At 51.8% G+C, this 57,671-nt stretch carries 54 protein-coding genes and 1 pseudogene (2 of these 55 running past the window's edge); 15 read left to right on the top strand and 40 right to left on the bottom strand.

Annotation, left to right across the window (positions count from 1 at the left end; all coding sequences use genetic code 11):
• The 5 genes from J1784_RS15535 to J1784_RS15555 form a co-directional block, all read left to right on the top strand.
• Positions 1 to 139: the final stretch of a LacI family DNA-binding transcriptional regulator gene (locus tag J1784_RS15535; RefSeq protein WP_217149987.1), read on the top strand. It extends 896 nt beyond the left edge of the window; the window shows 139 of its 1,035 coding nt (coding positions 897–1,035); the start codon falls outside the window, past its left edge; it ends in the stop codon at positions 137 to 139.
• A 214-nt stretch (positions 140 to 353) separates the two neighbouring features.
• Positions 354 to 1,103, top strand: a complete 750-nt coding sequence (locus tag J1784_RS15540) for a sugar phosphate isomerase/epimerase family protein (RefSeq protein ID WP_217149988.1) — start codon at positions 354 to 356, stop codon at positions 1,101 to 1,103.
• Between the two features lie 48 nt (positions 1,104 to 1,151).
• Complete coding sequence (locus tag J1784_RS15545) at positions 1,152 to 2,432, top strand: MFS transporter (RefSeq protein WP_217149989.1); 1,281 nt, start codon at positions 1,152 to 1,154, stop codon at positions 2,430 to 2,432.
• A gap of 37 nt (positions 2,433 to 2,469) precedes the next feature.
• Positions 2,470 to 3,450 (top strand): glyoxylate/hydroxypyruvate reductase GhrB, encoded by a 981-nt coding sequence (ghrB, locus tag J1784_RS15550; protein ID WP_217149990.1) that lies wholly within the window; start codon positions 2,470 to 2,472, stop codon positions 3,448 to 3,450.
• Positions 3,451 to 3,580: 130 nt separating this feature from the next.
• A complete protein-coding gene (locus J1784_RS15555; protein WP_217149991.1) occupies positions 3,581 to 4,834 on the top strand; it encodes a valine--pyruvate transaminase in 1,254 nt (417 codons plus the stop codon).
• 71 nt (positions 4,835 to 4,905) lie between these two features.
• Here the strand turns inward: J1784_RS15555 and ibpB are convergent, their stop codons facing one another.
• A complete protein-coding gene (ibpB, locus tag J1784_RS15560; protein WP_217149992.1) occupies positions 4,906 to 5,340 on the bottom strand; it encodes a small heat shock chaperone IbpB in 435 nt (144 codons plus the stop codon).
• A gap of 156 nt (positions 5,341 to 5,496) precedes the next feature.
• Positions 5,497 to 5,907, bottom strand: coding sequence for a small heat shock chaperone IbpA (ibpA, locus tag J1784_RS15565; protein WP_112287226.1), 411 nt, complete (start codon positions 5,905 to 5,907; stop codon positions 5,497 to 5,499).
• 406 nt (positions 5,908 to 6,313) lie between these two features.
• Between ibpA and J1784_RS15570 the strand changes: the two genes are divergently transcribed.
• Positions 6,314 to 6,691, top strand: coding sequence for a YceK/YidQ family lipoprotein (locus tag J1784_RS15570; protein ID WP_217149993.1), 378 nt, complete (start codon positions 6,314 to 6,316; stop codon positions 6,689 to 6,691).
• 42 nt (positions 6,692 to 6,733) lie between these two features.
• Here the strand turns inward: J1784_RS15570 and J1784_RS15575 are convergent, their stop codons facing one another.
• From J1784_RS15575 to dnaA, 11 genes are all read right to left on the bottom strand, one after another.
• The gene (locus tag J1784_RS15575; RefSeq protein ID WP_217149994.1) at positions 6,734 to 7,999 is read right to left on the bottom strand and encodes a YidR family protein; all 1,266 of its coding nucleotides are present in this window, start codon (positions 7,997 to 7,999) and stop codon (positions 6,734 to 6,736) included.
• Positions 8,000 to 8,067: 68 nt separating this feature from the next.
• A complete protein-coding gene (locus J1784_RS15580; RefSeq protein ID WP_217149995.1) occupies positions 8,068 to 9,363 on the bottom strand; it encodes an MFS transporter in 1,296 nt (431 codons plus the stop codon).
• A gap of 213 nt (positions 9,364 to 9,576) precedes the next feature.
• Entirely contained in the window at positions 9,577 to 10,725 is a 1,149-nt protein-coding gene (gene dgoD, locus J1784_RS15585; RefSeq protein WP_217149996.1) for a galactonate dehydratase, read from the bottom strand.
• Positions 10,722 to 11,339, bottom strand: a complete 618-nt coding sequence (locus tag J1784_RS15590; RefSeq protein WP_217149997.1) for a 2-dehydro-3-deoxy-6-phosphogalactonate aldolase — start codon at positions 11,337 to 11,339, stop codon at positions 10,722 to 10,724. The genes dgoD and J1784_RS15590 overlap by 4 nt, the downstream gene beginning before the upstream one ends.
• Positions 11,323 to 12,213 (bottom strand): 2-dehydro-3-deoxygalactonokinase, encoded by an 891-nt coding sequence (locus tag J1784_RS15595; protein ID WP_217149998.1) that lies wholly within the window; start codon positions 12,211 to 12,213, stop codon positions 11,323 to 11,325. The genes J1784_RS15590 and J1784_RS15595 overlap by 17 nt, the downstream gene beginning before the upstream one ends.
• On the bottom strand, positions 12,210 to 12,908 hold the full coding sequence (locus tag J1784_RS15600; RefSeq protein WP_217149999.1) for a FadR/GntR family transcriptional regulator: 699 nt from the start codon (positions 12,906 to 12,908) through the stop codon (positions 12,210 to 12,212). Before J1784_RS15600 ends, J1784_RS15595 begins: the two co-directional genes overlap by 4 nt.
• A gap of 259 nt (positions 12,909 to 13,167) precedes the next feature.
• A complete protein-coding gene (gene yidA, locus J1784_RS15605) occupies positions 13,168 to 13,983 on the bottom strand; it encodes a sugar-phosphatase (protein ID WP_217150000.1) in 816 nt (271 codons plus the stop codon).
• 141 nt (positions 13,984 to 14,124) lie between these two features.
• A complete protein-coding gene (gene gyrB, locus J1784_RS15610) occupies positions 14,125 to 16,539 on the bottom strand; it encodes a DNA topoisomerase (ATP-hydrolyzing) subunit B (protein WP_217150001.1) in 2,415 nt (804 codons plus the stop codon).
• Positions 16,540 to 16,558: 19 nt separating this feature from the next.
• Positions 16,559 to 17,647 carry a DNA replication/repair protein RecF gene (gene recF, locus J1784_RS15615; RefSeq protein WP_217150002.1) on the bottom strand — a complete coding sequence of 363 codons (1,089 nt, stop codon included), beginning with the start codon at positions 17,645 to 17,647 and terminating at the stop codon, positions 16,559 to 16,561.
• 131 nt (positions 17,648 to 17,778) lie between these two features.
• Positions 17,779 to 18,879: a DNA polymerase III subunit beta gene (gene dnaN / locus J1784_RS15620; protein ID WP_217150003.1), complete on the bottom strand. Its 1,101-nt coding sequence runs from the start codon at positions 18,877 to 18,879 to the stop codon at positions 17,779 to 17,781.
• Between the two features lie 4 nt (positions 18,880 to 18,883).
• Entirely contained in the window at positions 18,884 to 20,275 is a 1,392-nt protein-coding gene (gene dnaA, locus J1784_RS15625) for a chromosomal replication initiator protein DnaA (RefSeq protein ID WP_217150004.1), read from the bottom strand.
• A 695-nt stretch (positions 20,276 to 20,970) separates the two neighbouring features.
• On the opposite strand from dnaA, the gene rpmH reads away from it, so the two are divergent.
• From rpmH to mnmE, 5 genes are all read left to right on the top strand, one after another.
• Positions 20,971 to 21,111, top strand: coding sequence for a 50S ribosomal protein L34 (rpmH, locus tag J1784_RS15630; protein WP_009637487.1), 141 nt, complete (start codon positions 20,971 to 20,973; stop codon positions 21,109 to 21,111).
• A gap of 18 nt (positions 21,112 to 21,129) precedes the next feature.
• Complete coding sequence (gene rnpA / locus J1784_RS15635; protein WP_071823635.1) at positions 21,130 to 21,489, top strand: ribonuclease P protein component; 360 nt, start codon at positions 21,130 to 21,132, stop codon at positions 21,487 to 21,489.
• Positions 21,453 to 21,710: a membrane protein insertion efficiency factor YidD gene (gene yidD / locus J1784_RS15640; protein WP_095924029.1), complete on the top strand. Its 258-nt coding sequence runs from the start codon at positions 21,453 to 21,455 to the stop codon at positions 21,708 to 21,710. The genes rnpA and yidD overlap by 37 nt, the downstream gene beginning before the upstream one ends.
• Before the next feature lie 2 nt (positions 21,711 to 21,712).
• Positions 21,713 to 23,347 carry a membrane protein insertase YidC gene (gene yidC, locus J1784_RS15645; RefSeq protein ID WP_217150005.1) on the top strand — a complete coding sequence of 545 codons (1,635 nt, stop codon included), beginning with the start codon at positions 21,713 to 21,715 and terminating at the stop codon, positions 23,345 to 23,347.
• A 114-nt stretch (positions 23,348 to 23,461) separates the two neighbouring features.
• Positions 23,462 to 24,826, top strand: coding sequence for a tRNA uridine-5-carboxymethylaminomethyl(34) synthesis GTPase MnmE (gene mnmE / locus J1784_RS15650; RefSeq protein ID WP_217150006.1), 1,365 nt, complete (start codon positions 23,462 to 23,464; stop codon positions 24,824 to 24,826).
• A gap of 71 nt (positions 24,827 to 24,897) precedes the next feature.
• On the opposite strand, the gene J1784_RS15655 is transcribed toward mnmE, so the two are convergent.
• The 4 genes from J1784_RS15655 to J1784_RS15670 form a co-directional block, all read right to left on the bottom strand.
• The gene (locus J1784_RS15655; RefSeq protein WP_217150047.1) at positions 24,898 to 26,157 is read right to left on the bottom strand and encodes a c-type cytochrome; all 1,260 of its coding nucleotides are present in this window, start codon (positions 26,155 to 26,157) and stop codon (positions 24,898 to 24,900) included.
• Between the two features lie 70 nt (positions 26,158 to 26,227).
• A complete protein-coding gene (locus tag J1784_RS15660) occupies positions 26,228 to 28,006 on the bottom strand; it encodes a GMC family oxidoreductase (RefSeq protein ID WP_217150007.1) in 1,779 nt (592 codons plus the stop codon).
• On the bottom strand, positions 28,006 to 28,728 hold the full coding sequence (locus J1784_RS15665) for a gluconate 2-dehydrogenase subunit 3 family protein (RefSeq protein WP_217150008.1): 723 nt from the start codon (positions 28,726 to 28,728) through the stop codon (positions 28,006 to 28,008). The genes J1784_RS15660 and J1784_RS15665 overlap by 1 nt, the downstream gene beginning before the upstream one ends.
• 348 nt (positions 28,729 to 29,076) lie before the next feature.
• A complete protein-coding gene (locus tag J1784_RS15670) occupies positions 29,077 to 30,972 on the bottom strand; it encodes a methyl-accepting chemotaxis protein (protein ID WP_217150009.1) in 1,896 nt (631 codons plus the stop codon).
• Positions 30,973 to 31,295: 323 nt separating this feature from the next.
• Between J1784_RS15670 and J1784_RS15675 the strand changes: the two genes are divergently transcribed.
• Both J1784_RS15675 and J1784_RS15680 read left to right on the top strand, forming a co-directional pair.
• A complete protein-coding gene (locus J1784_RS15675; RefSeq protein WP_217150010.1) occupies positions 31,296 to 32,021 on the top strand; it encodes a 4'-phosphopantetheinyl transferase family protein in 726 nt (241 codons plus the stop codon).
• 90 nt (positions 32,022 to 32,111) lie between these two features.
• The gene (locus J1784_RS15680) at positions 32,112 to 32,681 is read left to right on the top strand and encodes an NADPH-dependent FMN reductase (RefSeq protein WP_217150011.1); all 570 of its coding nucleotides are present in this window, start codon (positions 32,112 to 32,114) and stop codon (positions 32,679 to 32,681) included.
• Positions 32,682 to 32,755: 74 nt separating this feature from the next.
• On the opposite strand, the gene J1784_RS15685 is transcribed toward J1784_RS15680, so the two are convergent.
• Positions 32,756 to 34,093 carry an NCS2 family permease gene (locus tag J1784_RS15685; RefSeq protein WP_217150012.1) on the bottom strand — a complete coding sequence of 446 codons (1,338 nt, stop codon included), beginning with the start codon at positions 34,091 to 34,093 and terminating at the stop codon, positions 32,756 to 32,758.
• A 152-nt stretch (positions 34,094 to 34,245) separates the two neighbouring features.
• Between J1784_RS15685 and yieH the strand changes: the two genes are divergently transcribed.
• Positions 34,246 to 34,911: a 6-phosphogluconate phosphatase gene (gene yieH / locus J1784_RS15690; protein ID WP_217150013.1), complete on the top strand. Its 666-nt coding sequence runs from the start codon at positions 34,246 to 34,248 to the stop codon at positions 34,909 to 34,911.
• A gap of 22 nt (positions 34,912 to 34,933) precedes the next feature.
• On the opposite strand, the pseudogene J1784_RS15695 reads toward yieH, so the two are convergent.
• Positions 34,934 to 35,731 (bottom strand): annotated as a pseudogene (locus J1784_RS15695) (sugar phosphate isomerase/epimerase family protein); the annotation flags it as partial.
• Between the two features lie 110 nt (positions 35,732 to 35,841).
• Between J1784_RS15695 and J1784_RS15700 the strand changes: the two are divergent.
• Entirely contained in the window at positions 35,842 to 36,534 is a 693-nt protein-coding gene (locus J1784_RS15700; protein WP_217150015.1) for a TetR/AcrR family transcriptional regulator, read from the top strand.
• Positions 36,535 to 36,618: 84 nt separating this feature from the next.
• On the opposite strand, the gene phoU is transcribed toward J1784_RS15700, so the two are convergent.
• From phoU to asnC, 21 genes are all read right to left on the bottom strand, one after another.
• Positions 36,619 to 37,350, bottom strand: coding sequence for a phosphate signaling complex protein PhoU (gene phoU / locus J1784_RS15705; RefSeq protein ID WP_217150016.1), 732 nt, complete (start codon positions 37,348 to 37,350; stop codon positions 36,619 to 36,621).
• Positions 37,351 to 37,360: 10 nt separating this feature from the next.
• Positions 37,361 to 38,128, bottom strand: a complete 768-nt coding sequence (gene pstB, locus J1784_RS15710; protein ID WP_013577692.1) for a phosphate ABC transporter ATP-binding protein PstB — start codon at positions 38,126 to 38,128, stop codon at positions 37,361 to 37,363.
• Between the two features lie 92 nt (positions 38,129 to 38,220).
• Complete coding sequence (pstA, locus tag J1784_RS15715) at positions 38,221 to 39,108, bottom strand: phosphate ABC transporter permease PstA (RefSeq protein ID WP_120507911.1); 888 nt, start codon at positions 39,106 to 39,108, stop codon at positions 38,221 to 38,223.
• A gap of 1 nt (position 39,109) precedes the next feature.
• Positions 39,110 to 40,066 carry a phosphate ABC transporter permease PstC gene (pstC, locus tag J1784_RS15720; protein ID WP_217150017.1) on the bottom strand — a complete coding sequence of 319 codons (957 nt, stop codon included), beginning with the start codon at positions 40,064 to 40,066 and terminating at the stop codon, positions 39,110 to 39,112.
• A 175-nt stretch (positions 40,067 to 40,241) separates the two neighbouring features.
• Positions 40,242 to 41,282 (bottom strand): phosphate ABC transporter substrate-binding protein PstS, encoded by a 1,041-nt coding sequence (pstS, locus tag J1784_RS15725; RefSeq protein ID WP_217150018.1) that lies wholly within the window; start codon positions 41,280 to 41,282, stop codon positions 40,242 to 40,244.
• Positions 41,283 to 41,498: 216 nt separating this feature from the next.
• Positions 41,499 to 42,383 carry a 23S rRNA pseudouridine(2604) synthase RluF gene (rluF, locus tag J1784_RS15730; protein WP_217150019.1) on the bottom strand — a complete coding sequence of 295 codons (885 nt, stop codon included), beginning with the start codon at positions 42,381 to 42,383 and terminating at the stop codon, positions 41,499 to 41,501.
• Between the two features lie 174 nt (positions 42,384 to 42,557).
• On the bottom strand, positions 42,558 to 44,387 hold the full coding sequence (glmS, locus tag J1784_RS15735) for a glutamine--fructose-6-phosphate transaminase (isomerizing) (protein ID WP_217150020.1): 1,830 nt from the start codon (positions 44,385 to 44,387) through the stop codon (positions 42,558 to 42,560).
• 228 nt (positions 44,388 to 44,615) lie between these two features.
• Positions 44,616 to 45,986, bottom strand: coding sequence for a bifunctional UDP-N-acetylglucosamine diphosphorylase/glucosamine-1-phosphate N-acetyltransferase GlmU (gene glmU, locus J1784_RS15740; protein ID WP_217150021.1), 1,371 nt, complete (start codon positions 45,984 to 45,986; stop codon positions 44,616 to 44,618).
• Between the two features lie 271 nt (positions 45,987 to 46,257).
• Complete coding sequence (locus J1784_RS15745; protein ID WP_095924048.1) at positions 46,258 to 46,680, bottom strand: F0F1 ATP synthase subunit epsilon; 423 nt, start codon at positions 46,678 to 46,680, stop codon at positions 46,258 to 46,260.
• 27 nt (positions 46,681 to 46,707) lie between these two features.
• Positions 46,708 to 48,090: a F0F1 ATP synthase subunit beta gene (gene atpD / locus J1784_RS15750; RefSeq protein WP_095924049.1), complete on the bottom strand. Its 1,383-nt coding sequence runs from the start codon at positions 48,088 to 48,090 to the stop codon at positions 46,708 to 46,710.
• Positions 48,091 to 48,122: 32 nt separating this feature from the next.
• Complete coding sequence (gene atpG, locus J1784_RS15755; protein ID WP_112290861.1) at positions 48,123 to 48,986, bottom strand: F0F1 ATP synthase subunit gamma; 864 nt, start codon at positions 48,984 to 48,986, stop codon at positions 48,123 to 48,125.
• 62 nt (positions 48,987 to 49,048) lie between these two features.
• A complete protein-coding gene (atpA, locus tag J1784_RS15760) occupies positions 49,049 to 50,590 on the bottom strand; it encodes a F0F1 ATP synthase subunit alpha (protein ID WP_013577682.1) in 1,542 nt (513 codons plus the stop codon).
• 12 nt (positions 50,591 to 50,602) lie between these two features.
• On the bottom strand, positions 50,603 to 51,136 hold the full coding sequence (gene atpH / locus J1784_RS15765; RefSeq protein WP_217150022.1) for a F0F1 ATP synthase subunit delta: 534 nt from the start codon (positions 51,134 to 51,136) through the stop codon (positions 50,603 to 50,605).
• Between the two features lie 14 nt (positions 51,137 to 51,150).
• Positions 51,151 to 51,621, bottom strand: a complete 471-nt coding sequence (gene atpF, locus J1784_RS15770; protein ID WP_095924051.1) for a F0F1 ATP synthase subunit B — start codon at positions 51,619 to 51,621, stop codon at positions 51,151 to 51,153.
• Between the two features lie 65 nt (positions 51,622 to 51,686).
• Positions 51,687 to 51,926, bottom strand: a complete 240-nt coding sequence (gene atpE, locus J1784_RS15775; RefSeq protein ID WP_004093904.1) for a F0F1 ATP synthase subunit C — start codon at positions 51,924 to 51,926, stop codon at positions 51,687 to 51,689.
• A 49-nt stretch (positions 51,927 to 51,975) separates the two neighbouring features.
• Entirely contained in the window at positions 51,976 to 52,758 is a 783-nt protein-coding gene (atpB, locus tag J1784_RS15780) for a F0F1 ATP synthase subunit A (RefSeq protein ID WP_217150023.1), read from the bottom strand.
• Between the two features lie 22 nt (positions 52,759 to 52,780).
• Positions 52,781 to 53,179 carry a F0F1 ATP synthase subunit I gene (gene atpI, locus J1784_RS15785; RefSeq protein WP_217150024.1) on the bottom strand — a complete coding sequence of 133 codons (399 nt, stop codon included), beginning with the start codon at positions 53,177 to 53,179 and terminating at the stop codon, positions 52,781 to 52,783.
• A 649-nt stretch (positions 53,180 to 53,828) separates the two neighbouring features.
• Entirely contained in the window at positions 53,829 to 54,449 is a 621-nt protein-coding gene (rsmG, locus tag J1784_RS15790) for a 16S rRNA (guanine(527)-N(7))-methyltransferase RsmG (protein WP_217150025.1), read from the bottom strand.
• A 130-nt stretch (positions 54,450 to 54,579) separates the two neighbouring features.
• Complete coding sequence (gene mnmG / locus J1784_RS15795) at positions 54,580 to 56,469, bottom strand: tRNA uridine-5-carboxymethylaminomethyl(34) synthesis enzyme MnmG (RefSeq protein ID WP_217150026.1); 1,890 nt, start codon at positions 56,467 to 56,469, stop codon at positions 54,580 to 54,582.
• Between the two features lie 379 nt (positions 56,470 to 56,848).
• Positions 56,849 to 57,292, bottom strand: a complete 444-nt coding sequence (gene mioC, locus J1784_RS15800) for an FMN-binding protein MioC (protein ID WP_217150027.1) — start codon at positions 57,290 to 57,292, stop codon at positions 56,849 to 56,851.
• A gap of 88 nt (positions 57,293 to 57,380) precedes the next feature.
• A protein-coding gene (asnC, locus tag J1784_RS15805) for a transcriptional regulator AsnC (protein WP_217150028.1) crosses the window boundary here: on the bottom strand, positions 57,381 to 57,671 show its 3' portion. It continues 171 nt past the right edge of the window; only the last 291 of its 462 coding nucleotides appear in the window; its start codon lies beyond the right edge, outside the window — the gene reads right to left on this strand; its stop codon occupies positions 57,381 to 57,383.

Below are 57,671 nucleotides of genomic sequence, written 5' to 3' on the forward strand. Positions count from 1 at the left end.
GCTCAAACAGCCAACGTACGATATGGGCGTGGCGGCCCTCCGCCAGCTGGTGACCCGTATTCAGGGCAATACTGAGCCGGTCAAAGACCTGGAGTTTTCCGGCGAACTGGTCGCACGCGGGTCCACCGCAGCACGCTGATCCCTTTTACTTCTCCGATTTCCTGCCCGTTCTTCGTGAGCGGGATCATATTTTCGGGCTTTTGTTCTGTCGTCTGGAACCGGTTCCAATTAGGTTGTATAAAACGAAACAAAACGTTAACAACGGCACGACGTCTCATTTTCCTGACTAAAATGAGGTGTCGAAATGATTGCCTGCATCTCACTGGCAGCGCGCCCTCACGGGAAAAACGTTCATGAAAAGAGAAATCGTCATTGTCACCGCCGCCTACGGCAACAGCGTGGTGAAAGACCTTGGTGGTCAGGCCGAACTGCTTTCCGTCATTGCGGCTGCAAAGGCCGATGGCGTGGAAATCCGCCGTGAATTGTTCTCCCCGCAGGAGCTGGATACGTTACCGGCACTGGCAGAGAAAATTCAGCAGCACGGGTTGTTTGCGGTTTACTCGGTGCCTTTCCCGCTGTTTTTGTCAGGTGGCGAGCTTAATCCTGATGCACCACAATATTTTGAAGAGGCGCGCATTCTGAATGCCCGCACGATTAAGTTTTCTCTCGGTGAATTTGAGCCGGGTCAGGATCTGACACCGCTGAAAGTGGTGCTGGCATCCAGCCCGGTGAAGCTGGTAGTGGAGAACGATCAGACCCCAGAATGTGGAATTCTGTCGCGCATTAATGCCTTCATGTTTGCCGCAGAATCCCTGCATTTGCCATTGAGTATGACTTTCGACATGGCCAACTGGCTGTGGGTCGGACAGGATCCGGCGATTGCCGCTGAGCGTCTGGCACGTCATGTCGGATATGTGCATGTGAAAGCCGCGGAAAAACGCGCCGGAAAATGGCACGCCGTGGCGCTCGATAACAGCGATGGCAGCTGGGAACCTTTGTTGAAAATGTTGCCTCAGGATGTGCCGCGCGGCATCGAATTCCCGCTTGAAGGGGATGATTTAACCGCCGTGACGCGCCATTACGTGGATGTTTTACGCGGCTGATTTCGCATGAATGCGGGAAAAGCTGAGGCATTATCAGGAGATACCGTTATGAACAAGACCAGACTGGCGTCACGCCGCTGGTGGTACATCATGCCAATCGTGTTCATCACTTACAGTCTGGCGTATGTCGACCGCTCAAACTTCAGTTTCGCGTCGGCTGCCGGTATCAATGATGATCTTCACATCACCAAAGGCATGTCTTCCCTGCTCGGTGCCCTGTTTTTCCTCGGCTACTTTTTCTTCCAGATCCCCGGCACGATTTATGCCGAAAGGCGCAGCGTTAAGAAGCTGATTTTCTGGTGCTTATTGCTGTGGGGCGGTTTTGCTTCGCTGACCGGCGTGGTAACGAATATCCCGATGCTGGCAGTGATCCGCTTTGCGCTCGGCGTGGTGGAAGCCGCCGTGATGCCCGCCATGCTGGTGTACATCAGTAACTGGTTTACGAAATCCGAACGCTCACGCGCCAATACGTTTTTGATTTTGGGCAATCCGGTGACGGTGCTGTGGATGTCGGTGCTTTCCGGCTATCTGATCAAATCGTTTGGCTGGCGGGAAATGTTTATCTTTGAAGGCATTCCGGCGGTGATCTGGGCGATTATCTGGTGGTTCAGCGTCAAAGATAAACCCGAAGAAGTCAGCTGGCTGAGTGAGCAGGAGAAAAAAGCCCTGGCCGAGCAGCTGGAAAAAGAACAGAAAGATATTCAGGCGGTCGGCGGTTACCGCGAAGCCTTCCGCTCGAGAAATGTGATTTTTCTCTGTCTGCAATATTTCTTCTGGAGCATCGGCGTGTATGGCTTTGTGCTCTGGCTGCCGTCGATTTTGCGCGATGGTAAATCAATGGGCATGGTCGAAGCGGGCTGGCTCTCTTCTGCTCCTTATCTGGCGGCGACCATCGCGATGATCCTGGTGTCATGGGCATCAGACAAAATGCAAAACCGTAAACTGTTTGTCTGGCCGCTGTTGCTGGTCGGCGCCCTGGCGTTCTTTGGATCCTGGGCAGCTGGCACAAACAATTTCTGGCTTTCGTACAGTTTACTGGTGGTCGCGGCTGCCGCAATGTATGCCCCGTACGGTCCGTTCTTTGCCATCATTCCTGAAATGCTGCCGAAGAATGTGTCGGGCGGCGCGATGGCGTTAATCAACAGTCTGGGTGCGCTGGGCTCGTTCTTTGGCTCGTGGTTTGTCGGTTATCTGAACGGCAGCACGGGCAGTCCTGCCGCCTCGTTTATTTTTATGGCCGTCTCGCTGTTGCTGTCTGCCGGAATAACGCTGTTAGTCCGACCGCGCAAGGCTGAAATTAAACCGAAAGGGAATGTTTCCTTAACCTGAAATCTGAAAATACTCATTTGAAGAATTGGAGTTTGTAATGAATAAGCCGTCAATTGTTCTGTACAAAAAACTGCCTGCCGATTTGCATCAACGTCTTGAAGAGCATTTTGCTATTACCGAATTCGATGGCATCACCGACAAAAACCGTGCTGAGGTTTTTGATGCTTTGCAAAACGCAGAAGGCCTGCTGGGTTCGGGCGGAAAAATCGATAAAGAGCTGTTTGACCATGCGCCGCGCCTGCGTGCGGTATCCACCATTTCCGTCGGCTATGATAACTTTGACGTGGCTGAACTGACCCGCCGCGAAATCCCGATGATGCACACGCCGACGGCGCTGACCGATACCGTGGCTGATACCGTGATGGCGCTGGTGCTCTCTACCGCCCGCCGCGTGGTGAATGTGGCCGAGCGCGTGAAAGCCGGTGAATGGAACGAAAATATTGGCGAAGACTGGTTCGGCATCGATGTACACCATAAAACGATGGGTATCGTCGGCATGGGCCGTATCGGTCTGGCGCTGGCACAACGTGCGCATTTTGGTTTCAACATGCCGATTTTGTATAACGCACGCAGCCAGCATAAAGAAGCGGAAGAGAAGTTTGGCGCGCGTAAATGTGAGCTGAACGAACTGCTGAAAGAGTCTGATTTCGTCTGTATTTTGCTGCCAATGACCGAACAAACGTTCCATCTGATTGGTAAAGAAGAACTGGCGAAAATGAAATCCAGCGCGATTTTAATCAGCGCAGGCCGCGGGCCGGTTATTGATGAACCGGCTCTGATTGAAGCGCTGAAAGCAGGTACGATTTATGGCGCAGGTATGGACGTGTTCGAGACTGAGCCGCTGCCAAAAGATTCTGCGCTGCTGACTCTGCCGAACGTGGTGGCGCTGCCCCATATCGGTTCCGCCACGCACGAAACCCGCTACGACATGGCGGCCTGTGCGGTGGATAACCTTATTGCAGCCATGAAAGGCGACGTGAAAGAATTTTGCGTGAACCCGGAAGTTCTGAAGAAGTAATCCCCTTTCTCATTCCCTTTCATCATTAACAGAAAGGGAATGAGAAATTCAAATCCCGGTGGTCCGATTGCACTGTTTTGCCGCAGGCGTTATGGTGGACGACACATTTCGATAACATACAAAGCTTTCTATGACGTTTTCTGCTTTCGGTGACAAATTTACCCGTTTTTCAGGCATCACACGCCTGATGGGCGATATGAATGACGGTTTACGCACACCTGGCGCAGTCATGCTGGGCGGCGGTAATCCGGCACAAATTCCTGAGATGCAGGATTATTTCCAGACGCTGCTGTCGGAAATGCTGGCCGCAGGCAAGCTGACCGAAGCGCTGTGCAATTATGACGGCCCGCAGGGCAAAGACGTTCTGCGTCACGCGCTGGCAGAGATGTTACAGAAAGAGCTCGGCTGGCAGCTGGATGCGCAAAATATTGCGCTAACCAACGGCAGCCAGAGCGCCTTCTTCTATTTATTCAATCTGTTCGCCGGCCGTCGCGCCGATGGCAGCATGTCCAAAGTTCTGTTCCCGCTGGCACCGGAATATCTCGGGTACGCCGACGCAGGACTGGACGAAAATCTGTTTGTTTCGGCCAAACCGAATATCGAATTACTGCCTGAAGGCCAGTTCAAATATCACGTTGATTTCGATCATCTGAACATTACCGATGATATCGGCCTGATCTGCGTTTCCCGTCCGACCAACCCGACGGGTAATGTGATTACCGACGAAGAGCTGATGCGCCTTGATGCGCTGGCGCAGCAGAAAGATATTCCGTTACTCATCGACAATGCCTATGGCGTGCCGTTCCCGGGGATTGTGTTCACGGACGCGACGCCGCTGTGGAACCCGAATATTATCCTTTGCATGAGCCTGTCGAAACTTGGCCTGCCAGGTTCACGCTGCGGTATCGTGATTGCCGATGAGAAAATCATTAAAGCGATCAGTAACATGAACGGCATTATCAGCCTGTCTCCGGGCAGCGTCGGACCGGCGATTGCCCATGAGATGATTGCGCGCGGCGATTTACTGCGCCTCTCCGAAGAAGTGATCAAACCGTTTTATTTCCAGCGCGTGCAGGAAACCATCGCCACGCTGCGTCGTTATCTGCCGGAAGAACGTTGCCTTATCCACAAGCCGGAAGGGGCGATTTTCCTGTGGCTGTGGTTCAAAGATTTGCCGATCACCACCGAAGTGCTGTATCAGCGCCTTAAGCAGCGTGGTGTTCTGATGGTGCCGGGCGATTATTTCTTCCCTGGGCTGGAACATCCATGGCCACACACGCATCAGTGTATGCGTATGAATTACGTGCCTGATGCTGAGCAGATTGAGCGCGGTGTGAAGATTCTGGCGGAAGAAGTGGAAAAAGCGCACGCGGAAAATCAATAACCGCCTGCCGTTTTGCAGACAAAAAAAGGGGAGGACATCAGTCCTCCCCTTCTTATTTTACGCTGACTATTTTATACAGACTGGTTTTCCAGCGCCGGTTTTTCAGTTCCAATCGCAATTTTCTGCGGCTGTAACGCTTCCGGCACATCGCGCACCAGACTGATGTGCAGCAATCCGTTGATGAACTCTGCCGCAGAGACATGCATATGCTCTGCCAGCGTGAAGCTCAGGGTGAAAGGCTTGATCACTAACCCCTGATGCAGATATTCCACTTTAGCTTCCGGCTGAGCAGGCGTACCGCTGACGGTCAAACGCGGCCCTTCGACTTCAATATTCAGCTCGCTCTGCTGGAAACCGGCCAGCGCCAGTGAAATGCGATAATGATTGTCGTCAGACTTTTCAATATTGTAAGGAGGAAAAGCCTGATCCGCACCCTGCATGGAACTGGCTAATTTATCGAAACCAATCCACTGACGCAGTAATGGGGAAATATCGTAATTACGCATGGTATAACTCCTTCTTTGAAGCGAGATTTATAATTCCGTCATCCGTTTCGGGCGTGACGGCGCAGCTCCCTGACGGCGAGCCTAAACTTTTTCATTTTCTGGTGGTCAATACTGGTTAATACAGTGCTGACCACCGGTGACTTATTCGCGGAAAAATCAGCGAATTTCGATACGCCGCGGTTTAGAAGTTTCAGGAACGATGCGTTCCAGGTCGATATACAATAAACCGTTCGACAGATTGGCGGCTTTTATTTGGATATGTTCCGCTAGCTGGAATTTACGTTCGAAATTACGTTCAGCGATGCCCTGATATAAATACGTGCGGTCGGTTTCAGTCGGTGCATGCGCGCCTTTGACCACCAGCATGTTGTCATGGGCCGTGATGTCCAGCTCTGACTCGGCAAAACCGGCTACCGCGATAGCAATCCGGTAATGGTTTTCGTCAACCAGCTCGACATTATAAGGGGGATAGCCGCCACCCTGATTCTGGCCAGATTCGATGAGATTAAATAAACGGTCAAAACCAATAGCAGAACGGTATAACGGGGATAAATCGAAATTGCGCATTACTGCTTCTCCTGATATTCAGCGAGTGCATGTTAAAAGTTATAGCCTTCCATTCGGACAGGCCGGCGACGCATTCAACGTTTTATGATAAATCGTGAGTCAAGATCCCTTCCGGCGTATCTCTTCCTGCGTCGTACAATAAAAATGGAGACGAAAGGTTTTTTTTCAAGCCGGTAAAAACAAAAAAAATCAGGAAATTTTGACAACCTGATGGCAAAAATACACAACAGGCTGAAGTGAAATAACAGGGAATGCAGGCGGTTTTCTGCAAGATTTCAAATAGTAATTACACTTAATGGGATCGCAGCCACAGAGCTACAGCTTGCTTTGTTAATTTTTTTTGCTGAGTGGTATAAGTCATTTTTGACTTAAAAACTCAGACTGACAGCATAAGATGAGTTCTAACATGATGAAATTTGCACTGACGCCGCTGATGACAGGATGTGTTTTTTTAGCGACGAGCGGTTGTTCTAGCGTGATGAGCCACACCGGCGGAGACACCGGATATTATTCAGGCTCACGTGCTGATGTGAATATGATGAAAAGCGATGATACAAGCTGGGCGATGACGCCTCTGCTGCTCATTGATTTACCCTTCAGCGCCCTGCTGGATACGGTTTTGCTGCCGTATGATTATTACCGCAGCGGAAAGGTCACGACGCGCGATCGCGTCAAAGCCAGCGAAGAACATAATATTGCGCTGAGCAACGGCGTGGATATCGACCACGTTCCGCCAATGACCACCTCCGATCGCGGTCATAAATCCTCGACGCATAAAAAATAAGCGTAAAAAAACCGGCCTGATCTGGCCGGTTTTATAATGCAGTTACTGTATGTCGGTAACGAAAATCTGAGCAAACTCCCCGCACTGGCGCATAAACGCCACTTTGCTGCCATCCGGTGAAAACACCACAGCATCGGCGCAAGGCGCAATCTCCGTTCTCTGCGTTAACCGCTGCAATGCACCTCTTTCAACATCAAGGCGCATCACGCTGTTATCGCAGACCAGGGCCAGCGATTTTCCGTCCGGGCTCCAGCTGAATGCAGACTGAATCCCGATCTCCGAATGGCTGATCTGCACCGGTTCGCCGTCGTTGGGTGACACCGTCCAGACCTGAACCACATCATTTTTATCTTTCATCAGAAACGCAATCTGTGCGCCATCCGGCGACGCGCGCAGCCAGTGACGTGGTTGCAGGGCAATGCCCTTTTCGGTGAAAGTGAGCCGTCTTTGCTTCACGCCCGCCGGTGGCGCTGGCAGCGTTTCAGTCGTGCCCTGTAAGGGTTTATCACCAGCCTTGCGGTAATCCGCATCGTTGTCTGGTAAATCCACCACAAAGATTTCAGGGTGCTTTTCGCCTTGTGCAGAAAGCGTGTCGCCGATAAAGGCCAGCGCCCAGCGCTGACGGGAACCGTTGGCTTTCGCATAACCTTCCTGCCCGATCCAGCCTTCTTCGTAAGCACGGTTGATGTCATCGCTGCCGGGCTGAGGATTTGCAGTGGTTTCGCTGACCAGCACACTGAAATGGCTGCCGTCGTATTCACGGGGATGATGCTTTGGCGGCGTCACGGGAAAGCCGGAAAGGGCGACACCCACATTGCGCAGATCGAGAGCAGGATCGCGCTCATGCAAAACATGGTCGTTATAGGTAAAGCTCAGCCGAGAACCGTCAGGACTAAAAACGTGAACATGCGTGCCGCCCCGCAGGGCTCCGGCGGTAAAAGGCGTGGTGATATCCATCGCATCCAGCGTGACCGCCTTTTCGTGCGCGGGCTCAGATACGATGACGCCGCGACGATGATGGAAATCATACTGCCAGCTGGCATCCGGATTTTCGGGTCCATGAATAAACGCATAACGGGCGGGCTCATCCGGACTGACCGTCACCACCCCCACGTGCGCGCCTTCTGTTGCCTGATAAAGCACTTGTGTCTCACCGGTTTCGACATTTACGCGCTCAATGGTTGAGCCGGTAAAAGAGCCGCCATGCGGACGCACGTCATAAACCAGCCACTGGCTGTCCGGCGTCCAGACGTTAATGTTGGTGAGCTGATGCCCGCGGGCATCAGAGGTTAATTGTTTTTCAGTCATGCGTTCAGGTGTGCCCTGCCGTTCAAGGAATGCCTAAGAATAGGGGACTCAAACGGCAGTGGCAATCTTCAGCAATCTCCGACGCGTTTCACTTCACCTACGAGGAAGATATAAGACAGCGCGCCCAGTAACGCGACAACTGAAATATAGGTTAATGAAGGGGCAAAACCATAATCCTGCGCTAAATAGCCGACCACTAACGGAACGGTAATTCCGCCTAAACCACCTGCAAGATTAAATACGCCGCCAGTCAGTCCGATTAACCGGACCGGAGCTAATGAAGAAACCAGCGACCAGGTAATAGAGGCAAAACCATTGCCGAAGAATGCCAGTGCCATTAATATCATGATCCACATCGGGTCATTAGTATAATTCGCGCCCATAATACAGGTGGATAATAACAGCCCGCAGATAATCGGTAATTTTCGTGCAAAGCCAATCGACTTCCCCTTTCGCACCAGTTTATCCGCTACCATGCCGGATAATAACACGCCGAAGAATGCGGCGAGGAAAGGTACGGTTGTCATAAACCCGGCAGTGAGCGCTGCAATGTGTTTTTCCTGAGTCAGATAATTGGGGAACCATGTCAGGAAGAACCACAAAGTCGATGCAACGGCGAATTGCCCTAAATACACACCAACCAGTTTGCGGTTAAATACCAGTTTCCAGTCTGCTGCCGTGAGCGGCGTTCGTGCTTTTTTGTCCGCCGGTGCGTCCCCGTCAACCAGCCCGCCCCCCGCCCGGATATGCTCCAGTTCCTGAGCATTCACGTATTTGCACTTACGTGGCGACCGGTAAACCATGAAGAATATCAGCGACCAGATGATGCCGACGCCACCGGTGATTATGAATACCCAGTGCCAGCTGAGCTTTTCCTGGATCCAGATAAGCAGAGGTGTCAGGAATGCCAGGCCGACAAACTGACCGGAGGTGAAGAAGCCCACCGCAGAAGCGCGTTCTTCCTCGGGGAACCAGCTGGTCACCATGCGATTATTGGTCGGAAATGCCGGAGCTTCGAACAGGCCCGTGACTGCCCGCAGACCAATCAGAGACGCTAAGCCGCCAGCGAACCCCTGAAAAAGGGTAGCGACTGACCAGCCGAAAATTGCGATAAAATAGGTAATCCTTGAGCCGACGCGATCAAGGAACCAGCCGCCGGGGATCTGGCAGGCAGTATAGGTCCACGCAAAGGCCGAGAAAATATAGCCCATCTGCGTTTTGGTTATTCCAAATTCGTGCTGAATATGGGCAGACGCGACGGCCAGATTAGCGCGATCAACATAACAAATAACGACAGTAATGAAGATCATGAATAATGTGACGTAACGTCTTTTTGTTGGTTTGACTTGTAGGGTCGTATCCATTATTTATTTCCTGGTAATGGTTATAGTATAGAGCAGACGTAAGCGTGACTCAGAGTTTTCCTGATATTTTTTATAATTACTTAATTTATTACCTTAAATCATATTGACGTTTTCAAGGCGGCAATTGAATAAATCCCCTGGAGCTTACTTAAATAAGTAATCTGGGTGAATGAAAGCAGCCAACGCAGAGGACGTTCAAAAGATGACAGGTAATTACCATTCAGCGACAGCACCGTCCGGATAACGCCACAATGGGTTTCTCCAGTCAGGTGCATTTTTACTTCTTTCAATCACCAACTCTTCATTAATTTCTACGCCAAGACCCGGTTTATTTAAGGGATAGAAATAACCGTTGGTCATTTTAAAATCGTCTTTATTAATAACGAAATCGAGTAACTCCGCGCCCTTATTATAATGAATGCCCATACTTTGTTCCTGAAGCACGGCATTGCGTGATACGAAATCAAGATGTAGACAGGAAGCCAGCGCAATCGGTCCGAGCGGACAATGTGGCGCCAGCGCGACATCATAAGATTCCGCCATCGCGGCAATTTTGAAGCATTCGGTAATCCCGCCCGCGTGCGACAAATCAGGTTGCACAATTGCCAGACCGCCATCCGCCAGGACACGTTTGAAATCGAAGCGTGAGAACATACGTTCACCTGCCGCAATCGGAATATGTGTTTGCGCGGCAAGACGCGGGTAATATTCGGCCTGCTCAGCCAGCACCGGCTCTTCGATAAACAGCGGGCGGTAAGGCTCGAGTTCTTTGATCAGGATTTTCGCCATCGGCGCGCTGACGCGACCATGGAAATCCAGACCAAATTCAATTTCGTTGCCAAACTCAGCGCGAATTTGCGCGGCCTGCGCAACAGCACCATCTACCTGACGGGCGTTTTCAATAATGCCCATTTCTTCACAACCGTTTAGCTTGAACGTATCAAATCCGATGGCGCGTAGTTTATTGATGCCATCAATCAGTTCGGAAGGCCGGTCACCGCCCACCCAGCTGTATGCTTTGATTTTATCGCGCACAAGACCGCCCAAAAGCTGGTAAACCGGTACGCCCAGTGCTTTACCTTTAATGTCCCACAGCGCCTGGTCGATACCCGAAATGGCGCTCATCAGGATCGGGCCGCCGCGATAAAATCCGCCGCGATACAGGGTCTGCCATATGTCGTTGATACGCGCCGGATCCTGCCCGATAACGTATTCGCTCAGCTCATGAACCGCCGCCTCGACGCTGCGCGCACGCCCTTCGATAACCGGTTCGCCCCAGCCGGTAATGCCTTCATCGGTTTCAATCTTCAGAAACATCCAGCGCGGCGGCAGGCGGTAAGTGGTCAGTTTGGTCACTTTCATTGTGTTGCGTCCTTATAAGCCTGGATAAATGCTTTGGCCCTGAGCGACGTCGTTTCTGGCGTCTGGCCTGCGCGATATAAATCGCTGCCGAGTCCTGCTCCGGCACAGCCCGCGCTGAGATAAATCGCCAGATTTTCCGGCGTCACACCGCCGACAGCAAAGACCGGGACACGGGCGGGCAAAACCGCTTTCAGCGCTTTGATGTAGTCCGGACCGAATGCGGATGAAGGGAAGATTTTCAGCGCCTGCGCTCCGGCTTCCAGCGCCGTAAAGGCTTCGGTGGCGGTCGCGCAACCGGCGCAAACTGTCATGCCCAGCTCAATGGCACGGCGGATAACCTGCGGATTAATATTCGGTGTAACCACCAGTTTGCTGCCAAGCGAATGAAGCATATCGACCTGTTGCGGTTCCAGCACCGTACCCGCGCCTAAAAGCGCACGTGCGCCGAAAGTGCTGACTGCCAGTCTGATACTTTCCTGCCAGTCCGGTGAATTGAGCGGGATTTCTACCGCGTCAAAACCGGCCTCCAGCAGGACGGAAATATGCTGGTTCACTTCCTGCGGACGGATGCCGCGCAGAATGCCGATCAGCGGGATTTTAGTCGCCCATTGCATTTACGATCCTCCTTATACCTGATTGAAAAGCCTGATCGCCGTCGAAAGCCTGCCATCTGACACCCGCCAGACTCAGTGCCTGTGCGTAGCGTTCGGTCAGTTGCGGATTGCCAATGATTGTGACCGATTGCTGATGGCCAAAAAGCCGGAGCATTTGAGCGACTTCACTGCCAATCAGCAGCCCGGAAAGCCAGTCACTGACGGCGGATTTATCCAGCCGGTTCAGCACATGCGCGGCACGCACTTCGAATAAGCGGCCGGTGATGTCCGGCTGGCTGAAACCGGTGCTGAGCCCCTGATGGAAAACGTCACCGGCAGATTGCTGCGCGGGTAAACCTTTGCCGAGAAGCGAATGGCTCATCAGGAGATGGTGAAGTTCGCCAGTCATTGCCGTGCGAAAATCTCGAATCTGACTGCCGTCGGTCTCAACCCATTTGCTGTGGGTGCCGGGCATCAGATAAAGAGAAGCGGGAGAATCGTGAAGCGCACCGAGCAGTTGTGTTTCTTCGCCGCGCATAACATTGCAGTTATCGGCACGATTGATGCAAATTCCCGGCACAATCCATGCTTTTGCCGGTAATGCGGCGCTGACGGGAAAAAGATGCTGCCCGAGGGCATCGAGAGAAACTGGCGCGGGCAGATAAGGCACATCCACCCAGCCGGCATTGCTGCCAATCATCCCCGCCATAATCACGGGCAGTTTTAAGGACTGCCACGGTGCAATTATGTCGTTAAATACCTGTTGTGGCGTGGTGCCTTCCAGCCGGGTAATTCCGCGTTCTGAGCGGACTTGCGCGGTACATTCTCCCTGCTGGTACAAAAAGGCGCGCAGGTTGGTTGAACCCCAGTCCAGCGCGATATAGCTTGCTGTCATGTAATGTCCTTGAGTCGTTTCGTCGAAGAGGCAATCATTTTCATGGCCGCCTGCTCCGCCGCGTTGGCATCCTGATGCCGGATGGCGTGGAACAATTCCTGATGTTCCTGCAACGTCACCGGCATGTTGTCGTCATCCGGCATGTACGTTCTTTCAAACACAGCCCGTTGTAATGAGCTGATGGCGATACTCAGCTGCTGTAAAACCGGGTTATGAACTGCCGCCAACACCGCTTCATGGAAGCAAATATCCGCTTCGTTAAACGCGTCCCTGTCCTGATGATTAGCAATCATGTTGTTCAATGCTTCTTCGATCACCGCCAGTTCGCCGGAGGTCGCACGTTCGGCAGCCCAGCGGGCAATTGTCGGCTCAACCAGGTTACGCACTTCACTCATGGCGGCGATCAGGCGCGGGTCGTAATCACTGGCCAGGACCCATTGCAGAACATCGGTATCGAGGTAATTCCACTGACTACGCGGGCTGACAAACGCGCCGCGATAGCGCTTGATTTCGACCAGCCGTTTCGCCGTCAGTGAGCGCAGAACTTCGCGGATAATGTTGCGCGAGGTATCGAACTGCTCACAAAGTTCCATTTCAGAAGGCAGCGCCGCGCCGGGAATGTATTTTCCGCTGACAATTTGCTGCCCCATTTCGAGGACCAGACGATCGGTTTTGCTAAGTTCTTGTGAAGACATAAATACTCCGGGGCTGAAGGATAAAATCTTACTTTACCGCTCAGACCCTTTCCGGTCTCTGGATTGCTGCACAATCTTGCAAGCCGCCATGCTGAATACGTGGATATAGTAGTACCAAATAGTTATTTTGTACTACAATCCAGATCACAAAACAGACAATCCGCATTTATTCGCCGGAAAGGTACTTTCAGGGGGAGGAAAAGACGTGACGAAACGGCCTGCTTTCATGATGAAAACAAGCCGGGAAGATCAGGAGGGATTAATGGCCTAAGACGAACTTATTCACGGCAAACGCCACACCGTCTTCGGTGTTGGTTTTAGTGACGAACTGGCTGACGGCTTTGACACTGTCGAGCGCATTACCCATCGCAACGCCAATACCGGCGTATTCCAGCATGGCAATATCGTTTTCCTGATCGCCCAGCGTCATCACGTTCTCACGTGAAAGGCCCAGTTTTTCCGCCAGCACTTTCACGCCTTCGCCTTTATTGACGCGTTTATCCAGAATTTCGAGGAAATACGGCGAGCTTTTCATAATGGTGTAGCGTTCTCTGGCTTCGGCCGGAAGCTGGCTTATAGCGCGATCCAGCAATTCGGGATCATCAATCATCATGACTTTCGGGAAAGTCAGCGCCGGATCCATTTCTTCTGCCGGACAGAATTGTAACAGAATGCCGGTGGTGAAAGATTCATGTACGCTGTACTTGCTGATGAAGCGGTTGGCAGTAAACAGGTCGGTTTTGGTCAGTGCATGGAAATGCACACCGAGGTCACGCGCCAGTTTTTCAAAGTAGTGATAATCTTCAATGCTGAGAGATACTTCGGCAATCACGCTGCCATCTTTGGCATTATGCACAAGCGCACCGTTGTTGGTAATGCAGTAACATCCATCCTGCTGTAAATCCAGTTCCATCAGATAACGCTGTACACCGACGAACGGACGCCCGGTCGCCAGAACGATTTGCACACCTTTCGCCCGTGCTTCTGACAACGCTTTTTTAACGGCAGGTGTCACTTCATGCTGCGGATTGAGCAACGTCCCGTCCATATCAATTGCAATTAATTCAATAGCCATAGCATCCTCAGAGTTTAAGAAATCTTCCTCAATGCTATCGCGATTACCCGCTGTAAAGCCAGCCGGAATGCGGGTTGCAACAGACGAAAAAAAGCCCGAAGCGGTTTCCCGTTTCGGACTCTTTATCAGCTCAGACCGTTATCAGATATCGATATTGGCGGCTTTCAGGGCGTTCTCTTCAATGAAGGCGCGGCGCGGTTCAACCGCATCGCCCATCAGCGTAGTGAACAACTGGTCGGCGGCAATGGCGTCTTTCACGGTCACACGTAACATGCGACGTTGCTCAGGATCCATCGTGGTTTCCCACAGCTGATCAGGGTTCATTTCACCCAGACCTTTGTATCGTTGAATCGACAGGCCACGACGGGACTCTTTCACCAGCCATTCCAGCGCCTGCTCGAAGCTGGTCACTGGCTGACGGCGTTCGCCACGTTCGATGAAAGCGTCTTCTTCGATCAGGCCGCGCAGCTGTTCGCCCAGCGCACAGATTTTGCGGTATTCGCCGCCCTGAATGAAGTCGGCATCCAGATCATAATCCGTATCGACACCGTGCGTACGGATACGCAGAACTGGTTCGAACAGCTGATGTTCGCGGTTTTCACGTACGATCGCGCTGTAAGAACTGCCGTGCTGCTCTTTCTCGTTGAGACGCGCCACCAGCGATTCCATCCAGGCCTGAACTTTCGCCTGATCAGTCAGCTCAGCACCCGGCAGGGTTGGCTGATAGATCAGGTTGTTCAGCAGCGCACGCGGATAACGACGTTCCATACGGCCAATCATTTTCTGCACGCTGTGATGTTCAGCCACCAGTTTCTCCAGCGGTTCACCCGCCAGGGCTGGTGCATGGGCGTTGGCGTGTAACGTTGCCCCGTCCATTGCGATGGAAATCTGGTACTGATCCATCGCTTCATCATCTTTGATGTACTGTTCCTGCTTGCCTTTCTTCACTTTGTACAACGGCGGCTGTGCGATAAACACGTGGCCACGTTCTACAATTTCAGGCATCTGACGATAGAAGAAAGTCAGCAGCAGGGTACGGATGTGTGAACCATCGACGTCGGCATCGGTCATGATGATGATGCTGTGATAGCGCAGTTTGTCCGGGTTATATTCGTCACGGCCAATGCCGCAACCGAGCGCAGTAATCAGCGTTGCCACTTCCTGAGAAGAGAGCATTTTGTCGAAGCGCGCTTTCTCAACGTTGAGGATTTTACCTTTCAACGGCAGAATCGCCTGGTTCTTACGGTTACGGCCTTGTTTTGCAGAGCCGCCCGCTGAGTCCCCTTCCACTAAGTACAGTTCGGAATGAGCCGGGTCGCGTTCCTGACAGTCCGCCAGTTTGCCTGGCAAGCCAGCCAGATCCAGCGCGCCTTTACGACGGGTCATTTCACGGGCTTTACGCGCCGCTTCACGGGCACGCGCAGCGTCGATGATTTTACCGACAACGATTTTGGCGTCTGACGGATTTTCCATCAGGTAATCCACCAGCTTCTCGTTCATCAGCGTTTCAACGGCCGTTTTCACTTCGGAAGAAACCAGTTTGTCTTTGGTCTGAGAAGAGAACTTAGGATCCGGTACCTTCACAGACACCACAGCAATCAGGCCTTCACGGGCATCGTCACCGGTGGCGCTGATTTTGGATTTCTTGCTGTAGCCTTCTTTATCCATGTACGCGTTCAGGGTACGGGTCATCGCCGAACGGAAACCGGCTAAGTGAGTCCCGCCATCACGCTGTGGAATGTTGTTGGTGAAGCAGTAAATATTTTCCTGGAAACCATCGTTCCACTGCAACGCCACTTCAACGCCAATGTCATCTTTTACCGTGGAGAAATAGAACACGGTCGGATGGATTGGAGTTTTGTTCTTGTTCAGATATTCCACGAAAGCTTTGATACCGCCTTCATAATGGAAGTGATCGTTTTTACCATCACGCTTGTCCAGCAGGCGGATAGCCACGCCGGAGTTCAGGAATGACAGTTCACGCAGGCGTTTCGCCAGAATGTCATACTCGAATTCAGTGTGATTGGTGAAGGTATTGAAACTCGGCCAGAAACGGACCGTGGTACCGGTCGCGTCAGTATCGCCAATTACTTTCAGCGGATCCTGAGGTTCGCCATGCACGTAAGTCTGGGTGTGCACTTTGCCTTCACGGCGGATAACCAGTTCCAGTTTTTCCGACAAGGCGTTAACGACGGAAACACCCACGCCATGCAGACCGCCGGAGACTTTATACGAGTTATCGTCAAATTTACCGCCGGCATGAAGAACGGTCATGATGACCTGAGCAGCAGAAACGCCCTCTTCTTCGTGAATACCGGTCGGAATGCCACGACCATCATCCTGTACGGAAACAGAGTTATCCGCATGGATCGTGACCTGAATCTCTTTACAGTGGCCCGCGAGGGCTTCGTCGATAGCGTTGTCCACAACCTCGAATACCATGTGGTGCAGACCAGTGCCGTCATCGGTATCGCCGATATACATGCCGGGGCGCTTACGCACCGCGTCCAGCCCTTTTAATACCTTGATACTTGAGGAGTCATAAGAATTCGACATCAACGTTTCTCGCTCATTTTTAGTCCTGTGATAGAACGGCTATTTTACCTTGTTCCACGCGGAACATCTTGCCCTTTTCACCCATCATATCGGTCACTTGCTCAGCGCTTATCGCACTGACAAAAACCTGTGCCTGGGTGGCTTTCAGGCGATCGGCCAGCAACCGACGTCGGTCGGCGTCCAGCTCAGAGGCAAAATCGTCAAGAAGATACAGGCAACGCCGCCCGCTCTGTCGGGTGAGAAACTCACCCTGCGCCAGTCTCAGCGCGCACATCAGTAACTTCAGCTGCCCGCGGGAAAGTAAATCTTCCACCGGCGTGCCGTCGGCACGAATACGGAAATCCGCTTTATGCGGGCCCGATGCGGTATAGGTTAAGGCTCTGTCGCGCTCAAAATTACGCTCCAGCAACTCGCCATACTCCGTTTCCTTGTCCCATCCACGCTGGAAAGAAAAACTGAGGGCGAATTCAGGCAGGAATTGCGCGCAGGTCGCGCTGATATCAGCCGCGATCGCGTCGCTGTACGCTGCCCGCCATTCGCTAATACGCCCGGCTAACGGGATCAATTCCTGATCCCAGGCACGAATTTGCGCATAACGAGTCACCTGTCGCAGCGCGGCGTTGCGCTGCTTGAGTAACCGTCGCAGGTTGCTCCAGGCGATAAAAAAACCGGGGTCGTGATGAAAACAGCCCCAGTCAATAAATGCCCGCCGGTACTTCGGCCCGCCATTGAGCAGGGTGAAGCCTTCGGGTGTGATCAGTTGCATCGGCAGCATCTGCGCCAGTTCGGACACTTTGTGTCCGTCACTGCCATCGATGCGCACTTTGCTGTCGCCCTGGCGACTTTTGCTCAGGCCAATCGACAATTCGCGATCGCCGCCATCATCCACACGGGCATGAAGAACAAACTCCGGCTGATCGTGGCGAATAACGCGTCCGGCCTGCAAACTGCGAAAAGCGCGGCCATGCCCGAGCGTATAAACCGCCTCGAGCACGCTGGTTTTACCGCTGCCGTTGGGACCGACCAGAAAGTTAAAACCGGACGATGGATCTAAATCCGCCGCCTCGATGTTGCGGAAATCTTTTATCAGTAAGCGCGTTAAGGCCATCTACATCCATTCCAGGGCGTCATCGTCGCAGCCAGTTTGCGTGCGGACAGCGCACAGCAAGCGGAGCGTACTCAGGTACGTGAGCATTGCGAGCACTGCCCAATCGCAAAATGACAAGTAAGATAGCCCGATCAGAGCCTCATCGGCATGACGACGTACGCCGCCGACTGGCTTGCTGCGTCTTCGATCTGCACACTCGAGACAGAGTCCGTCAGCAGCAGATTTACGTCTTCGCACTTAAGCGCATTGAGCACATCAAGCACGTAACTGACGTTAAAGCCGATTTCCATTTCGGTGCCTTCGTAGCCGACATCCAGAATTTCTTCTGCTTCTTCCTGTTCCGGGTTATTCGCGGTGATTTTCAGCTGGTTATGGCTGACATACAAACGCACGCCACGGAATTTTTCATTAGACAGGATCGCTGCACGGGCAAACGCCTGTTTCAGCAAATCGCAGCCAGCCTGCAGGGTTTTGTCCGGATTTTTCGGCAATACGCGGCGATAGTCAGGGAAACGACCGTCAACCAGTTTGGAGGTAAAGATAAAGTCGCCGACGTGTGCACGGATATTATTGCTGCCGATTTGCAACTGCAATGTGGTGTCACCGCCATCAAGCAGACGCACCAGTTCCATCACGCCTTTACGCGGCACGATCACCGAATGCGACGGCAGAGTCTGGCCGATTGGCATGGAACACACAGCCAGTCGGTGACCGTCGGTCGCAACAGTACGCAGTTCTTCACCTTCGGTTTCGAACAGCATGCCGTTTAAATAGTAACGTACGTCCTGATGCGCCATGGAAAACTGCGTGGCTTCGATCAGACGTTTCAACGTGGCCTGCGGCAGGGTGAATTCCACCTCGCTTTGCCAGTCGTCGAGATTAGGGAAATCTGTGGCCGGTAAGGTCGACAGCGAGAAACGGCTGCGGCCTGATTTTACCAGCATGCGGTCACCGTCGAGAGCGACGGAAATTTCCGCGCCTTCAGGCAATCCCCGACAGATATCAAAGAATTTACGCGCCGGCACCGTGGTGGCACCCGCTTCATGTGGCTGAGACAGCGCGACTTTCGCCACCATCTCCATTTCCAAATCCGTCCCGGTCAGCGACAACGCGCCATCCGTCACCTGTAATAACAGGTTACCCAGAATAGGCAACGTTGGTCGTCCACCCAGCGGGCTACTGACCTGTTGCAGTGGTTTCAGCAAATGCTCACGTTCAACAATAAATTTCATAGCGCTAGGAAGATAATGTTCTGATTAAGTTGGAGAAATCTTCTTTGATGTCGTGACTTTCTTCACGCAACTGCTCGATTTTACGGCAGGCGTGCAACACCGTGGTATGGTCCCGACCACCGAACGCATCGCCGATTTCTGGCAGGCTGTGGTTGGTCAGCTCTTTCGCCAGCGCCATCGCCATCTGGCGTGGGCGGGCTACCGAACGGGAACGCCGTTTGGAAAGCAGGTCAGCGACCTTGATTTTATAATATTCGGCCACTGTTTTCTGAATATTATCGATAGTGACCAGCTTCTCCTGAAGCGCTAACAAATCGCGCAGCGCTTCACGAACGAAGTCGATGGTAATCGCACGGCCGGTAAAGTTGGCATTGGCGATCACTCGGTTCAGTGCGCCTTCAAGCTCACGCACATTAGAACGCAGACGTTTAGCAATAAAGAAGGCCACTTCGCCCGGCAGACGAATATCGTTCTCGTCAGCCTTTTTCATCAGAATCGCCACGCGGGTTTCTAATTCAGGCGGCTCGATCGCTACCGTCAGACCCCAGCCGAAACGCGATTTCAGACGATCTTCAACACCGTTGATCTCTTTTGGATAACGATCCGAGGTCAGGATGATCTGCTGATTACCTTCCAGCAGGGCGTTAAAGGTATGGAAGAATTCTTCCTGCGAACGTTCTTTATTAGCAAAGAATTGGATGTCATCGATGAGCAACGCATCGACAGAACGGTAGTAACGTTTGAACTCTTCAATGGCGTTGTTTTGCAGGGCTTTCACCATATCCTGCACAAAACGCTCCGAGTGCATGTACACCACTTTCGCATTGGCTTTACGCGCCATGATGCCGTTACCGACCGCATGCAATAAGTGGGTTTTACCCAGACCGGTACCGCCATAAAGGAAGAGCGGGTTATATGCGCCGCCCGGATTGTCCGCCACCTGACGCGCCGCCGCGCGGGCCAGTTGGTTAGACTTACCTTCTACGAAGTTATCAAAAGTATGTTTTGGATTGACGTTGGAGCGATATGAAAGCTCGGGCTGAACAGGCGAGCTGTCCCAGCTTGGACGTGAAGGCGCCAGACGCGGAATAGCGGGCGCAGTCTGAGAACTGACGCTGGCCGCAACAGGTTGACTGACGCGCTGAATCATCGGTTTGCTGCCGACTTCAAAACGCAGCAACGGAGCATCCGTTCCACAGAAATCGTTAAGCAAGCCGTTAATATTGTTTAAATATTTGTCACGAACCCAATCCAGGACAAAACGATTCGGGGCGTAAAGCGCCAGCGTATTGTCGTTGAGTTCCGCCTGTAGGGGGCGTATCCACATACTGAATTCTGTGGCAGGTAGTTCATCCTGCAAACGGGCAAGACATTGCTGCCAAAGCGAAAGTGACACGGCGAACTCCACTCGAACAAGTATAAAAAAAGAAAAGGATCAGGATATTTTTTAAATCATGATTTTTGGCACACGTCCCGCCTGCCTGTATAAGGGGAAGGGGGAAATTTCTCTCACCACCCTGTCAGTGGCGTAAAGTCACGTGCGATCCGCTTTTTGCGGTTTTTGTCGAAAGCTACCCAGACGGGATCGCGATCGGAATGGCGGATCATAACGCAATCCGGCACAGAGATCCTCCCCTTCCTGACAGTTTAGATCCTTTTTATCCACAGGCAGCGGTCAGCAAGTGGGTAAGCTTAGCCGATCCTTTTCAAATTAGGCGTTGTAATCATCACTCTGATGAAAAAATAGGAGTCCGCTGAGCTAAATTTCACCAGACTGAGAGAAAGATCTCAGCCCTGTGGATAAGGATCAGCCAAGGATCCTTGCGATTTGCGACAGAGTCCGTATAATCCTCAGCCCTACGTGTGAAGCCTGTGTTCCTGATGGTCATAACCAGATGGATATTGCGGTGTGACCACGGGCAATTCTGGTAAACACTTGAACCATTTCTGGCAATGTAAATTGACTCAGGACTGTACAGTTATTACAATCCCGCTTCTTTATATGTTGCGACAAAGGCACCGGTCGTTTTTTCGCCGAAATGTCTTCGCGTTTACTGATCAGTAATAATTTAAGTTTAGGTAGAAATCGCCATGAAACGCACTTTCCAACCGTCCGTATTGAAGCGCAACCGTAGCCACGGCTTCCGTGCTCGTATGGCCACCAAAAATGGTCGTCAGGTTCTGGCTCGCCGTCGTGCGAAAGGCCGTACCCGTCTGTCAGCTTCTAAGTAATAAAAGCTAACCTATTTAGTGGTTAAGCTCGCTTTTCCCAGGGAGTTACGTTTGTTAACTCCCCGTCATTTCACTTTCGTCTTCCAGCAGCCACAACGGGCTGGCACGCCGCAAATCACTATACTCGGCCGCCTGAACGAGCTGGGGCATCCCCGCATCGGTCTCACCGTCGCAAAAAAACACGTCAAACGCGCACATGAACGCAATCGGATTAAACGCCTAACCCGCGAAAGTTTCCGGCTGAATCAACATACGCTGCCGTCGATGGATTTTGTGGTAGTCGCCAAGAAGGGTGTCGCCGATTTAGATAATCGCGCGCTGACGGAAGCGTTGGAGAAATTATGGCGTCGACATTGCCGACAGGCTCCCGCATCCTGATTAAGCTGATACGTGGTTATCAGTTATTCATCAGTCCGTTGCTCGGGCCACATTGCCGCTTTCGACCAACCTGCTCTCAATACGGTATTGAAGCAATTGGTCGTTTTGGCATGTTAAAAGGCAGTTGGTTGACTTTGAAACGCGTATTAAAATGCCATCCTTTGAACCCAGGTGGTGATGACCCCGTACCGCCGAAAACCGACAATAACAGAGAACACTAACGATGGATTCGCAACGCAATCTTTTCCTCATCGCTCTGCTGTTCGTGTCTTTCATGATCTGGCAGGCATGGCAAACGGACCACGCTCCGCAACCGGCCAACCAGACCACGCAACAGACTGCGAACACTGCAAACGGTGATGCTGCTAACCAGGCTGTTCCTGGTAGCGGAAAGGGCAAATTAATTACAGTTAACAGTGATGTGCTGTCATTAACGATCAACACACGTGGCGGCGATATTGAGCAGGCTCTGCTGACTGCTTACCCAACTACTTTGGGTTCTGACCAGCCTTTCCAGTTACTGGAAACCACTCCTAATTTCCTCTATCAGGCACAAAGCGGTCTGACAGGTAAAAACGGTCCAGATAATCCGGCGAACGGCGAACGTCCTCTGTTCCAGACCAGCTCGGATACCTTCACAATGGCTGAAGGCCAGTCTGAACTGCGCATTCCGATGACTTACACGGCGGCAAATGGTGCGATTTACACCAAAACCTTCGTGATCAAACGTGGCTCTTACGCGGTGAGTGTTGAATACAACATCAACAACACCACAGCAGCTCCGCTTGAACTGACTCTGTTCGGTCAGCTGAAACAAACCACCGAATTGCCTAAGCACCGTGACACCGGCAGCAATAACTTTGCTCTGCACACGTTCCGCGGCGCGGCATACTCCTCAAGTGATGACAAATATCAGAAATACGCGTTCGATAAGAGCGAAGTGCTGAATGTCACCACTCAGGGCGGTTGGGTTGCGATGCTGCAGCAGTACTTTGCGACTGCGTGGATCCCGTCAGCGAAAGACACCAACAACTTCTTTACCAGCACCAACAACGGCATTTCTTCGATTGGTTTCAAAGGCACGCCGTTTACCGTTGCACCAGGTGCACAACAGCAAGTGGCTTCCACCCTGTGGGTTGGCCCTGAAATTCAGGACAAGATGGCGGCCATCGCGCCTCACCTTGACCTGACTGTTGACTACGGTTGGTTATGGTTCATCTCTCAGCCACTGTTCAAACTGTTGAAATTCATTCAAGGGTTTGTCGGCAACTGGGGCTTCTCGATCATCGTTATCACCTTTATTGTCCGCGGTATCATGTATCCACTGACCCGCGCTCAGTACACGTCGATGGCGAAAATGCGTATGTTGCAGCCGAAACTGGCCGCGATGCGTGAACGTATCGGTGATGACAAACAGCGCATGAGTCAGGAAATGATGGCGCTGTATAAGTCTGAGAAAGTGAACCCGCTGGGTGGTTGTCTGCCGCTGGTTATTCAGATGCCAATCTTCCTGGCACTGTATTACATGCTGTCTGGTTCCATTGAATTGCGCCACGCGCCTTTCATCCTGTGGATCCATGACCTGTCAGCGCAAGACCCGTACTACATTCTGCCGGTTCTGATGGGTATCACGATGTTCTTCATTCAGAAGATGTCGCCGACCACCGTCACTGACCCGATGCAGCAGAAGATCATGACCTTCATGCCGGTCATCTTCACCGTGTTCTTCCTGTGGTTCCCTTCCGGTCTGGTGGTGTACTACATCGTCAGTAACCTGGTAACCATTCTCCAGCAGCAGCTGATTTATCGCGGGCTGGAAAAACGTGGCCTGCACAGCCGCGACAAGAAAAAGTCATAAGTGAATGTCAGGGCGGCTTTCGTCCTGACAGCTAAACTTGATGATTAAAGATAAAGGCGGTCATTTTGACCGCCTTTTGCATATCCGTAAAAAGACCCAAAGAGATCAAACGTTATGAGCACCTCAGATACCATCATTGCCCAGGCAACGCCCCCAGGACGCGGTGGTGTGGGCATTTTGCGCATTTCCGGTCGTGCGGCGCGTGATGTGGCACAGGCTGTCTTAGGTAAGCTGCCAAAACCGCGTTATGCCGATTATCTGCCGTTTCAGGATGCAGACGGCAGTACGCTGGATCAGGGCATCGCGCTGTGGTTCCCCGGCCCGAATTCCTTTACCGGTGAAGACGTGCTTGAGCTGCAGGGCCACGGCGGACCCGTGATCCTGGATTTGCTGCTTAAACGCATTATCGCGCTGGAAAACGTACGTATTGCGCGCCCGGGCGAATTCTCTGAGCGGGCTTTCCTCAACGATAAGCTCGATCTGGCACAGGCCGAGGCGATTGCTGACCTTATCGACGCCAGTTCCGAGCAGGCCGCGCGTTCGGCGGTTAATTCGCTTCAGGGCGCTTTCTCGAACCGTATTCATCATCTGGTGGAAGCACTCACTCACCTGCGGATCTTTGTCGAGGCGGCTATAGACTTCCCGGATGAGGAAATCGACTTCCTGTCCGACGGTAAAATCGAAGCCAAACTCAATACGGTGATGGGCGATCTTGATGCGGTGCGTGCCGAAGCGCGTCAGGGCAGTCTGCTGCGCGAAGGGATGAAAGTAGTGATTGCCGGACGTCCGAACGCCGGTAAATCCAGCCTGCTGAACGCACTGGCGGGTCGTGAAGCGGCCATCGTCACAGATATCGCAGGCACCACGCGCGACGTATTGCGCGAGCACATTCACCTCGACGGCATGCCGTTGCACATCATCGACACTGCCGGTTTACGTGAAGCCAGCGACGAAGTGGAGCGCATTGGTATCGAACGTGCGTGGAACGAGATCGAACAGGCTGACTTAGTGCTGTTTATGGTCGACGGCACGACAACAGCGGCAACCGAACCTGCGGATATCTGGCCGGAATTTATGGCTCGTCTGCCCGCGACGTTACCGATTGTCGTTGTGCGCAATAAAGCGGATATCACCGGCGAAGCGCTGGGACAAACAGAAGTGAATGGTCACTCACTTATCCGCCTTTCCGCACGTACCGGCGATGGCGTGGATTTGCTGCGCGATCATCTGAAACAGGTCATGGGCTTTAATCACAATATGGAAGGCGGATTTCTCGCCCGTCGCCGTCACTTACAGGCGCTTGAGGAGGCTGCACAGCATCTGGTGCAGGGTAAAGACCAGCTGCTTGGCGCATGGGCCGGAGAATTACTGGCAGAAGAACTGCGTCTGGCGCAGCAATCACTGAGCGAAATTACCGGCGAATTTACATCAGATGATTTGCTGGGGCGCATCTTCTCCAGTTTCTGTATCGGTAAATAATTCAGTTTAAGTCCGTTTTGAAAGAGAGTAAGCGAGCAATCACTTACCCTCTTTTTTTACTTACTTATCAGTTATTTACTTATTTTTGGCTCGTCAGGTTTCGTGAGTTTACGTAGCTCTTTCACCTGTGAGACACTGACCGCTGACGCCTGATTCCCCCATCCGTTGCGGATAAAGTTCACCACATCCGCCACCTGCTGATCATCAAGCCGCCACGCAAAATCAGGCATCGCCAGACCGGTCGGTGCGGCCTGTGTTTTAGGCGCATGAGAACCGTTTAACACAATATTGATCACAGAGGATGGGTCATCGCTGACCACTGCCGGATTCTGCGCCAGCTGCGGGAAGGCGTTTTTCTCTCCCTGTCCGCTGGAAAGATGACAACCCGAACAGTTATCCAGATAAACCTGCGCGCCAACCTTCGACACATCGCCTTTCTTTAAAGCCTCAGTGGTACTGTTGTTGTTGACCTGAACCCCGGCTTTACCCTTGGTTGGCAGGGATTTCAGATACACCGCAATAGCATGACGATCTTTATCGTTCAGATACTGGGTACTGTCCTGAATTACCTCCACCATCGATCCGAAGGCCGCCGTCCGCTCCGTGCGTCCGCTCCCGAGGAACAGACTGATTTCCTCTTCATTCCACTGTCCCAGGCCGGTGGTCGCTTCGCCGCGCAGATCGGGTGCATGCCAGCCTTCGAGCGTACCTCCGGAGAGATAATCGCTGTCATTCTGGTCGAGCGCTTTCTCTTCATAGCCAATACCACGCGGGGTATGGCAACTGCCACAATGGCCTAAGCCCTGAACCAGATAGGCACCCCGGTTCCAGTCAGCGGTCTGCTGCGGATCAGAGTGATAGGGCTTTTTCTCCAGGAAGACGCTGTTCCATACCGCTAACGGCCAGCGCATGCTTAACGGGAACGGTATATCGCTGTCACGGTTCTTCTGATCAACCGCCGGAACCTGATGGATGAAATAAAGATACAGATCATGTACATCGGCGTCGGACATTTTGCTGAATGACGGATAAGGCATTGCCGGATAAAGATGGTGACCATCTTTGGCAATCCCCTCACGCAGGGCTTTGCTGAAATCTTCCTCGGAGTAATTGCCGATACCGGTATTTTTATCCGGCGTGATATTACTCGAGTAGATAGCGCCTACCGGCGTGCTCATCTTCAGGCCACCTGCGAAACTTTTGCCGCCGGGTCCGGTGTGGCAGGCCACGCAGTCACCCGCACGGGAAAGATATTCACCCTGTTTAATCTGCGCACTGATGTCGTTATTTTCTGCCGCCATAACCTGAGCAGTCAGCGTCATACCGGTCATTCCCAGGCCCAGCCATAATCCGCGGCGCCATAATGAACTCTTGTTTTCTTTGATCATGATATCGTCCTGATTATGCCTGAACCAAAGGTCCCGGATGGGCTAAGTACTGAGTACGAATGGCATTGGCGGCAAAATAGGCCAGCGCCCCAACCACGCCCGTCGGGTTGTAGGCCAGATTCTGTGGAAACGCAGAAGCACCCAGTACAAACAGATTAGGTACATCCCAGCTCTGCAAATATTTGTTCACGACGCTGTTTTTCGGTGAGTCACCCATGATCGCGCCACCGGTGACATGCGTTGACTGGTAGGGTTTCACATCAAAATGGTCACCGGGTTTTAGCTGACTGACCGACATGCTCTTTGGATTCATCACGTTGGCAATTTTCTTCATTTGCTCAGTGATGTAATCAGTCATCTTGTATTCGTTATCCTGCCAGTCAAAGGTCATGCGCAGTAAGGGATAGCCATAGGTGTCTTTATAAGTGGGATCGAGATCGAGGTAACATTGCTTATAGGGCATAACCGACCCTTCGGAACCAATGGACATCGAATGCAGGTAATTATCTTTGATGCCCTGCTTCCAGCCGCTGCCCCAGGTCGGAGTACCCTTAGGCAAGGACATTTGCTGGATAGGGCGACCACCGGTACGGACTGCCGAGATATATGCGCCACCGATGAACCCGAGCTTGGCGTGATCAAAGTTTTCTGCATTGAAGTCATCGATAACCGTCCCGGCTGCCCCGGCGCCAATAAACGGATTGAACGTTTTGCTCTCATCAAAGAAAAGCGAGATACCACTGTTCATCTGGTAGGCAAAGTTTTTACCCACCACACCTTCGCCGGTTTTCGGGTCATATGGTGTACCGATTTTTGACATCAGCAGCAGGCGAACGTTATGAAGCTGGAAGGCGCTTAAGATAACCAGATCCGCCGTCTGTTCGACTTTCTCACCATAAGCATCAATGTAGGTAACGCCGGTGGCCTTTTTACCGGTGGAATCCGTGTTGATACTCACCACCTGCGCGCGCGTTCTGAGAGAAAAGTTCTTCTTCTGATAAAGCGCAGGCAAAATCGTGCTTTGCGGGGAAGCTTTAGAGTAGTTGTAACACCCAAAACGCTCGCAAAAACCGCAGAAATTACATGCACCTAACTGCACACCATAAAAGTTGGTGTAAGGTTCTGAGGCGTTAGCCGCCGGGATAGGGAACGGATGGAAGCCAAGTGACTTCGCGGCGTCACCGAACAGTGAGCCCGAATAGAGCTGCGTCAGCGCGGGTGTCGGATAGCCCTGCTGGCGTTTCGCTTCAAAAGGATTTCCGCCCTCAATGATTTTTCCCTGGATATTACCCGCCGTTCCCGAGGTGCCACACAACCGCTCGAATTTATCGAAGAAGGGTTCAAGCTCATCGTAAGTCACCCCATGATCCTGAACGGTCATATCAGCAGGGATAAATTTTTCCCCGTAGCGATCCACTACCGTAGAGCGCATGGTCAGATCCGCAGGCAGCGCCCGCCATTGCATACCATTCCAGTGAACCCCTGCACCGCCCACACCATTACCGGGCAGAAACGCGCCAAACTGGCGGTAAGGCACGGCGAAATCTGCCGAGGTATGACGTACGGTAACCGTCTCTTTCGCTGTCTCCTGGAATAACTTCAGGCGGATACCGTAAGTCAGCTCATCAGCAATACGCGGGTAAGCAAAGTCAGGGTAAGTATCACGCTGCTCGCCGCGTTCCAGCGCCAGAACTTCAAGACCGGCCTCCGCCAGCTCCATCGCCATAATAGCGCCCGTCCAGCCTAGTCCCACTACCACCACATCAACATGCTTATTCTTTTGAGTACTCATTACGCATTCCTTTTGCTGGAAATACTGACCGGGCCAAGCGGATAAGCCTGGTTATGTTTCCCTGCCCAGTCTTTGTAGTCGGCACGGGCGCCGGGGAAGCCTATCAGCTTCCACGATGCCAGACTCTGGTTGCCACTGTGGATCGGGTCTGACAGATAGCCTTCTTTGGTATTCATCAGCAGCTGAGTGAAAAACGCATTGCCGGTCAGTTCTTCGAATTTAAGATGGTTAGCTTCGAGGGAGGTCAACAGGTCGTTTTGCTGAGTTACGGTTAAATCAGCGAATTTCTTCTGATACTGCTGCTGGCAGTGAGCATCTACGGCTTTGATCCCCAGGCGGTAGGTGTCACGCGGGGTGAGTTTTGACTGATAGCCCAGAGTGGGAGCTGCTTCAACAAAAGGAGGATGCATATACCACAGGCCGCCGTGGCCGTAGGGCAGCTCCATTTGTTTGTCGATATATTCCGGCACGCCCTGGCTGACCGCACCCGGCCCGTTGGCATCGGTTGGGATCAGGCGTTCACAAGCGGCCAGAAGAAAGCGCCACTCTTCGTTATTGAAAAAAATCGGCACGTAGTGCTGGGAAACCCCCTCGGCTGCTTTACTGTTTTTGGGGGAAAGCGCCAATGCGCCGGTCGAAGCTGTCGCCACCAGAGGGACTAAAGCGAGTGTCTTTTTGAGAAATCCACGCCTCGAGGACGGGATATTATTTTTTTCCGACATAGGTGATCCTCACACTAATCATTAACAATCAATAAACAATTTCGTTTAAAATAATAGGGTTTTGTATATAGATTGTTAACCAAGGTTAGGTTGCAAATAATTACAAAACGTTCGGAATTTACCTGTCGAAAAAATATTCTACTGCCATACAAGAATAGCCACAGTATAAGAAGGGTTAAAAAGCAGGCGGCAGAATAAAAGGAAAGGGATAGTCAAAAAAATAGGAGATCAGACTTGCGGATAAATTGTGCTATTTTCTCAAAAGGCGATAAAAAAAGCCTATTTATTAAGAAAATACCCGAAGCGTTGTGCTTCGGGCATTAAATTTTAGTGCGTTATAACAACTTCTCAGAGCTTAAAACCCGCGACCACGGTTTCCAGCTGAACGGTCTGATCCTGCATCGCCTGCGCGGCGGCAGAAACCTGTTCGACCAGCGCGGCGTTCTGTTGCGTGGCGTTATCCAGCTGCGTAATAGCAACGTTCACCTGCTCGATGCCCAGACTTTGCTCCTGACTGGAAGACATGATTTCGTTCATCAGCGTCGCCACGTTATTCACGCCGCCCATGACTTCATCCATTGTCGTCCCCGCCGTCGCCACCAGCTGGCTACCGGTAGAAATATCCGCCACAGAATCCTCAATCAGTTTTTTGATTTCACGCGCAGAGGTCGCCGAACGCTGCGCCAGACTGCGCACTTCAGACGCCACCACCGCGAAGCCGCGGCCCTGCTCACCGGCACGTGCCGCTTCAACCGCCGCATTCAGTGCCAGAATGTTGGTCTGGAATGCGATGCCGTCAATTACACTGATAATATCGACGATTTTGTGTGAAGAACGGGTGATCGACCCCATCGTCTCGACCACCTGTTTCACCACTTCCGAGCCTTTCTCCGCGACTGCCGACGCATCACGCGCCAGCTGATTAGCGCCCTCCGCATTGGCGGCGTTCTGCTTCACGGTGCTGGTCAGCTGTTCCATTGACGCTGCCGTTTCAACAATCGAACTGGCCTGTTCTTCAGTTCGCGCAGATAAGTCGAGGTTACCGCTGGCAATCTGGCGCGAAGCTGATGTGATCGCCAGACTGCTGTCACCGACCTGACGCAAAATCGATTGCAGGAAAGACAGGAAGCTGTTGAAACTCTGGTTGATCTGATTGAACTCCGGGCTGCGGCTTTCCGGTAAGCGCTGGGTTAAATCCGCCCCGCCCGCAGAAAGCTGAGCGATATTGTTGTTCAGCGCACCGAGCTGGCGCATAAACACTTTAATCGCCGCAATCAGCACAATCAGCAGCAGTAAGACCATCGGGATTTGCACCAGACCGAGACTGGTCAGAATACTGTGGCTGCGCGCCAGCAGCTGACTGGTTGGCATGTCGGTAGCGATATACCACGGCCCTTGAATGTTGCTCATGAACATCGTATGCGACGTGCCGTCGCTGTCGTAATCTGCCACCAGGCTTGACTGATCGTTGATCTGATCCAAACTTTTGCGGATTTGCGTCGCCAGCGGTGAGCCTTCGCCCAGTGACGCCAGTTTCGGCAACTTTTCATCGGAGGAATGACTGGTACCGACGATGGTGCCGTCTTTTTGTACGATATAAATCGTCGCGTGAACCTTTTTCTCCATTTCCGTCACCAGCTGGTTAAAGAAACCCAACGTCACGTCAATGGTGGCCACGCCCCACTGTTTGTCTCCTTTATAAATCGGCATGGCACAGTTGGTGCGAGGCTGGGTGCTGGCGTCATCGAAATAAGCCGGAGCCCAGACGCATTGCCCTTTTTCACCTTTGGAAGCCGCGAGATACCAGGACTGATCGAAATAGTTTGGCGATTCTGCGCTGTTCCAGAAGGTATTCACCGTCAGCTGATTATTACTGTTACGGGCAAAGAAGGTGCTGAATTTGATTTTTGCCGGGTCGCGCTGGTTCGGCAGCGGCCAGATACCGCCACCAAACACGGCAGAATCCCCGTACTGATCTACCAGCGCAGGCAGCAGACGGTCGATACTGTCGCTGTCCATTTGTGCGACAGTTTGGGTAATGGTACGAACCTGAGACTCAACTTTATTCAGACGATCGTTAATGGCGACCGCCACATCATCAACCTGATTAGCCACCAGATTGCTTTCTGTTTGTTTAAGTTGAGGAGCAATAAAGACCTGGATCACGATGAGCGTAACGATGACCAGCACAATAAAAAACAAGCTGATCAATGCGATAAAGCGGGATTGCGTTGTTTTTAACATTTTAGGGTACTCACAGGCAAAGCAGCGAGATCGCTGCTTAACTAGTAACGGCATTTTCTGACGTTTCTTTATGTTGCTATAGTAGATATATCTGGTGTCTGGATCGTATGGGTGAAAATCCAGAACATCATTCCAGCGAGATCCCCTCCCAATAATCGTTTAAATCTGTGATTAGTTTCACTTTATGGTTATGAAAAACTGTCTGAAAAGTGAAGGAAGTGTGCGCCAATGCGGGTTTTAAGCGGTTTTTAATGATTTCTCTTAATGTTATTATTTAGAACAATTGAGAAAATACGGTCGAACCATTAATCATGGAGTGAACAATGGCGTGCCATTTTGCAAGATGGGCAATGACGGATGCGGAACCAGATACACACCGGTTGCCCAAAGAGATCGTATTATCCGCAAGATACCTTTCCGAAAAACAGCGCAGGCGTTTCCTTAATGGCCGCGTTCTGCTGGCAGAAATGATTTTCTATCTGTACGGAATTGCTGAACTTCCTCACATCATCACACTGGCCAGTGGCCGCCCGAGTTTTGAATCCTCTGATCTCCCTGATTTCAGTCTGGCGTATGCCGGAAGCACCGTCGGCGTGTTAATCAGCAGCGAAGGAAAAGTCGGCCTCGACCTCGAAATTATTCATGCCCGCAGTGCGCTGGTGACTCCGCAGCAGCAGTTACAGCTTTCCGCAGTGGAAAAAACCTGGATTGCCATGCAATCGGATCCGGTGGAATCATCGCTGCAACTGTGGTGTATCCGCCAGAGTATGCTGAAAATGTCCGGCCTGAACGATCAGGGCCCGCTGACGCTCAGCCTGAATCCGGCTTCTGGCCGTTTGCGATCTACCGTGACACCGGAGGCGCAGGTGATGAGTGACATTGAAGGGTCAATTACCTGGTCCTGCGCGCAATCGCCCTCGATCATCAGGTTGCAGTGTTGGCGCTATGAACCCGAAAACGGCTTCACCCGCACGCAAACCCTCTCCGCAGACCAGCAATCCGATTCTCCGCACTTTATGAAATTCATCAGCCTGCCGCCCGCTAAATAAAACTTCACGTTTGTTTTTATCCGCCGCGTCGTTTTTCGTTTATGGTTACAGGCAGCCCTTTCGGAAAATCATCCATAACAGGAGTTAGCCATGTCAGTTACACCACTGAAGTTTGTCACACTGTTAGGTAGTCTTCGTAAAGCGTCATACAACGGCATGGTGGCGCGTACATTGCCGAATGTCGCCCCTGAAGGCATCACGATTGAAGCGTTACCTTCCATCGGTTCTGTGCCCCTTTACGATGCGGATATTCAGCAGGAAGAAGGTTTCCCGGCAGATATCGAAGCCATTGCAGAACAAATTCGTCAGGCTGATGGCGTCATTATCGTCACGCCGGAATATAACTATTCCGTGCCGGGTGGCCTGAAAAATGCCATCGACTGGATTTCCCGCCTGCCGAATCAGCCGCTGGCCGGTAAGCCGGTACTTATCCAGACCAGCTCAATGGGCCCGGTCGGCGGCGCACGCTGCCAGTATCATCTGCGACAGATCCTGGTTTTCCTCGATGCAATGGTCATGAACAAACCTGAATTTATGGGTGGCGTCATTCAAAGCAAAGTAGATGAGCAGACAGGTGAAGTGGTAGATCAGGGAACGCTGGATTTCCTGCGCGGCCAGCTGACCGCATTTGCAGACTATACCCGCCGCGTCAGCAAATAATTCCGGTTATCAGAAATGCAAACAGCCCGCAAAGCGGGCTGTTTTTTTATCGGCGTTAAGCAGACATCAGCAGATTAATGCCCGTCTACAAACGCGATTTTCAGCACGAACAGCAGCGCCACCACAACCACGCACGGGCTGATTTCTCTCCAGCGACCGGTGCCCAGTTTCATCACCACGTAAGAGATGAAGCCCAGCGCGATACCTTCGGTGATCGAGAAGCTGAATGGCATCATCACTGCGGTCACGAACGCCGGAACCGCTTCGGTCAGGTCATCCCATGACACGCGCGCCAGACTGGATGTCATCAGCACGCCGACATAAATCAGCGCACCGGCTGCCGCGTATTCCGGCACCATGCCCGCCAGCGGGGAAATGAAGATAACCAGCAAGAACAGTAAACCCGTAACAACTGCGGTCAGACCGGTACGGCCACCGACGGACACGCCGGAGGTGCTTTCAATGTACGCGCCGACGGAAGATGTGCCGATAAATGCGCCTGCCACAGACGAAATGCTGTCTACGTACAACGCCTGTTTCATCTGCGGGAATTTACCTTTCTCATCCGCCAGACCGGCTTTGTCGGTCACGCCAATCAGCGTACCGGAGGAGTCAAACAGGTTCACCAGCATGAAGGAGAAAATGACGCCCGCCAGACCAATATTCAGCGCGCCTTTCAGATCCACCTGACCGACAACCGTGGTGATGCTCGGCGGCATCGACCAGAAACCGGTGTAATGCACGTCGCCAATCATCATGCCAATCACGGTGGTGACAATAATCGACACCAGCACGGAAGCGTGGAAGTTACGCGACGCCAGAACCGCAATAATGAAGAAACCGAGCACGCCCAGCAGCACGTTGTGCGAGGTCAGATTGCCGATGGTCACGATGGTGTCAGGGTTAGGCACAATAATGCCGGCGTTTTTCAGTCCCATCATGCCGATAAACAGCCCGATACCGGCGGTGATCCCAACACGCAGGCTGACCGGAATATTGGCAATCATCCAGTAACGGATGCGGAAAATGGTCAGCAGCAGCAAACCGACAGCGCCCCAGAAAATCGCGCCCATCCCGACCTGCCAGGAAACGCCCATCGCGCCCACAACCACAAAAGCAAAGAACGCATTCAGCCCCATGGCCGGTGCCAGAGCGACCGGAAGGTTGGCGATCACGCCCATCAGGATGCTGCCGAACGCGGCAATCAGACAGGTGGTGACGAAGACGGCCTGTTTATCCATACCCGCGACACCCAGAATTTGCGGGTTCACGAATACGATGTAGACCATCGTCAGGAAGGTGGTTAAACCGGCGATAGTTTCGGTGCGTACGGTGGTGCCGTGCTGCGTCAGTTTAAACAGACGTTCAGCCAGACCTTTACCCGCAGTCGCATTGCTCTGTGGTGTGCTCATTGGTGAGTTCCAAAATGGGGGGAAAACAATCGGGGGGTATCCTAAGGATTTTAGTCCAAAAGCGCCAGCACTGGATGTATGGGATTAAATCTATCGTTCGGGTACAGTGCCATAATGCACGCCAATAGATGAAACGCTCACAGGGAGAAAGTATGTCACAGGTTGAATGTGTCTTTTTTGATTGCGACGGTACGCTGGTGGACAGTGAATTGTTGTGCTGCGAAGCCTATGTCGAGATGTTTGCGCATTTTGGCGTGACGGTGTCATTCGACGAAATGTATAAGAAATACAAAGGCGTCAAACTTTATGAAATCGTGGCGATCGTCAATAAAGAGCACGGTATCGACGTGCCTAAAGAAGAAATGGAAGTGGTTTTCCGCCAGCACGTTGCGCGGCTTTTCGACAGCAAACTTGAGCCGATTGACGGCGCGCGCGCGCTGCTGGAAAAAATTTCCGTGCCGATGTGCGTCGTCTCCAACGGCCCGGTCACCAAAATGCAGCACTCGCTTGGCCTGACTGGTTTACTGCCTTTCATGGGCGATAAGCTGTTCAGCGGCTACGATTTACAGCGCTGGAAGCCCGATCCTGCCGTGTTGTACAAAGCCGCTGATGTCATGAACGTGCCGGTGGAAAACTGCATTCTGGTCGAGGATTCGGTCGCGGGCGCGCAGGCCGGGATCACCGCCGGAATTCCGGTGTTTTATTACTGCGCAGACCCGCATAACCCGCCGCTTGATCATCCGCTGGTAACGACATTCCACGACATGCGTGAGCTGCCGGAGATCTGGCGCCAGATGGGGTACCAGATTACTCGCTGAGAGATTTTTCGTAGGCCTGCATGCGCTTTTCCAGTTCGCTCAGGGAACGCAGGCCATCCGCCAGCGGCAGGGTTTTATCGTTAAAGATTTCCAGCGACCACGGACCGGTGAAACCTCTGCGGTTGAGCGTACTGACGAAATCCACCAGCGGTAAATCACCCTGCCCCGGATAACAGCGATAACTGCGGCTCCATTGCTGGACGTTCATGTCTTTGTACGGCGCATCGGCCAGTTGCAGGAAACTGATTTTATCCAGCGGCACTTCATCCAGCCGGTCAAGATTGTCGCCCGTGGCCAGAATATGGAAGCTGTCGAGCACGATACCCAGAGCCGGATGATTCACTTCCCGCACGCGATCCCACGCCTGCCGGTAGCGGTTGATGTGTTTACCCCACGCCAGCGCTTCAAAGCCGATACGGATGTCATACGGCTCCGCCATTTCAGCCAGCGCAGCGAGATCGGCAATCTGCACATCACGTTCAGGCGAGCTTTCGGGGTCAGTGTTGCTGCATACCAGTAAATGATCGCAGCCCAGTTCGCGCATCAGGTCAAACTGACGGCGCGCGCTGGCCAGTTTTTCGATGCGTTTTTCCGGCAGAACACCTTCGAAATCACGGAAGGGTTGCAGCAGAAAAATGCGTAAACCGAGAGAATCGGCAAGGTTACGGATAGCCGCCGGCTTGACCGGACTTTTAAGCAAATCGTCTTCGAATATTTCCACGCCATCGAATCCCGCAGCAGCAATCGCCGTGAGTTTTTCAGGCAAGGTTCCCGGTACTGAAACTGTCGCAATCGAACGTAAACGGGTGGTTGCAGGCAAAATAGCGTCCTTTTAGTCAGGCTTCGATACTTACAGTAGTGGACCCTCACGCCACGTTCGTCAAGTGCTGCGCACTTGTATGAACGCGCGGATTGTAACTGAGCCAAGCAATGGTTAATCTCTGTGGCGAGAATGTGGTTAATGATGAGGATAAGACGCTGAGCAGCCAAAGTTCCCCGGCGCCGGGACGTAAAAATGATCCGATAGGACTGAAGCAGCGCATTTTCGACAGCGCTCTGGCTGAATTCGCAGAATCCGGTCTGATGGGCGCACGTATGGAAAATATCGCTTCCAACGCCAATACTACGAAACGTATGGTGGTCTATCACTACAAGACCAAAGAAGCCTTGTACATGCTGGTGCTGGAGCACGTTTACCGCGGTATTCGTCAGTACGAGCTGGATCTGGATCTGTCGTCATTTCCGCCCGCGGAAGCCATCGTCAAACTGGTCGAAGCCAGCTTTGATTTCCACGTCTCGCACCCTGAATTCATTCGTATTGTTTCGACGGAAAACATGCTGCGTGGCCGCTTTATTCGCCAGTCCACCAGCATCCGTGAAATCAATAAAACGGCATTAACGCTGCTGGAAGATATTCTCGCGCGCGGCAAGCAAAGCCATCTTTTTAAAGAAGATGCACAGGCTCGCGACGTTCACCGTCTGATCAGCAGCCTGTGTGTGCATCAGGTCGCCAACCAGTACACGTTCGGCGCCTTGTTTGAAAATCCGGATGAAGTGGATTTGCAGACTGCACATTATCGCCAGCTGGCGGTCATGGTTGCCCTGCGCTACGTGATGAAGTAATTGCGCTGATCGGACGCTGATAGTGAGCGGACAGCAAAAAGGCCTCGTAAGAGGCCTTTTTTGTGGGACGAAATCAGCTAACCGTTATTCTTTCGGCGCGTCTTTGCCATCGGTCAACAATTTGTCCAGCGCGTCGCCGCCGACGTGGCGGAAATCCTGACCTTTCACGAAGTAGAAGATGAATTCGCAGATGTTCTGACAGCGGTCTCCGATACGCTCGATAGAACGGGCGCAGAACAGCGCGGTCAGCACGCTGGGAATAGTGCGCGGATCTTCCATCATGTAGGTCATCAGCTGGCGCACAATGCCTTCATATTCCTGATCCACTTTCTTGTCTTCACGGTAAATTCGCACCGCTTCGTCAAGATCCATACGCGCGAATGCATCCAGTACGTCATGCAGCATTTCAACCGTATGGCGGCCCAGAGATTCCAGACTGACCAGCAACGGCTGATGCAGATGCGAGAACTTTTCCAGCGCCGTACGGCAAATTTTGTCAGCCACGTCACCGATACGTTCGAGTTCGGAAATGGTTTTGATGATTGCCATCACCAGACGCAAATCGCTGGCGGTTGGCTGGCGCTTGGCAATGATGCGAACACACGCTTCGTCGATCGCCACTTCCATCAGGTTTACTTTGTCATCACCCTGGATAACGCGCTGCGCCAGTTCGGCATCCTGATTATGCATCGCCGTAATAGCGTCGGTCAGTTGCTGTTCAACCAGCCCGCCCATTGCCAGAACCTGCGTGCGGATGTGTTCAAGCTCAGCGTTGAACTGGCCGGAAATATGTTTGTTTAAGTTCAGGTTGTCCATTCTTCTTACCTCAACCGTAGCGGCCAGTAATGTAATCTTCAGTCTGTTTGCGCGCTGGCGACGTGAACAGCGAGTCGGTGTCGCTGTATTCGATCAGTTCGCCCAGATACATAAACGCAGTGCGATCTGAACAACGCGCAGCCTGCTGCATGTTGTGGGTCACGATCACCACGGTATAATCAGATTTTAGTTCGGTGATCAGCTCTTCGATACGCCCGGTAGAAATCGGATCCAGCGCTGAACAAGGTTCGTCGAGCAGCAGAACGTCAGGGCGGATCGCAATCCCGCGCGCGATACACAGACGCTGTTGCTGACCACCGGACAAGCTGTAACCGCTCTGGTGCAGCTTGTCTTTAGATTCATTCCACAGTGCAGCTTTGGTCAGCGCCCACTGCACGCGTTCGTCCATATCGGTACGGGAAAGCTTTTCAAACAGACGCACACCAAACGCGATGTTGTCGTAAATCGACATCGGGAACGGTGTCGGTTTCTGGAAGACCATGCCGACTTTGGCGCGCAGCAGCGCGATATCCTGCTTATCAACCAGAATGTTTTCGCCATCGAGCAGGATTTCACCCTCAGCGTGCTGTTCCGGGTACAGCTGATACATTTTGTTGAAAGTACGCAGCAGCGTGGATTTACCACAACCTGACGGACCGATGAATGCCGTGACTTCGTTCTTAGCGATATCCAGGGAAATATTTTTCAGCGCGTGGAATTTGCCGTAATAAAAGTTCAGATCGCGAACCTGAATCTTGCTGTTGGATGCGTCAGTCATTCTCAGACATCTCTCTTATTCGCGCGCCGCGTGGCGACGCCGGGTAAACAGTGACGGCAGCCGTTATCGTCTGCCCTCAGTAATGAATTACGTTATTGCTTTTTCGGGGCGAAAATCACACGCGCCAGAATGTTCAGCAGCAGTACACACACGGTAATCAGCAGCACGCCCGCCCAGGCCAGTTGTTGCCATTCGCCAAACGGGCTCATCGCAAACTTAAAGATGGTCACCGGCAGGTTGGCAATCGGCTGCATCATGTCGGTGCTCCAGAACTGGTTGGAGAGTGACGTGAACAGCAGCGGCGCGGTTTCACCGGCAATACGGGCGATGGCCAGCAAAATACCGGTGATGATGCCGGAAACAGAGGCTTTCAGGGTAATGGCCGAAATCATTTTCCATTTCGGTGTACCCAGTGCGTAAGCCGCTTCGCGCAGGCTGTCCGGCACCAGTTTCAGCATGTTTTCTGTGGTACGGATAACAATCGGAATTTGTAACAGCGCCAGCGCCAGAACGCCTGCCCAGCCAGAGAAGTGCCCCATTTTTGCCACCATAATGGTGTACACAAACAGGCCCACAACGATGGACGGTGCAGAAAGCAAAATGTCGTTAATGAAGCGAATAAATTCAGCGAGCCAGGATTTGCGACCGTATTCGGCCAGATAAATCCCCGCCATCACGCCCAGTGGCGTACCGATGACCGTAGCCCATAAAATCAGTAATCCGCTGCCTGCAATGGCATTTGCCAGTCCACCGCCCGCCGTGTTCGGTGGCGGCGTGTTTTGCGTGAACAGCGCCAGCGACATCCCGTCCACACCTTTCACGATGGTGGTAAACAGGATCCAGACCAGCCAGAACAGACCAAACGCCATGGTCATCATCGAAACCATCAGAGCCAGACGGTTTTTCTGCCGGCGCCATGCCTGACGTTTGCGACGCGATTCCAGTAATGCTGCATTACTTTGCATGTCGAGTGTCGTCATCTTAACGGCCCTCTTTCTTAGCCAGACGCAGGATCATCACTTTCGACAGCGCCAGAACAATAAAGGTAATAACGAACAGGATAAGTCCCAGTTCCATCAGCGCGGCAGTGTGCAGACCGGCTTCCGCTTCCGCGAATTCGTTGGCCAGCGCGGAGGTAATACTGTTGCCCGGCGCGTACAACGATGCGCTGTCGAGCTGGTAGGTGTTACCGATAATAAAGGTCACAGCCATGGTTTCACCCAGTGCGCGGCCAAGGCCTAACATCACGCCGCCAATCACGCCGTTTTTGGTGAACGGCAGCACGATGCGCCAGATAACTTCCCACGTGGTGCAGCCGATACCGTAAGCAGATTCTTTCATCATCACCGGCGTTTGCTCGAACACATCACGCATGACGGAAGCAATGTACGGGATGATCATGATGGCAAGAATGACACCTGCCGCCAGTATACCGATACCAAACCCCGGACCGGCGAACAGAGCGCCAACAATCGGGATACCGGAAAGCACATCACCTACCGGTGTCTGGAAGTACTGTGCAAATAGCGGTGCGAAAATAAAAAGACCCCACATGCCATAAACAATACTGGGTATCGCCGCCAGCAGTTCAATCGCAATACCGAGCGGACGTTTCATCCAGTTCGGTGCCAGTTCGGTGAGGAATAATGCAATACCAAAGCTGACCGGTACGGCAATCAGCAAGGCGATAATCGAAGTCACTACTGTGCCGTAAATTGGCACCAGTGCACCGAATTGTTCGTTCGGGGCATCCCAGGTTTTCGTCCACAGGAAGGATAAACCAAACTTCTCGATGCTTGGCAGGGAAGCAATAAACAGCGAGACGATAATGCCGCCCAGCATGAATAGCACAATCAGCGCAGCCAGTTTGACCAGAGCGCCGAAGATGATGTCACCGTTTTTGCTGGGTGCCTTGATAGCCGGCTTGTATTCAGCCATACCACTCTCTTTTAATTCAGATTTAATTCCCTCCCCGGCCGGAGAGGGAATGAAGCAGAGTTACTATACCCAAAATAATTGGAGTTGTACCAAGGCAGCAAGCAAGTGGATCCCGATGAGCTTACTCAAGCGAGCGCAGCTAACGCCGGTGCAGCTTCAAGTATGACGGGTATTCCTAGTAAAGTGCTTTGCCGCTGCTGTCTTTGATGTTGGTTTTCCAGGCTGCGCGGATTTGCTCAACCACTGATTCTGGCAGGGCTGCGTAATCCAGATCGGTCGTCAGCTTATTGCCGTTTTTGTAAGCCCAGTCGAAGAACTTCAGCACTTCGGTGCCTTTCGCTGCGTCTTTCTGATCTTTGTAAACCAGAATGAAGGTGGTGGAACTGATAGGCCAGGCGTTGTCACCTTTCTGATTGGTCAGGTCCTGAGCGAAGGTTTTGCTCCAGTCAGCGCCTTTAGCCGCGGCACTGAAGGATTCTTCAGTCGGGCTGATCGCTTTACCGTCAGCATCAACCAGCTTGGTGTAAGCCAGGTTGTTTTGCTTGGCGTAAGCATATTCTACGTAACCGATTGAACCAGGAAGGCGCTGAACGAAGGCTGCGACGCCGTCGTTACCTTTACCGCCGAGACCGGTTGGCCAGTTAACAGTAGAACCTGAACCAATTTTGTCTTTCCACTCGCTGTTCACTTTAGCCAGATAGCTGGTAAAGACATAAGAGGTACCGGAACCGTCAGCACGGCGAACAACCGCGATATTGGTGTCTGGCAGTTTCACGCCCGGGTTCAGTTTGGTGATCGCCGCGTCGTTCCACTTTTTGATTTTGCCGAGGTAAATATCACCCAGCGTTGCACCATCCAGCGTCAGCTGACCTGATTTGATCCCCGGGATATTAACAGCCAGTACCACGCCACCGATTACAGTAGGGAACTGGAACAGGCCGTTTTTAGCCAGATCTTCGTCTTTCATCGGGGCATCAGATGCGCCGAAATCTACGGTCTTAGCGATAATTTGTTTCACGCCGCCGGAAGAACCGATGCCCTGATAGTTAACCTGCGTACCGTTTGCTTTCTGATATGCGTCAGCCCACTTTGCGTAAACAGGAGCTGGGAAGGTACCGCCAGCGCCAGTCAGGTTAGTGGCAGCGAAAGCAGACATTGCTGTGAGGGAGAAAGTCGCTGCTACAAGACCGGCGACGGTGTTACGCATCAATTTCATGTTCCACTCCTGGTGGTTTTAAACTTCCCGACTGATGTCGACGTTAATTAAAGTGTTTGGCACAGGAGGAAAATAGGACAGTTTAGTGACAGTAAAATGTACGTTATGTGACAGTTTTATGACACTGGTCACAATTCAAACCAGACGGGCAAAATGCGGGGGTTTTAAGCGGAAAATGCCGGTTCTGACACCGGCAGATGACAAAAAGCGGGAAACTTAACGGCCTTTCTTCTTACGTCCTGGCTGCGCAAAGCGCTTACGGGAGGCGGCGTTACCTTCCGGTTTATCGGAATTTTTTGTTTTTGTGACAGCCGGTTTGGCCGCCGGTTTTTTAGCCTGAGCCGGTTTTGACGGCGTTTTTTTCGCCGGTTTATCTTCCGAAGACGAGTTTTCAATCAGCTTAAATAACTCGATCAGTTCATCATCGGTCAGGTCGCGCCATTCGCCCAGCGGCAATCCTTTCAGATTGATGTTCATGATGCGCACACGTTCAAGCTTAGTGACTTCAAAACCAAAGTGCTTGGTCATACGGCGGATCTGACGGTTAAGCCCCTGCACCAGCGTAATGCGAAACACCATCGGCGCTTCTTTCTTCACTTTGCACTTTTTGGTCACAGTACCGAGCATGGGTACGCCCGCGCCCATACCGGCAATAAACTCGTCAGTGATCGGCTTGTTGACGGTCACGATGTATTCTTTTTCGTGGTCGTTACCGGCGCGCAGGATTTTGTTGACCAGATCACCGTGGTTGGTCAGTAAAATCAGACCCTGTGAATCTTTGTCCAGGCGGCCAATAGGGAAGACGCGTTTGCTGTGATTAACGAAATCGCGGATGTTGTCCCGCTCACCTTCTTCCATCGTGGTGATGATGCCGACTGGCTTGTTCAGCGCGATAAGCACCAGATCTTCTTCATCTCGCGGCTCGATAATCTGACCATTCACTTTCACCACATCGCCGGCAAATACCTGAGCCCCTACCGCGGCACGCCTGCCATTGATAAAAACATTTCCCTGTTCGATGTAACGATCGGCATCGCGGCGCGAGCAAATTCCGCTCTCGCTAATGTATTTGTTAAGACGAATGGAGGAGTCGGTCAGCATTGAGCAAAGCACCTTCAGAAAAACGCGAACTATACCTTATCCGGCGCGGGTTACGAAGTCTGAGAGAATAAAATCGTGACCAGTTGCCGAGAAAGAGAAAAACCGGAAACAATAAAAAAGCGCCCCGCAAGGCGCTTATACAATTTCTACAATCTGGCGCAGAACCGGACGAACTTATTCCACGGTCACAGATTTCGCCAGGTTACGTGGCTGGTCAACGTCGGTGCCTTTAATCAGCGCAACGTAGTAGGACAGCAACTGTAATGGCACGGTGTAGAAAATCGGTGCGACGATTTCTTCTACGTGTGGCAGCTGGATAATTTTCATCCCTTCGCTGTCAGAGAAACCGGCGTCCTGATCGGCGAAGACGTACAACAGCCCGCCACGGGCGCGTACTTCTTCGATATTCGATTTCAGTTTTTCCAGCAATTCGTTATTTGGAGCAACAACGATCACAGGCATATCCGCGTCAATCAGCGCCAGCGGGCCATGTTTCAGCTCGCCTGCCGCATAAGCTTCAGCGTGAATATAAGAAATCTCTTTCAGTTTCAGCGCACCTTCCATCGCGATCGGATACTGATCGCCGCGACCGAGAAACAGAGCGTGATGTTTGTCAGAGAAACCTTCGGCCAGCGATTCGATGGTTTTATCCAGCGACAGCATCTGTTCGATACGCGCAGGGAGTGCCTGAAGCGCGTGAACAATGTCGTGCTCAACTTGCGGGCTCATCCCTTTCAGGCGGCCCATGCGCGCCACCAGCATCAGCAGAACGGTCAGCTGGGTAGTGAATGCTTTGGTGGAGGCCACACCGATTTCTGTGCCCGCTTTGGTCATCAGTGCCAGGTCAGACTCACGAACCAAAGAAGAACCGGCCACGTTACAGACCGCCAGAGAACCGAGATATCCCAGCTCTTTCGACAGACGCAGCGCTGCCAGGGTATCGGCCGTTTCACCAGACTGAGAAAGCGTGATGATTAAACTGCCCGGACGCACAGCGGATTTGCGATAACGGAATTCGGAGGCAATCTCGACATCACAAGGCATACCGGCCAGCGATTCGAACCAGTAACGTGCCACCATGCCGGAATTATAAGAAGTCCCGCAGGCGATGATCTGCACGTGCTGAACACGGGACAGAATTTCGTCAGCTTTTTCGCCCAACTCGCTCAGATTCACTTCGCCGTGACTGAAACGCCCTTCCAGGGTGTTTTTAATGGCCAGCGGCTGTTCGTAAATCTCTTTTTGCATGTAGTGACGGTAAGCGCCCTTATCACCAGCGTCGTACTGTACTTTGGATTCGATTTCGACACGCTCTACAGCGTGACCATTTTTGTCATAAACGCTGACGGAACGGCGCTTAACTTCAGCAACATCCCCTTCTTCCAGGAACAGGAAGCGGCGGGTCACGGGCAACAGCGCCAGCTGGTCGGAAGCGATAAAGTTTTCACCTACGCCACGGCCAATCACCAGCGGACTGCCGGAACGGGCAGCAACCAGAACGGACGGGTCACGTCGGTCCATCACTACCGTGCCGTATGCACCTCGCAGTTGCGGGATGACACGCTGAACGACTTCCAGCAAAGTGCCGCCCTGAAGTTGTTCCCAATGCACCAGATGCGCGATCACTTCGGTATCCGTTTCGGAATCAAAACGGTAGCCGCGTTCAATCAGTAATTCACGCAGAGGTTCGTGGTTTTCGATAATACCGTTATGCACCACCGCAATGTAATCAGACACATGCGGGTGAGCGTTGGCTTCAGAAGGCTCGCCGTGGGTTGCCCAGCGGGTGTGAGCAATACCGGTACCGCCGTGCAAAGGATGTTCATCCAAAGCATCGGCCAGCATCTGGACTTTACCCAGACGACGCAGACGTCCCATTTTTCCGTCGGCATCAATCACAGCCAGACCGGCTGAGTCATAACCGCGGTATTCGAGACGGCGTAAACCTTCCAACAAAATTTCAGCAATATCGCGTTGCGCTACAGCGCCTACAATTCCACACATCAGTTTTATTCCTATAGAAGGTCTTTCGGGACCTTTTTTGATGCCTGACCTGATTTATCCACAAGCCCCGTTTTCCGGTGTACTTGCGGTTCCCCGAGCCTTGTAGAGAGTTGGGGATTATTATGTTTTGGTCTGCATTTCGATGATAAAACGCAGACCAAAACACAACGCGATAAACACACATCAGGCGCAGAAAACTGCGCCTGAATGATTAACTCTCTGAGTAGCTTATTTTTTCTTCACCGGTTTTTGCCAGTCAGGTTTATGCACCTGCGGCACACGGCTAAGCAGCAAACCGTTGTCCGGCACATCGCGCGTCACGGTCGTACCCGCCGCGATAGTCACGTTATTCCCCACGCTCACTGGCGCGACCAGCTGCGTGTCAGAACCGACGAAGACATCATTCCCGATGACAGTTTTGTGTTTGTTCACGCCGTCGTAGTTACAGGTGATGGTGCCTGCGCCGATATTCACGTTATCGCCAATCTCGGCATCGCCAAGATATGTCAGATGCCCGGCTTTAGAGCCTTTACCCAGACGCGCCTTTTTAATTTCGACGAAATTACCGACATGCGCGCCTTCAGCCAGTTCAGCGCCTGGGCGCAGACGGGCGAAAGGCCCGACTGTACAACCGTTTTCCAGCACCGCATCTTCAAAAACACTGTACGGGCTGACTTCACAATCATCGCCAATCACACAGTTCTTCAGCACGCAGCCTGTACCAATTTTGACGCGATCACCCAGTTTTACGTGGCCTTCGATAATCACGTTCGTGTCGATCACCACATCAATGCCGTGCGCCAGCTCGCCGCGCAGATCAAAACGCGCCGGATCCATCAGCATCACGCCTTCCAGCAACAGGCGTTCAGCCTGTTCGCTCTGATATACGCGCTCGAGACGGGAAAGTTGCAGGCGGTTATTCACACCATCCACTTCACTGTTTCGTGCCGGATGAACGGTGGCGATCAGGTGCCCTTCCGCGTGCGCCATCGCAATAATATCGGTGATGTAGTATTCACCCTGCGCATTGTTGTTATTCAACTGACCAAGCCAGCGTTTGAACGATGCACCGTTTGCCACCAGAATGCCGGTGTTAATTTCCTGAATTTTCAGCTGTTCTTCGCTGGCATCTTTCTGCTCAATGATGCCGGTGACAATGCCGTTCTCACGAACGATACGTCCATAACCGGTCGGGTCATCCAGCACAACGGTCAGTAAACCAATGCCACCTTCAGGTTTGGCTTTGAGTAACTTGTTCAGAGTGTCGACTGAAATCAGCGGAACATCGCCGTACAGCATCAGCACATCTTCATCATCGGCAAAGAACGGCGCTGCCTGCTGCATCGCATGGCCGGTGCCCAGTTGCTCAGCCTGCAATACCCAGTTCAGATCACTGCCTGCCAGATTTTTCTTCAGTAAATCACCGCCGTGGCCGTAAACCAGATGCACATTCCGGGCACCCACTTGCGTGGCCGCATCAATGACGTGCTGAACCATTGGCTTGCCAGCCAAAGGATGAAGAACTTTCGGAAGGTTGGAGTACATGCGTGTCCCCTTGCCCGCGGCAAGGATCACCACACTCAGTGCGCTGTTCGACATAGGTAACCTGACAAATCCAATTTGAGTGACAAAAGTAACCCGTTCATTGGACGGATTACTACATATTTCGCTTCAAAAACCGCCCACAGACCGCAGCCTGCAAGGGTTGTATGCTGCATAGACTACACCAAAAAAACTGAGGGTAAAGTGTCGATTAATCACGCAAGTATTCCACTAAAAGCGAGAATTTGCGTTGGGAAAAAGACTGAAAATGCACTTTTTTAAAAGCAAAAAAAAAGCGACCCGAAGGTCGCTTTTCTAACTGATGTCGTTACATCGCTTTTCTGGTCAGTTCGATAACGCGAAGTTTCGCGATCGCCTTAGCCAGTTCCGCTGACGCCTGAGCGTAATCAACGTCGCCGTGAGAACCACTAATGTGTTCTTCCGCTTTGCGCTTAGCTTCAAGCGCGCGCGCTTCGTCGAGGTCTTGCCCACGGATTGCAGTATCAGCCAACACGGTCGTTGCATTCGGCTGCACCTCAAGGATGCCACCGGAAAGATAGATATACTCTTCTTCACCGTGTTCTTTAACAATGCGCACCATGCCAGGCTTGATGGCGGTGAGCAGCGGAGCATGCCCCGGGAAAATACCCAGTTCGCCTTCGCTACCCGTCACCTGGATTTTTTGTACCATGCCTTCAAACATACGTTTTTCAGCACTTACAACATCCAGATGGTAAGCTTTTTCAGCCATGTCATCCTCTCTCACAACAAGCTAGCGTTACAGTTTCTTGGCTTTTTCCACTGCTTCATCAATGGTGCCAACCATGTAGAACGCTTGTTCCGGCAGGTGATCGTAGTCGCCGTCCATAATGCCTTTGAAACCACGAATGGTATCTTTCAGCGATACGAACTTGCCCGGAGAACCGGTGAAGACTTCGGCCACAAAGAATGGCTGGGAAAGGAAACGTTCAATCTTACGCGCACGGGATACAGCCAGCTTGTCATCTTCTGACAGCTCGTCCATACCCAGGATCGCGATGATGTCTTTCAGTTCCTTGTAACGTTGCAGAATAGACTGCACGCCACGAGCCACATCATAGTGTTCCTGACCAACAACCAGTGGATCCAGCTGACGGCTGGTAGAATCCAGTGGGTCAACCGCCGGGTAGATACCCAGTGACGCGATCTGACGGCTCAGTACCACGGTCGCATCTAAGTGAGCGAAGGTGGTGGCTGGGGATGGGTCAGTCAAGTCATCCGCAGGAACGTAAACGGCCTGTACGGAAGTGATTGAACCACTTTTGGTAGAGGTGATACGTTCTTGCAGAGCGCCCATCTCTTCCGCCAGTGTTGGCTGATAACCTACCGCTGATGGCATACGGCCCAGAAGTGCGGACACTTCGGTACCGGCCAGGGTATAACGGTAAATGTTGTCAACGAACAGCAGTACGTCACGACCTTCATCACGGAATTTCTCCGCCATGGTCAGGCCGGTCAGTGCAACGCGCAGACGGTTACCTGGTGGCTCATTCATCTGACCATAGACCAGGGAAACTTTGTCGATAACGTTGGATTCGGTCATTTCGTGGTAGAAGTCGTTACCCTCACGAGTACGTTCACCCACGCCTGCAAACACAGAATAACCGGAGTGCTCGATCGCGATGTTACGGATCAGCTCCATCATGTTTACAGTTTTACCTACACCCGCACCACCGAACAGACCGACTTTACCGCCCTTAGCGAACGGACACATCAGGTCCATAACCTTGATACCGGTTTCCAGCAGTTCCTGGGAGTTTGCCAGCTCTTCATAAGAAGGCGCAGCACGGTGAATCGCACGACGTTCTTCTTCGCCGATTGCACCTTTCATGTCGATTGGTTCACCCAATACGTTCATGATACGACCCAGAGTTGCAACACCCACCGGTACTTCAATTGGGTGTTCCAGGTTGTTCACTTTCAGACCGCGACGCAGGCCGTCTGAGGTACCCATTGCGATACAACGAACAACGCCGCCGCCTAACTGTTGCTGTACTTCCAGCACCAGTTTGGAGGTACCGTTTTCTACCTCAAGAGCATTGTACACGTTCGGTACTGCATCCTGAGGGAACTCGACGTCCACCACGGCGCCGATTACCTGGATAATCTTTCCAGTAGCCATCTTGAATCCTCTACGTAATTCGTAAACCTAGCTTAAACCGCGGAGGCTCCCCCGACGATCTCGGTGAGTTCCTGAGTGATGCTGGCCTGACGAGCTTTGTTGTATACCAACTGCAGCTCTTTGATCAGGCTGCCGCCGTTATCGGTTGCGGCTTTCATCGCTACCATTCGCGCGGCCTGTTCGCTGGCCAGGTTTTCTACGACGCCCTGATAAACCTGGGATTCCACGTAGCGACGCAGGAGGGTGTCCAGCAGTGCTTTAGGGTCCGGCTCATACAGGTAATCCCAGGACTTCTTCGCCAGTTCGCCGTCTTCTGCCGGTGGCAGTGGCAACAACTGAACGATGCGGGGTTCCTGAGACATGGTATTGATAAATTTATTGCTGACAACGCATAACTTGTCTAAGCGACCTTCGTCGAAAGCCTGCAACATCACTTTCACCGGTCCGATCAGTTCTGACAGAGAAGGGTTATCCCCCATGCCAGTAACCTGAGCAACAACGTTGCCACCCACGGAGCCGAAGAAAGAGGCTGCTTTGGAACCGATCAGTGCGAGATCAACTTCAACACCTTTTTCGGACCAGCCTTTCATCTCTGACAGCAGCTTTTTGAACAGGTTAATGTTCAGACCACCACAAAGACCACGGTCGGTAGACACCACCAGATACCCGACGCGCTTAATTTCACGCTCATCCAGGTACGGGTGCTTGTATTCCAGATTCCCAAGCGCAAGGTGACCAATCACTTCACGGATGGTTTCTGCATAAGGACGGCTGGCCGCCATGCGATCCTGCGTTTTACGCATTTTGGAGGCGGCGACCATTTCCATCGCTTTAGTGATCTTTTGCGTGTTTTGCACGCTGCTGATCTTACTACGTATCTCTTTTCCGCCGGCCATCTCTGCTTCTCCTCAAGACCAAACGGCCTGCCGGGTTTTAATACCAGCAGGACCGTCTAGTGTTACCAGGACTGGGTTGCTTTGAAGGTATCGAGGATATTTTTGAATTTACCCTCGATCTCATCGTTATACGCACCAGTTTGGTTGATTTGCTGCAGAAGCTCGCCGTGCTCACGGTCGGCGTAAGCCAACAGTGCCGCTTCGAAGCTACCGACTTTAGACAATTCAACGTCTTCCAGATAACCACGTTCTGCTGCGAAGATGATCAGAGACTGCGCAACGATTGACATCGGAGCGTATTGTTTCTGTTTCAGCAGCTCGGTCACTTTCTGACCATGGTTCAGCTGTTTACGCGTTGCTTCGTCAAGATCTGATGCGAACTGCGAGAACGCAGCCAGCTCACGATACTGTGCCAGCGCGGTACGAATACCACCGGACAGTTTCTTCATGATCTTAGTCTGAGCAGCACCACCAACACGGGATACCGAAATACCCGGGTTAACCGCAGGACGAATACCGGCGTTGAACAGGTTGGATTCCAGGAAGATCTGACCATCAGTAATCGAGATTACGTTGGTCGGAACGAACGCGGAAACGTCACCCGCTTGCGTTTCGATAATCGGAAGCGCAGTCAGGGAACCGGTTTTGCCTTTCACTTCACCCTTGGTGAATGCTTCAACATACTCAGCGTTAACACGCGCAGCACGTTCCAGCAGACGGGAGTGGAGATAGAAAACGTCGCCTGGGTAAGCTTCACGACCTGGTGGACGACGAAGCAGCAGGGAAATCTGACGGTAAGCAACAGCCTGTTTCGACAGGTCATCATAAACGATCAGTGCGTCTTCGCCGCGGTCACGGAAGTATTCACCCATTGCGCAACCGGAGTACGGTGCCAGGTATTGCAGTGCAGCAGATTCTGATGCAGTTGCAACAACAACGATGGTGTTTGCCAGTGCGCCGTGCTCTTCCAGTTTACGTACCACGTTAGAAATGGTGGACGCTTTCTGGCCGATAGCCACATAGATACATTTGATGCCGGAATCGCGCTGGTTGATGATCGCATCGATCGCCAGAGCTGTTTTACCGGTTTGACGGTCGCCGATGACCAGTTCACGCTGACCACGACCGATTGGGATCATGGCATCAACGGACTTATAACCTGTCTGCACAGGTTCATCTACGGACTGACGTTCGATAACGCCAGGTGCGATCGCTTCAACAGCTGAGAAGCCGTCGTGCTCTACCGGACCTTTACCGTCAATTGGTGCACCCAGGGTGTTAACAACGCGACCTAACAGGCCACGGCCAACTGGAACTTCCAGGATACGACCCGTACATTTTACTTTCATACCTTCGGCGAGGTCAGCGTAAGGGCCCATTACAACGGCACCTACAGAGTCGCGCTCCAGGTTCAGGGCGATAGCGTAGCGGTTACCCGGCAGCGCAATCATTTCGCCTTGCATGACATCGGCTAAGCCGTGCACGCGGATGATCCCGTCACTGACGGAAACGATAGTACCTTCATTGTGAGCTTCGCTCACCACATTGAACTGAGCAATGCGCTGCTTGATCAGTTCGCTGATTTCGGTGGAATTCAGTTGCATGCTCCAGTCCCCTTAAGACTGCAAGACGTCTGCCAGGCGTTCAAGACGACTGCGAACGCTGCCATCAATCACCATATCACCTGCACGGATTACGACACCGGCAAGAACAGACTTGTCAATTTTGCAATTCAGCTTAACTTTGCGAGATAGACGTTTTTCCATCGCAGCAGCAATTTTTGCCTGCTGTTCTTCCGAAAGCGGATTTGCTGAAGTCACTTCAACTTCAGCAACAGCCTCGAGAGAGGCGCGCAGTTCGATGAACTTCTCCAGCACTTGCGGAAGAACGCGTAAACGTCCATTTTCGGCCATGACCTTAATCAGGTTTTGGCCTGCGTCGTCGAGTTCGTCACCACATACGGCAATAAACGTTTTAGACAAAGTTTCAGGCGCACTAGCACCGGAAAGCAGTTCTTCAATTTGTTCATTGCGCGTGACTTCAGCCGTGAACGCTAACATGGACTGCCAGCGGTCTAAGCTTTGGTGCTCAACGGCAAAGTCAAAAGCTGCTTTGGCGTAGGGGCGAGCTACAGTTACAAATTCAGACATCAGCCCCTCCCTCCTTACAGTTCAGCGACCAGTTTATCAACGATGTCGCTGTTAGCAGCTTCATCCACGGAACGTTCGATGATCTTCTCGGCGCCAGCAATGGCCAAAATTCCGACTTGCTTACGCAACTCTTCACGGGCGCGTTGGCGTTCGGCGTCGATCTCTGCCTTGGCTTGCGTCACGATCTTGTTACGTTCCTGCTCGGCTTCAGCTTTTGCTTCGTCGACGATTTGAGCTTTACGCTTATTCGCCTGATCGATGATTACCTGAGCTTCAGCTTTGGCTTTCTTCAGTTGGTCGGTCGCATCGGCTTGCGCTAAGTCCAGCTCTTTTTTTGCACGTTCTGCAGAAGATAAACCTTCAGAAATCTCTTTCTGACGTTTTTCGATGGCAGCCATAATTGGCGGCCATACGTACTTCATACAGAACCAGACAAACAGGACGAACGCGATAGCCTGGCCGAGGATTGTTGCGTTAAGATTCACAGCACAATGCCTCTTTCAAAGTGAATTATTTGATGTAGTTCGATTAACGCTGAGCGAACTCAGTGTTAGGCGACAGCAAACATCACGTACAGACCCAGACCAACCGCAATCATTGGGATTGCATCGACCAGACCCATAACGATAAAGAACTGTGTACGCAACAGAGGGATCAGGTCAGGCTGACGTGCAGCACCTTCCAAGAATTTACCACCCAAGATGCCGATACCGATTGCAGCACCGATTGCCGCCAGGCCCATCATCACAGCGGCAGCCATGTACAGCAGATCCATACTCAGGTTTTCCATGACAGTCTCCAGTTTGTTTCAGTTAAAACGCAGTAGTGTTGAAAGAAAATCAGTGTTTTTCAGATGCCATCGAGAGATAGACAATCGTCAGAACCATGAAAATAAAGGCTTGTAGCGTAATGATCAGGATGTGGAAAATGGCCCAAGGCACATTCAGGATCCACTGTGACCACCACGGCAACAGGCCAGCAATAAGGATGAAGATCAACTCACCCGCATACATATTGCCAAACAGTCGCAGACCCAGTGAAACTGGTTTAGACAGCAGGCTGACACCTTCAAGAATCAGGTTAACCGGAATGAAAACCGGATGATTGAATGGCTGCATTGTCAGTTCTTTAATGAAACCGCCAAAGCCTTTCATCTTAATGCTATAGAAAAGAATCAGAATGAATACGCCAAGTGCCATGGACAACGTGATGTTCACGTCAGCCGTAGGAACCACACGCAACGCTGGCAGACCAAGCAATTTCTCACCGATAGTCGGCAGCAAATCGATTGGCAGCAAGTCCATCAGGTTCATCATAAACACCCAGACGAAGACGGTCAGCGCGAGAGGTGCAATCACTTTGCTTTTGCCGTGATACATGTCACGCACGCTGCTGTCGACGAAACCAACGACCAGTTCAACTGCAGTTTGCAGTTTACCCGGGACACCGCTGGTGGCGTTTTTGGCTACGCGATGGAAAATAACCAGAAAGAGTACTCCGAGGAACACGGAGAAAAACATCGAATCGATGTTAATCGACCAGAATCCCGTCCCGATCTGAAGCTGAGTCAGATGGTGACCGATATACTCTTGTGGAGTAGAGATTTCTCCTGATGCAGACATGATGCCTCTTACCCTTTAGTAGTTAAGTACGGTAACTGTTAATGACGGCCGGTGCCAAAATCTGAGTCATCAACACCGATAAATAGGCCAACCCCAACGGAGCAAATGCCGCCTTGAACAGGCCAAGTGCGATGACCATTAAGATCACCGTAACCAGCACCTTCAGCGCTTCTCCGATAGCAAAGGACCAGGCAACCCGTCCAGAGACCGTTGTTTGCGCCTGATGGCGCCATGCAAACAGCATGAACAGTACATTTGGCACCCAGGCGGCCAAACCACCCATAAGAGCCGATGTGGTCCATTCCAGGCTTTTAAAACCAAATACTGCACTGAGCAGAACAAAGGTCAATAACTGCAGTATCAACAGCTTTCTGGCAACCTTCACACTATCTGTACTGTGTAAAATACCGGATACAGACATGACGTTTGTTCTCTCCGTATCAAGTACCTAGCTGGAGGTAGACTGAATGCCGTATATCACTGCCTTTACTGTTTTGAGTCAAGCAGCAAAAACCGAGCAAATTATACGGGTGACAGGGACGAATTCAATGGATAAGTAGCGAAAAGGTGAACAATTATTTAAATTTTCCCCTTCACGACTATTTTGACAACCAAACTATAGCTGAATTTGCCCTTTTTGGTTTGATACGGTTATTTCATCACCCGACAAAGAAGCGTGCACTGGATCACATAATTAACTCAGAGCACTTTATATACCCTGTACTGTTTGAATGTCTTTAGCTAATCAGGCCTTTTAAAACCCTTATAAATCAATTTGTTAATAAATCACTGTTCGTTAAACAAACTTATTTAAAAATAACCGCGATTCATTGATACAACATCCCAACAAATAACAACATTTTCATTACAAGTTGAATATCAGCGGGTAGATGACTGTTCAATTTCAAAAGTGACTATTACAGACCGGATTAAAATAAAAACATATCTGAAATGCTATCAGTCTGTAAAAAAGCGGTGATAGTGAGTTTGTCACCGCTATATAATTAGCATGCTCATTTTAACTGTGTTAACACAGGCATTTTTTAAATATTATTTGATAAAACGCAACTTTAGTTTGAACGAAGAATGACGAGATGACGTTCTCCGTCAAGTTCTGGTACCTGCAGTTTTATGACTGATTCCAGAGTGATGCCTTGCGGTAATTGCGCAAGTTCATCCTCAGGGCTGACACCTTTCAGGGCATAAAAACGCCCCTGCCCTTTTTGCGGCAGATGATGACACCAGGAAAGCATATCCTGCAGAGACGCAAATGCACGGCTGATCACCCCATCAAACGGCGGCTCTGGTTCAAACTCTTCCACGCGGCTTTGTACCGGTTCGATATTCTTCAGTCCCAGCTCATGCTGAACCTGACGCAGGAAGCGTATGCGCTTACCCAGGCTGTCCAGTAGCGTGAAGTGAGAGTCCGGACGGACAATGGCGAGCGGAACGCCTGGCAAACCGGGTCCGGTCCCCACATCAATGAAACGGCTGCCCTGGAGGTGTTCATTTACGACGATGCTGTCCATGATATGACGTACCAGCATTTGCATCGGATCACGAACAGACGTCAGGTTGTAGGCTTTGTTCCACTTATGCAGCAGTTCAACATAGCCAATCAGTTGCTGTTTTTGCTGATCGGGTAACGCTATTCCTGCCGCAGCAAGCAGCGAGTCCAGTTTCTTTTGCACAGTGAATCCTCAGACAGAGTCGATATTTCGGGAACAGCCCGGTTGAGAAATGATAAAACACTCAGAAAGATGGGAAAAGTAAGAACTGACCGCCGCTTTGTTATCAAAGGACGGTCATAAGAGATGTGATTTATGCGCTGCGGCGCAGCAAGCCTTGTTTCTTAAGCCATATCAGTAAGATCGAGATTGCAGCCGGAGTAATACCCGAGATCCGTGATGCCTGACCAATGGAGGTCGGCTTGTGATCGTTAAGCTTGGCGATCACTTCATTGGAAAGACCATTCACCTGGCGATAATCAAGATCAACCGGCAGCACGGTATTTTCATTGCGCTGCTGCTTTTCAATCTCTTCCTGCTGACGGGCAATATAGCCTTCATATTTGATCTGAATTTCCACCTGTTCTGCCGCCTGCACATCAGGAACCGAAGGTGCGAACGGGGAAAGACGGGTGATCAGTTCGTAAGTCATTTCAGGACGACGCAGCAACTCTTCCGCGCTGGCTTCTTTGGAAAGCGGAGCAGAAAGATGTGCGTTAATTTCTTCAACCTGTGCGTGGTGCGGGTTCACCCAGATACCACGCAGGCGCTGACGTTCCTGTTCGATCATTTCCAGTTTTTCGTTGAAGCGCGCCCAGCGAGCATCATCAACCAGACCTAACTCGCGGCCTTTTTCTGTCAGGCGCAAATCAGCATTGTCTTCGCGCAGCATCAGACGGTACTCAGCACGTGAGGTAAACATGCGGTAAGGTTCTTTAGTGCCCAGTGTACATAAGTCATCAACCAGCACACCCAGATACGCCTGATCGCGGCGCGGTGCCCAGCCTTCCTGCTCGGTAGCACAACGGGCTGCGTTCATGCCTGCCAGCAAGCCCTGCGCAGCTGCTTCTTCGTAACCCGTTGTACCGTTGATTTGTCCTGCAAAGAACAGACCGGCGATAAATTTGCTTTCCAGCGTTGGTTTCAAATCACGCGGATCGAAGAAATCGTATTCAATAGCATAACCAGGACGAACGATGACGGCATTTTCCATACCTTGCATAGACCGGACGATCTGCATCTGCACATCGAATGGCAAGCTTGTGGAAATTCCGTTTGGATAAACTTCATTGCTGGTCAGGCCTTCCGGTTCAAGGAAGATCTGATGAGAATTGCGATCGGCAAAACGCATGACTTTATCTTCGATCGACGGGCAATAACGCGGGCCGATCCCTTCGATGATCCCGGCATACATCGGGCTGCGATCCAGGTTATTACGGATCACGTCATGGGTTTTTTCGTTGGTATAGGTCATGTAACACGGGATCTGCCGCGGATGTTGCGACACGTTCCCCATGAAAGAGAATACCGGAGCCGGGTTATCACCGTGTTGTTGCGCCAGCACACTGAAATCAATTGTACGGGCATCGATACGCGGAGGTGTACCGGTTTTAAGACGGTTAACGCGTAAAGGCAATTCACGCAGACGCTGAGACAGGGAGATCGCAGGAGGATCCCCTGCACGGCCGCCACTGTAGTTTTCCAGACCAATGTGGATCTTCCCATCCAGAAAGGTCCCGACGGTCAGTACAACCGATTTGGCGCGGAATTTCAGACCCATTTTGGTCACAGCGCCCACGACACGATCGTTTTCGACGATCAGGTCTTCAACAGGTTGCTGGAAGATAGTCAGGTTTGGCTGGTTTTCCAGTGCAGTGCGTACAGCCTGACGATAGAGAACGCGGTCGGCCTGTGCACGGGTTGCCCTGACAGCAGGGCCTTTGCTCGCGTTTAGTATCCTAAACTGAATGCCCGCATGATCGATAGCCGTGGCCATCAGTCCGCCCAGAGCGTCCACTTCTTTTACCAGATGTCCTTTCCCGATCCCGCCAATTGCCGGGTTACACGACATCTGTCCCAGCGTGTCGATATTGTGGGTTAATAATAAGGTCTGACGTCCCATACGGGCAGAAGCCATGGCGGCTTCAGTACCTGCATGACCACCACCTATGATGATGACGTCAAATTGATCCGGATAAAACATGCGACTGCACCTCGGCGTTCAAGCGAACTTTCTTTGTATGGCGTTGGGAGGAGGGATTCTACTCAAGTTTTGAGCTTCCACAAGTCCCCGGGGATCTTCACTAATTAAAAGAAGATCTTTTTTATTTAAAGATCTCTTATTTATACTTCTATTAAGATCGCGATCCTCTGTGCATAAGTCTTTTTTGTTCATGAAGATCAGTATGCTAAGAAGGATCGAATGCTGTGAATGATCGGTGATCCTGGACAGTATAAGCTGGGATCAGAATTGAGAGTTATGCACAGCATGAAAAGCGTACAGGAGTTGTTAGAGGGATAACTACGGGTTTTACCCTGCTTTTAAGCATAGTTATCCACATCTGATCGCCTGAAATTTACACTTATTTGAGCAAATTAATCCAGTTGATCACCCAAACCTCGGCTGGATCCTCAGGAATTTCGTGTTGAGTCACGTCGATCTCAAGACGATCACCGATCCTTTTTGCCCCTAATGACGTCAGTTTTTGATCCAGCAAACTGATCGCGCCACAGAAGGTGTCATATTCACTGCTGCCCAGACCTAATGCGCCAAAGCGTACTTTTGACAGATCCGGTTGCCCATCTTCCAGCTGCTCCATAAAAGGTTGCAGGTTATCAGGCAACTCGCCAGCACCGTGTGTCGAGCACACAACCAGCCAGATCCCTTCCTGCGGAACTTCATACAGCTCCGGACCATGGAACATCTGGGTGGAAAAACCGGCTTCTTCCAGTTTCTCAGCCACGTGTTCTGCTACATATTCGGCACTGCCAAGCGTACTGCCACTGATCAGGGTAATGTCAGACATGATGCTCTCACCCGGGAAAAGGAGGCTATTGTACGCTGTGAATGAGCTGGGATCTACCTGTGGATAATAGGGGTATAGAAATCAGTGCTCAGGGCTGGATGGTGCGTGTGATGGGGTTTTGCAGCGAGATTAAGGTCTCGGTTGACTGGATCTCATCAATTGTCTGGATCTTGTTGATAAGTACGTGCTGAAGGGAATCTATCGAGCGGCACATGATCTTAATGAAAATGCTGTAATGCCCGGTGGTGTAATAGGCTTCGACCACTTCTTCTATACTTTCGAGCTTTTTAAGTGCTGACGGATAATCCTTGGCGCTTTTTAAAATGATGCCAATAAAGCAGCACACGTCATAACCCAGCTGTTTGGGATTTACGGTGAT

This window comes from Rahnella ecdela (assembly GCF_019049625.1).
Taxonomy (GTDB): Bacteria; Pseudomonadota; Gammaproteobacteria; order Enterobacterales; family Enterobacteriaceae; genus Rahnella; species Rahnella ecdela.

Coding starts and splice junctions, on each gene's coding strand:
- pstA (WP_120507911.1), bottom strand. CDS start 39,108: ATGACGACACTCGACATGCAAAGTAATGCAGCATTACTGGAATCGCGT.
- J1784_RS15600 (WP_217149999.1), bottom strand. CDS start 12,908: ATGTCTTCACAAGAACTTAGCAAAACCGATCGTCTGGTCCTCGAAATG.
- J1784_RS15680 (WP_217150011.1), top strand. CDS start 32,112: ATGTCAGTTACACCACTGAAGTTTGTCACACTGTTAGGTAGTCTTCGT.
- dnaN (WP_217150003.1), bottom strand. CDS start 18,879: ATGAAATTTATTGTTGAACGTGAGCATTTGCTGAAACCACTGCAACAG.
- J1784_RS15555 (WP_217149991.1), top strand. CDS start 3,581: ATGACGTTTTCTGCTTTCGGTGACAAATTTACCCGTTTTTCAGGCATC.
- mioC (WP_217150027.1), bottom strand. CDS start 57,292: ATGTCTGACATTACCCTGATCAGTGGCAGTACGCTTGGCAGTGCCGAA.
- J1784_RS15540 (WP_217149988.1), top strand. CDS start 354: ATGAAAAGAGAAATCGTCATTGTCACCGCCGCCTACGGCAACAGCGTG.
- J1784_RS15595 (WP_217149998.1), bottom strand. CDS start 12,213: ATGACAGCAAGCTATATCGCGCTGGACTGGGGTTCAACCAACCTGCGC.
- atpA (WP_013577682.1), bottom strand. CDS start 50,590: ATGCAACTGAATTCCACCGAAATCAGCGAACTGATCAAGCAGCGCATT.
- recF (WP_217150002.1), bottom strand. CDS start 17,647: ATGGCCTTAACGCGCTTACTGATAAAAGATTTCCGCAACATCGAGGCG.
- ibpB (WP_217149992.1), bottom strand. CDS start 5,340: ATGCGTAATTACGATATTTCCCCATTACTGCGTCAGTGGATTGGTTTC.
- yidA (WP_217150000.1), bottom strand. CDS start 13,983: ATGGCTATTGAATTAATTGCAATTGATATGGACGGGACGTTGCTCAAT.
- glmU (WP_217150021.1), bottom strand. CDS start 45,986: ATGTCGAACAGCGCACTGAGTGTGGTGATCCTTGCCGCGGGCAAGGGG.
- atpB (WP_217150023.1), bottom strand. CDS start 52,758: ATGTCTGCATCAGGAGAAATCTCTACTCCACAAGAGTATATCGGTCAC.
- J1784_RS15575 (WP_217149994.1), bottom strand. CDS start 7,999: ATGACTGAAAAACAATTAACCTCTGATGCCCGCGGGCATCAGCTCACC.
- J1784_RS15545 (WP_217149989.1), top strand. CDS start 1,152: ATGAACAAGACCAGACTGGCGTCACGCCGCTGGTGGTACATCATGCCA.
- J1784_RS15580 (WP_217149995.1), bottom strand. CDS start 9,363: ATGGATACGACCCTACAAGTCAAACCAACAAAAAGACGTTACGTCACA.
- pstC (WP_217150017.1), bottom strand. CDS start 40,066: ATGGCTGAATACAAGCCGGCTATCAAGGCACCCAGCAAAAACGGTGAC.
- rpmH (WP_009637487.1), top strand. CDS start 20,971: ATGAAACGCACTTTCCAACCGTCCGTATTGAAGCGCAACCGTAGCCAC.
- atpE (WP_004093904.1), bottom strand. CDS start 51,926: ATGGAAAACCTGAGTATGGATCTGCTGTACATGGCTGCCGCTGTGATG.
- yidC (WP_217150005.1), top strand. CDS start 21,713: ATGGATTCGCAACGCAATCTTTTCCTCATCGCTCTGCTGTTCGTGTCT.
- gyrB (WP_217150001.1), bottom strand. CDS start 16,539: ATGTCGAATTCTTATGACTCCTCAAGTATCAAGGTATTAAAAGGGCTG.
- rluF (WP_217150019.1), bottom strand. CDS start 42,383: ATGCTGACCGACTCCTCCATTCGTCTTAACAAATACATTAGCGAGAGC.
- pstS (WP_217150018.1), bottom strand. CDS start 41,282: ATGAAATTGATGCGTAACACCGTCGCCGGTCTTGTAGCAGCGACTTTC.
- J1784_RS15655 (WP_217150047.1), bottom strand. CDS start 26,157: ATGACCGGTATGACGCTGACTGCTCAGGTTATGGCGGCAGAAAATAAC.
- mnmG (WP_217150026.1), bottom strand. CDS start 56,469: ATGTTTTATCCGGATCAATTTGACGTCATCATCATAGGTGGTGGTCAT.
- J1784_RS15675 (WP_217150010.1), top strand. CDS start 31,296: ATGGCGTGCCATTTTGCAAGATGGGCAATGACGGATGCGGAACCAGAT.
- yidD (WP_095924029.1), top strand. CDS start 21,453: ATGGCGTCGACATTGCCGACAGGCTCCCGCATCCTGATTAAGCTGATA.
- glmS (WP_217150020.1), bottom strand. CDS start 44,387: ATGTGTGGAATTGTAGGCGCTGTAGCGCAACGCGATATTGCTGAAATT.
- J1784_RS15700 (WP_217150015.1), top strand. CDS start 35,842: ATGGTTAATCTCTGTGGCGAGAATGTGGTTAATGATGAGGATAAGACG.
- J1784_RS15570 (WP_217149993.1), top strand. CDS start 6,314: ATGATGAAATTTGCACTGACGCCGCTGATGACAGGATGTGTTTTTTTA.
- mnmE (WP_217150006.1), top strand. CDS start 23,462: ATGAGCACCTCAGATACCATCATTGCCCAGGCAACGCCCCCAGGACGC.
- ibpA (WP_112287226.1), bottom strand. CDS start 5,907: ATGCGCAATTTCGATTTATCCCCGTTATACCGTTCTGCTATTGGTTTT.
- J1784_RS15665 (WP_217150008.1), bottom strand. CDS start 28,728: ATGTCGGAAAAAAATAATATCCCGTCCTCGAGGCGTGGATTTCTCAAA.
- atpH (WP_217150022.1), bottom strand. CDS start 51,136: ATGTCTGAATTTGTAACTGTAGCTCGCCCCTACGCCAAAGCAGCTTTT.
- J1784_RS15670 (WP_217150009.1), bottom strand. CDS start 30,972: ATGTTAAAAACAACGCAATCCCGCTTTATCGCATTGATCAGCTTGTTT.
- dgoD (WP_217149996.1), bottom strand. CDS start 10,725: ATGAAAGTGACCAAACTGACCACTTACCGCCTGCCGCCGCGCTGGATG.
- pstB (WP_013577692.1), bottom strand. CDS start 38,128: ATGACTGACGCATCCAACAGCAAGATTCAGGTTCGCGATCTGAACTTT.
- J1784_RS15685 (WP_217150012.1), bottom strand. CDS start 34,093: ATGAGCACACCACAGAGCAATGCGACTGCGGGTAAAGGTCTGGCTGAA.
- atpG (WP_112290861.1), bottom strand. CDS start 48,986: ATGGCCGGCGGAAAAGAGATACGTAGTAAGATCAGCAGCGTGCAAAAC.
- phoU (WP_217150016.1), bottom strand. CDS start 37,350: ATGGACAACCTGAACTTAAACAAACATATTTCCGGCCAGTTCAACGCT.
- J1784_RS15660 (WP_217150007.1), bottom strand. CDS start 28,006: ATGAGTACTCAAAAGAATAAGCATGTTGATGTGGTGGTAGTGGGACTA.
- ghrB (WP_217149990.1), top strand. CDS start 2,470: ATGAATAAGCCGTCAATTGTTCTGTACAAAAAACTGCCTGCCGATTTG.
- atpD (WP_095924049.1), bottom strand. CDS start 48,090: ATGGCTACTGGAAAGATTATCCAGGTAATCGGCGCCGTGGTGGACGTC.
- yieH (WP_217150013.1), top strand. CDS start 34,246: ATGTCACAGGTTGAATGTGTCTTTTTTGATTGCGACGGTACGCTGGTG.
- J1784_RS15745 (WP_095924048.1), bottom strand. CDS start 46,680: ATGGCTGAAAAAGCTTACCATCTGGATGTTGTAAGTGCTGAAAAACGT.
- atpI (WP_217150024.1), bottom strand. CDS start 53,179: ATGTCTGTATCCGGTATTTTACACAGTACAGATAGTGTGAAGGTTGCC.
- J1784_RS15590 (WP_217149997.1), bottom strand. CDS start 11,339: ATGCAATGGGCGACTAAAATCCCGCTGATCGGCATTCTGCGCGGCATC.